The sequence below is a fragment of the Roseivirga echinicomitans genome, assembly GCF_001592935.1.
GTDB lineage: Bacteria > Bacteroidota > Bacteroidia > Cytophagales > Cyclobacteriaceae > Roseivirga > Roseivirga echinicomitans.
The window spans coordinates 461,372-519,042 of the sequence record NZ_LRDB01000050.1; the positions used below are offsets into that span (position 1 = coordinate 461,372).

Sequence of the window (57,671 nt, forward strand, 5' to 3'; positions counted from 1 at the left end):
GCGCTGTAGTAGGACTTGAAGGTTTTGAAATTGGTGATACGCTTACTGACTTCGACAACCCACAACCACTAAAAAGACTTAAAATTGATGAGCCAACGATGAACATGTTGTTCACCATCAATAACTCTCCTGGCTTTGGTACCGAAGGAAAGTTCGTTACTTCAAGACACTTGAGAGAAAGGCTTTACAAAGAAATAGAAAAGAACCTAGCGCTTAAGATTCAGGAAACTGATTCTGAAGATAAATTCTTGGTGTTTGGCCGTGGTATTCTTCACCTTTCTGTATTGATCGAAACGATGCGTAGAGAAGGTTACGAGCTTATGGTAGGTCAGCCACAGGTAATTTATAAGGAAATTGATGGTAAGAAATGCGAACCAATTGAAACACTGGTAGTAGATGTTCCAGATAACGTTGCAGGTAAAGTAATTGAATTGGCTACCCAAAGAAAAGGTGAGCTTAAGATTATGGAACCGAAAGGCGATCAACAACATTTAGAGTTCGAAATTCCCTCAAGAGGTTTGATCGGTTTAAGAAACAACGTGCTTACCGCAACTGCTGGTGAGGCCGTTATGAACCACCGTTTCAAAGAATACCAACCATTGAAAGGTGAGATTAAAGGGCGTTCAGTAGGATCATTGATCTCTATGGAAAATGGTCCTGGAACAGCCTATTCAATTGACAAACTTCAAGACAGAGGCATATTCTTTGTTGCTCCGGGTGAAGAGCTTTACACAGGTCAGGTAATCGGTGAACATAGCCGTGAAAACGATATCGTTGTAAACATCCAAAAAGGAAAGAAACTGACCAACATGCGTGCATCAGGTTCTGACGACAACTCTAAAATTGTTCCTCCGCGTAGATTCTCTTTAGAAGAGTCTATGGAATACATCCAAAAGGATGAATACTTAGAAATCACTCCTCTATCGATAAGAATGAGAAAAATATGGTTAGACGAGAGTACTCGTTTAAGAATGGCAAAAAAGGATTAATTCCTTTTAAACCTCCAAAATTTAAAACTCCTGAAATCAATTTCAGGAGTTTTTTTGTTTATTACATTCTATGGCGAGCCTAGCTTGTCTTATACTCAAGAATAAACTAAAGCATGAAGAAGATACTTATACTTACTGGAGGAGGCGATTGCCCAGGTTTAAATGCCGTCATCAGAGCTATAGTCAAAAGAGCCGATCATGAAGGTGATGTAGAAGTATACGGCAGTATAGAAGCTTACAATGGCGTGCTTCGCTCTCCACAAGAAATCATCAGGCTTACCAATAAAACCGTGGCCGGTATTCACGTAAAAGGCGGCACTATCATAGGCACGACCACCAAATCCGACCCCTTCCATTACATGATCACAAAAGAAAATGGTGAGAAGGAAACGATAGATCGTTCAGATGAAATGGTGACCATGATCAAAGACATGGGCTTCCACTGTGTGATCAGCATAGGTGGAGATGGTTCTCAGCGCATTAGCAAAGCTTTATTCGACAAGGGAATGCCAGTGGTAGGAGTCCCTAAAACGATTGATAATGACCTCTCCGCCACCGATTACACCTTCGGCTTTCAGACAGCTGTACAAGAAGCTACCGATGCGGTAGACAAATTGGTTTCCACTGCAGAAAGCCATCACAGGGTGATCATTTTGGAAGTAATGGGACGTTCTGCAGGTTGGATAGCACTTCATTCTGCCATAGCTGGTGGGGCTGAAATCTGTCTTATTCCAGAAATCCCTTATGATATTGAAGCAATCAAAGAAAGAATCGAATCACGATACAAAGACGGTAGAGGCTTTGTGAACATCGTTATTGCAGAAGGCGCCAAACCTAAAGACGGAACCATCACAGCCAGAGAAAGTGATGAGGCAGGCTACCAAAACTTACGTCTGGGAGGTGTAGCTTTCCAACTTACCCAACAATTGAAAGAGGTAGGCTGCAAAGCCGATATCCGCGAAATGGTGCTTGGTCACTTACAAAGAGGCGGTAGTCCAAATGCCTTCGATAGGGTTTTGGCTACTCAATATGGTGTTAAGGCCATGGAAATGGCTTTGGCTGGCGAGTTTGGAAAAATGGTCACCTTCAAAAACAATGAGATCAGTTCGGTGTCATTAGAAGCAGCCACCGAAGCCTACAATAATGTAGACCCACGCTCCTTTTTGGTGCATGCTGCCAAAGGGATTGGAATTTCCTTTGGTGACTAATAATCTTTACATCAAAGTGTCTATCACAATTTTTCAGCTACCACCTTTTAGGAAATTGGCAAGAGGTAGAACTCTTTTCAACCATTGTCCTTATCTTCTCCTCAAATTCGACCAATGAAAAAACTAGCCTTACTCCTTCTCCTTTGTATTTCAATCTATTCTTGCACCAAAAGCACCAAGCTAAAAGTCCATTCTCCTGGCAGCTTCGAGCCTGAAAGCATAGGTGTTTCCTCAGAAAAACTGGTAAAAATTGATCAACTCATTCTGAAAGCCATTAATGACAAAAAACTTCCTGGGGGAACATTTCTATTGGCCAAAAATGGTCAGGTAGTATATAATAAAAGCTTTGGTTACAGAACTTCAAAAAACGAGAAAGCATACCAAAACGATGACATTTATAGAATTGCCTCAATGACCAAGGCCATTACTTCCGTAAGTATCATGCAACTTTACGAACAAGGAAAAATAGGTTTAGATGACCCTGTTTATAAATACATCCCCTCATTTAAAGATCAAGTGGTACTCGATACTTTCGAGCCTTCGGACTCAAGCTTTACGACAGTGCCTGTAGAAAAAGCAGTGACCATCCGCAACCTGCTTACCCACACTTCGGGTATCGTCTATGGAAGTTTCAATCCTGGAAAGCTGATGGCTGTTTATGAGAAATACAATATGAATGTAGGTTTCTCTCATCCTACTTGGTCCACCGAAGAGTGGATTGACAAACTGGCCAAAGTACCTTTAGCACATCAGCCCGGAGCTCAATTCTCTTACGGATTAAGCATGGATGTTTTGGGTCGAGTGATCGAAGTAATTTCTGGACAACCTTTAGACGAATATTTCAAGCAAAACATTTTTGATAAAGCTGGAATGACTGATTCCTATTTCTACTTACCCAAAGAAAAGTTCGATCGTTTGGTGCCCGTTTACACCAAGGCAGAAGGTCAACTCATCACTTTGGATGAAATGGGAATGGCGGCTCAAGCCAGTTACCCTTTAGAAGGGCCTAGAAACATTTTCGCAGGAGGCGGAGGCCTAACATCTACCGCAATGGATTACGCCAAATTCATCAATACACTGGCCTTGGGCGGTGGAGATATTTTAGGCGCAGAAGCCTTGAAAGAAATGTCGAGTGACCAAATGCCGAATGTAATCAACGATTACAAAGACAACAATGCTGGCCAATCCTTCGGTTTAGGCTTTACAGTGTATTTGGATAACGAAAATAAAAGAAGTCCGAAATCGGCAGGCACTTACGAATGGAGTGGATATTTCAACACCAAATTCTTCATTGACCCCAAAGAAGAGATGGTGTTTGTGGGTATGACGCAGATTGTACCCTTCAATGAAAATGCTTTCTGGAATGATATGTACAAGCTAATTTATGAGGCCATAGAAGAGTGAAGCTTGGTGATAGAAACTCTGTTATGGTTCAAGCAAGTGCTATTAAAAAACAGAAAAATAAAGCGCAAGGAACTTTCTCCTTCCTCCAATTCTTTCTCACTAAATTATCAGTATGAAAAGCGTCTTAGTCTTATTCGCACACCCAAAATTCGAGCACTCAAAAACGAATAAGGCACTTGTGAGCAAAATACAGAATCGTGAGGGCGTCACCTTTCACGACCTCTATGAGCGATACCCTGACTTCAATATTGATTTACCTAAAGAGAAAGAGCTCCTGAAGGCACACGATGTGGTTATTTGGCATCATCCGTTTTACTGGTACAACTGTCCTCCTCTTATGAAGCAATGGATTGATGTTGTTTTGGAGTTCAACTGGGCTTATGGCCCTGAGGGAAACGCACTTCAAGACAAGAAATGCCTTAATGTGATTACTACTGGGGGTGCACGAGAAGTCTATTGTTCGAGTGGGAACAACCACTATTCTGTCAATGAGTTTTTAAGACCTTTTGAACAAACAGCACGCCTCTGCGGCATGGAATACTTACCGCCCTTTGCTGTAATGGGAACTCATAACCTGTCAAAAGAAAATTTGGATACTTATGTGGATCAATATGACGAGCTCATTAACGCCTTACAGGAAGGAAAAACCTTCAATATCACTAAGGAATGTGAGTTTTTGAATGACACTCTACTACTCAATAAAAAGAAGGAAGCATGAGCGGCAGCATACTTTTTAACGCAATTGTTCTTTTAGCTGGCGCTGTCATCTGCGTACCTATTGCCAAGAAATTGGGTCTGAGTTCTGTGCTCGGGTATTTATTGGCAGGCATCATCATTGGCCCCTATGTTTTGGGTTTTATCGGTAATGAAGGCGAAGACATTATGCACTTCGCAGAGTTTGGTGTGGTAATGATGCTCTTTTTGATCGGCCTAGAAATAGAGCCTAAAAAATTCTGGGAAATGCGAAAAACCATTCTCGGAATGGGTGGCGCTCAGGTCATATTGACAATGCTTCTCTCCTATTTCATCTTGATTCTATTGGGGCTGGATTGGCAGGTAGCACTTACTATATCCATGGCCATTTCCTTGTCGTCAACCGCCATCACGCTTCAAACTTTGAAGGAAAAAGGCTTAATGAACACGACTTATGGTGCTTCTTCCTTTTCTATTTTACTTTTCCAAGACATTATAGTCATCGTTATGTTGGCCGTAATCCCTTTGTTGGCTAAAACTGATAATACTTCTTCGGTAGATCAAGTGACGGAGGGAGCACACGCTTCTTTGCTCGACAGTCTCCCTATTGGTTTACAGGCGCTCGCTGTTATCTTATCTGTAGTGCTAGTCGTAATATTGGGACGTTATGTTTTCGTACCTATGCTAAGGCTGGTGGCGAAAGCCAGGGTTAGAGAATTACTCACCGCATCCTCTTTGCTCATCGTAGTCACTATTTCTTTTTTGATGGAATTAGTAGGGCTTAGCCCAGCTTTAGGTGCCTTTTTAGCAGGGGTCGTTTTGGCCACCAGTGAGTTTAAGCATGAATTAGAAAGCACCTTAGAACCTTTCAAAGGGCTATTATTAGGCCTGTTCTTTATGGCCGTTGGAGCGTCCATAAACTTTATTGTATTAAGCACATACCCACTTACTATTACAGGCTTGCTCCTGGGCACAATCCTTCTCAAGGGGATTGTTCTTTTTATCGTGGCCTCCATTTTTAAGATTAAGCTTGATCAAAAACTATTGCTTACCGTTGGTTTGGCGCAGGTTGGAGAATTCGCTTTTGTGCTACTCTCCTTTGCTTTCGACTTGAGGATTCTGAATACCGAACAGCTGGACATGATGCTGGTGGTCACCGCCTTGAGTATGACCATAGCCCCTATTTTAGGCATTATAAATGAACGTCTGATCTTACCTAACGTAGGTACTAAACAAGCGGAAAAAAGGCCAGTTGATCACATTGCTAAAGCCCACAAAGTGATTTTAGTTGGTTTTGGTCATTTTGGAAGCACTGTTGGCCGTTTTCTAAGGGCGTCTGGTGTTGAAGCCACAATTTTAGACCACGATTCCAATCGGGTGGATTTATTGAGAAAAATGGGCTTTGAAGTTTATTACGGTGACGCTACCCGCATAGATTTATTGGAGTCGGCAGGAATCGCAGAAGCTAAAATATTAATTTGCGCCATCGACAACCCAGACGTTTCCATTCCTTTTGCCAAAATTTTAATTAAGAAATACCCACATTTGAAGCTGATGTTTAGGGCGAAGAATCGTTACGATGCCTATGAACTTTTGGAACTTGGTATTGAGGATGTCTATCGTGAGTCACTGGAGACTTCCGTAAAAATGGCTGGAGACGTTCTCACGAACATGGGGCACAGGAAATATACGGTGCATCGTCAATCTCAGAAGTTCATTCAATACGATGAAGAAATGCTTAGAAAGCTAACTGAAAGACCTAAGGACACGAAGGAGTATATTTTTAAAGTGCGAGAAGAAATCAAAAAACAAGAGGAACAACTGGAAGAAGACTTAAAACGCGGTATAATTGATGACACCCGCCAATGGAACAGCGATGAAATGCGATTGGCAGCCAAGAAAAACAGTTGAACCAAACTCCTTACAGCATCACATAGAATTGTATTTTCTTATCCCAATTAAATCTCTATCAACGACTTATCAATTCTATCCAACATTTTGAAGATGAATAATCTCACAAATCACCCAGCAAGTGAGTTTATGGCCTGAAAATTGTTCAAATGCCATCGAACGTTCATTATTGAATTATTCTATTTATTCATCTAAAATTAATCAAAATGAGGAAATCATTACTTTTACTTTTATCGCTTTCTATGTCCTATTGTTTAATGGCGCAAGAGCCTGTTAAACAACAAGAAGCAGGACTGACATTCTATAACATCGATAGTTTTGGGTTAACCTACAGAACCGGAACAGAGCAGTCGCTTTGGAGGTTTAACACATTAATCATATCTGGAAACAACACTGACAATAGCACTAGCACTACCGTAAGTAAGGACAAAAACACAGGCTTTGATTTTAGAGTTGGAAAAGAATACAGAAAGGAATTGGCTGATAAATTAGAGCTTCGATATGGCGGAGATGTTTCTTTCGACTACAGACAGGTGAAAACTGAATTTGAGAATAAGTCAGCGCCTAACAATTTTAGTTCAAGTAACAGAACGATTTATGAGCCAGGAGTCAATATAGTAGTTGGCTTTAATTATATGCTGAACGAAAATCTTATACTTGGTGCTGAAGTCTTGCCTAGCTTTAGTTATTATTCAGTAACATTGACAGAGAAGGACTCAAATAACAATAACGGAACTGAAATCAAAGCCGAAACTTCAGGCTACAATTATGGCTTATCAAATGGGTCTGCTCTGCTTTCCATAGCATTTAGATTCTAAGAAACAACACAAGAACAGCCACGTTACGAACAAAAAAATCCCGACTCTTACGAATCGGGATTTATATTTTATAAAAAACTGGTATTGATTAAGCCAAGTTATCCAATACAGTCATTACTTCTTTTACGTGTCCTTCAGAAACTTTCAAAAGCGCCATTTCTTCAGCGTTCAAATCAAGCTCAATTACTTTCTCAACACCGTTTTTACCCAAAATTACTGGCACTCCTAAGTAGCAATCTTTGATTCCGTATTCACCCTCTAGTTTGATACAAACTGGGAATACTCTTCTCTGATCTCTTGCAATTGCTTCCACCATTTGAGCTGCAGCAGATCCTGGTGCATACCAAGCTGAAGTACCCATTAGTTTCACCAATTCACCACCACCAGTTTTAGTTCTCTGGATAATAGCATCAAGCTCTTCCTTACCGATCAACTCAGTTACAGGAATACCACCTACAGTAGTATAACGAGGAAGTGGCACCATAGTGTCACCATGGCCGCCCATCAATACTGCTTGGATATCTTTTGGAGATACGTTTAAAGCCTCAGCTAAAAAAGCTCTGTATCTTGCGGTATCTAAAATACCAGCCATACCCATTACTCTAGTTCTTGGGAATTTAGAAGTAATGTGCGCTTGGTAAGTCATTACGTCCAAAGGATTTGAAACGATAATGATGATTGCATCTGGAGAATGTTTTACAACATTTTCAGTTACACTTTTAACAATACCAGCGTTGGTTTGAATTAAATCATCCCTGGTCATACCCGGTTTTCTTGGTAAACCCGAAGTGATAACTACAACATCAGAGCCTGCTGTTTTAGCATAATCGTTGGTAGAACCAACTGTTCTTGTGTCATAAAGATTGATAGGAGCTTTTTGCCAAATATCTAATGCTTTTCCTTCTGCAACACCTTCTTTAATGTCCAAAAGCACCACTTCGTTGGCAATTTCTCTGTAGGCCAAAACGTCTGCGCAGGTTGCGCCCACATTTCCGGCACCGACTACTGTAACTTTCATAGGGTATACTGGATTTGATTTAAATTAATTCGATGAGCAAAGATAACAAGTGAAACCTCTAAATGAAACTTAGAGGCTACGGTTTCTTTCTGAATTGTGATGATCGGAATAGGCCTGTTTAAGTTCGAAGAAGCCAAAGGACTCTTTGTAGGCCTTAAACAAACTCTCGGTATAATGATTATAGCGTTCAATTAAACATTCCAGCACCGAAGCTTTAATTTCAGGATAGGATTCGAAGATATCCATGATGTTGCCTTGCGGCAAAACAAAGATCTCAGCATCCTCGCTAGACACAATAGCGCTATACAATCGATGATTATCCAAAACGAAAGCATTATCTCCAAAACATTCTTTTTTTCCTGCTTGGTCCAGTTCTTCAAAGGAACCATTACGTTCTAAATTTAGAGAAACTAATCCGCGATTCACGATATATACCGCCTGACTAGGGTCTTTAGCAAAGAAAACCGCCTCATTTTTTCTGTATTTCCTGGTGTATAAATAAGGCACAAAAGCAAAAAGTTGATCATCCGTTAGTTTCCTGAAAGGCCCCACCCCTTTCAAAAAATTGATTTGTTCCTTTTCGGACTGGCTGTATGTTTTCTTAAATGGGTTATACATTATCTATTTTCGGCTAATGCTTAAAACTTCTTTGGTTTGATCGTTGGTTTTAAATCGGTCGTCAATTCTATGGCCAATCACCCAAACAATATTTTCCTCAGAAGTTAATACTCTTATCTGGTCTTTTAAGTTTAGAGGAATTTTCTGGTCAATCATAAAGTCGCTCAGTTTTTTTTTGCCTTTCATGCCCAAAGGAAAAAAGTAATCCCCCTCTTCCCAAGCCCTAACCTCCAAAGGAAAGGTCAGTTTATTGAAATCCAGAAAGGCATTTGAAGGATTTCTGTCCACCTCACTATCGCCATCCAATCGCTTTATCTCAAATGTCTGTTGAGAAAGGCTAAACTGCCCCTGCCCTTCTTCAATTAAAAGAGGCTCAAATTTCTTGGCTTGATGTGCGGTAATAAAGACATACTCCCTATCTACGAGAAATTGGTGTGAACTGGTATTGAATTTTTTTCCGGAAATACCTCCCAAGGCGACCAAAAGCTCTTTGCTCTGCTCGTAATTCAAACCAAAAGGTTTTAACAACTCCGAAAGCTGAAAAGCGCCAATGCCACTGTGAATGATTTGATCTTTTGAAAATCGGTAACCATCAACAACTTCTTCGATATAAGGCTTTAATGCATTAATCTTCTCTTGGAAAACCCTTTCAACTTCAAGATTCTTTTCGAGCGTATTCTGAAAGGTAGCATAGAAGCCAGCATTCAATTCGGTGAAGGCTGGTATAATCTGATGTCTTAAGTAATTTCTTTTATAGTTATCCGAAGCATTCGAGCTATCCTCTCTCCATTCAATTCCTTCTTGCTTCGCGAAGTTTTCGATTTCGTCTCTTTCAAAGCCTAAAAGTGGACGAATAATATTTTCAGATTTCGGCAACATCCCCCTTAAACCAGAAATTGATGTACCTCGGGCCAAGTTGAGTAATACGGTTTCTAAATTATCTTGGGCATGATGTGCCACGGCCAATTGATCTAAATTCTGTTCCTTCAAAAGTTCGTTGAACCAAGCATAGCGTAAATCACGCGCAGCCATTTGAGTGGAAATCCCATGCGCTGAAGCATAAGATTTTGTGTCAAAGTGTTTTTCAAAATAGGGTATTTTCAGCCTAGAACAGGTATCTTTCACAAATTGAGCGTCTGCATCAGATTCTTCTCCCCTCAAATTAAAATTGCAATGCGCTACGGAAACATCAAAATCTGCCTGATGACAAAGGTTCAAAAGCACCATGGAATCCATGCCCCCACTCACCGCCAACAGCCACTTATTTCCCTCCGAATTGAGGGCATGCTTTTTGATAAAACTCAAAAACCTATTCAACATGAATCAAAATTAGCATAAATCGATAATTTTGCACTTTCGAAAACATGATCAGACCCTTATTTTTATTTTTATTTCTAATTGCTACTACTTGGGCCTCTGCCCAGAAGAGGGTACGAATCGATACTGCCGGATATCTATATTATGAAACCCTGAACGGAGAGCCACTTCAGAGGCTTGTTAGTGCAGTTAAATTGGTACAAGGCAGTACAGTGATTTATTGTGATTCCGCCTACCTCTATACCAAAACGAATAAAGCGGTAGCCTATGGCCATGTCCGAATTATTGATACCGTAGACTCTTTAGATCTTTCGGGAGACTACATGGAGTACACAGGAAGCAATGGAATGGCCAAAATGCGCAAGAACGTTATGCTGAAGGACGATAGCACCAACCTATATACCGATTTTCTGGATTACGACCGAAACACCCAAACAGGCTATTATTATAATGGTGGCAAATTGGTCGACAGTACCAATGTATTAAAAAGTAATCGGGGATATTATTATTCAGAAACCAAATCGGCACTGTTTCTAGATTCCGTGGAGCTCACCAATCCGGACTTTACTCTTGAAACAGATTCATTGGATTACGCAACCCTTGATAAAGTAGCCATTACAAAAGGTCGGACTTTAGCAGTTTCTGCAGATGGAGATTCACTTTCCACCAATGTTGGTTTTCTTTACAAGTCTCAAGAGAAATACAGCGAAGTATATTTCGGCTGGATCAAAACAGAAGATTACCGTATTTATGGAGATAAACTGATAGCGGATGACAGCCTGAAGTACTATCAAGGTGACATGAATGTACAAATGGAAACATTCTCCGATTCACTGACCGCTTATGGCGATCATGTACGTTACAACAAAACTGAAAGTACTGCACTGATTTATGACAATGCCTATCTAAAGAAAATAATGAAAGGTGATAGTCTGTTTATTAAAGGCGACACCATAAAATCGGTGCAGAATGAAGAAATTGGAAAGAAATACCTCAGTGCGTTCCATAATGTTCAGTTGTATAAATCGGACTTTCAGGGCGCAGCCGATTCGCTTTCTTACAATATGATGGATTCCACCATCTACATGTATAACTCTCCATTAATTTGGAATGCAGACAGCCAAATTTCTGCTGATTCTATTAAAATTCAATTGGCCAATAATCGAATTTCAAAAATGTTTTTGAACCAAAACTCATTTGTCATCTCACAAGACTCTTCCGAAAACTACAATCAGGTAAAAGGAAGAAAAATGGTAGTGGACTTTGATGAAGGCCTCATTAGCAAAACAGATGTCTTTGGAAATGGAGAAAGTATCTATTTCGCTTTTGATAAAAATGGAGCGTTAACGATGAACAAATTGAGTTGTTCCAACATGGCGCTCTATTTTAACAATAATGTGGTGACCGAATTAAGGACCTATCGTGAAGTGGACGGCAGGCTTATTCCTGGACCCCAAATCGTTCAACCCGACCGTAGACTCAAAGGTTTTAAATGGCTCTTGGATCAAAAACCTACTCTTGAAGGTATCACTGGAAACCGGAAGTTGATACCAAGAGGGAAAATTAAACAGCGTTAAAAATGGTTAATCGCTGAATAGAAGCCAAAAAACTAGTTTTATTTGCTCAAGTAAGAGAGTTCAATAAGATTGGAATTATCGGACTTTACTAATAACTTTGCAGGCTTATGAAAAAAACGGTATTTCTAACCCTTTTCGCAGTAATGATTTCTTTGTCAAGTTGCGCCAACCGATTGGCCAAGCTTGAAAAAAGCGATGATTACGAAGAACTATACAAAGGGGCCATTGCTTTTTATGAACAAGGTAAGTACAGCAAGGCACAAATACTTTTCGAAAAAATATCTCCTTACTACCGAGGTAATATTGAAGCAGAGAAAGTTCAGTTCTATTGGGCCTATAGTCTATACTATCAAAGGCTTTATCAACTGGCTTCTTTTCGATTCAAAAACTTCTATCAAACCTACGGAAGAAGTCAATATGCAGAAGAATCTGAGTACATGTCAGCATATGCACTTTATAAAGATGCCCCAGACGCAAACTTAGACCAAACAAGCTCAGAAGAGGCGGTAATATCAATGCAGAACTTCCTAAACAGATGGCCTGCCTCAAAGTATTATGATGATGCCAACAAAATCATTGACGAGCTACAAGTGAGGTTCGAAACAAAAGCCTATTTGAAGGCCAAGCTTTATCATAAACTCACAACTGGATTGTCATATAAGAACTATTTAGAAGCCGCTATTGTTACGATTGAGGCTTTCAAGCATGACTTCCCGGATTCAAAATACAATGAAGAATTACTTTACTTGGCCGTTGAAACGGAATTTAAACTGGCCGACAATAGTATTCAGTCTAGAAAAAAAGAGCGATATAATAAAACCGTAGCCTTCTATAAGGAGTTTTCAGAAAGATACCCTGAAAGCGAATACATGAGCAAAGTATCAAGCTGGTATGACCAGTCATTAAAAGAATTACAAGAACTTAATAAAACGCAATAATTATGGCCGCAAGCGCATCAATCATTACTAGAGACACAGACAAAATAGGTGAGTCAACTGGTAACCTTTACAAATCAATTGCAGTGATCTCTAAAAGAGCTAAACAGATTGCAACTGATATGAAAGAAGAGCTAAACGGAAAACTTTCAGAGTTTGCTTCTACTGTAGATAATCTCGAAGAGATTTTTGAAAACAGAGAGCAAATTGAAATTTCTAAATTCTATGAAAGAATGCCAAAGCCTACTGCTATGGCCATAGAAGAGTTCGCCAATGACGAAATCTATTGGAGAATGAATGAAGCTGAAGAAGCTACTGAAACAAAATAATACCTAATGTTATTAAAGGGTAAGAAAATTATTCTGGGAGTAACCGGAAGTATAGCAGCTTACAAGGCTGCTATTTTCGTTAGGTTGCTAGTGAAAGAGTGCGCAGAAGTTAAGGTCATTATGACCAAAGCTGCTACTGATTTCATCCCCCCCCTAACACTTTCTACCCTTTCCAAAAACCCTGTCCTGATTGATTTCCAAAAAGACAAAACAGGTGAATGGAATAATCACGTTGACTTAGGACTTTGGGCAGATGTCATCATCATGGCGCCTGCCAGTGCTAACACCATTGGAAAGATGGCCAACGGCCTTTGCGATAACCTGCTGTTGGCTACTTACCTTTCCGCGAGATGCCCAGTGTTTTTTGCCCCAGCCATGGATTTGGACATGTACCAACATCCATCGGTATTGGCCAATATTCAAAAACTGATTGGTTTCGGGAACCACCTTATTGAAGCTGAACATGGAGAACTAGCTAGCGGACTCATAGGGCAAGGTAGAATGGCTGAACCTGAAAATCTTGTCGCTTATCTTTCAGGTTTCTTCTTAAAGAAATCTACACTAAAAGGAAAAAAGGTAATGATTACGGCAGGCCCAACGTATGAGGCAATTGATCCTGTTCGTTTTATAGGTAACCACTCTACTGGAAAAATGGGCTTTGCCCTAGCAGAAGAAGCAGCCAACGAAGGCGCAGAAGTTACGTTAATTTCAGGCCCAACACACCTCACTATTGAACATGCAAACATCAAGCTGATTCGAGTAAAATCGGGCAATCAGATGTACGAAGCCTGTTCTACTGCCAATCAAACTTCCGACATCAATATCATGGCTGCTGCTGTGGCTGATTACACGCCCAAAACGGTAGCTGACCAAAAGATAAAGAAGAAGGGCAATGAAATGACGGTTGAGTTGGTGAAGACTACCGATATCGCCAAATCTCTTGGTGCTATTAAAAAGAAGAATCAACTCAATATCGGTTTTGCACTAGAAACCGAAGCGGAAATAGAGCACGCCCAACAAAAAATAAAAAGTAAGAATTTCGACCTTATTGTACTTAACTCGCTCAACGACAAGGGTGCAGGATTTGGTCACGACACGAATAAGATTACGATCATTGACAATCAAAATAATATTCAGCATTTTGAGTTAAAGTCAAAAAGGGAAGTTGCCAAAGACATCATCAATGCCATCGTTCAAAAACTGGAAGCTTAGTTTCTTCGGGCTAATCTTAGCCACACTCCCACTCCAGATGGTCGCTCAAGAGCTTGACTTTACAGTGAGTGTAAATGCATCCAATGTACAGACTACTGAAAGGGCCATTTTCTCTGAAATGGAAACAGCCATGCAGCGTTTCTTCAATGATAGAGCTTGGACGAATGATAACTTTCAAGCCAACGAAAAAATCAAAGGGAATCTAATTCTCAACATTCAAGACCAACCATCTATCGGTCAGTTTAAGGCCAATGCGCAAATTCAGATCATTAGACCTGTTTATGGGGCTTCTTATGAAACGCTACTGTTAAACTTTGCCGACCGTGATTGGGAATTTCAATTCAGCCAAGGGCAAAACATGGATTTCAGTGAAAACAGATTCCTTAACAACATCACTTCGCTTTTGGGTTTCTATGCCTACATCGCCATTGGTTTAGATTACGACTCCTTCAGTCCATTGGGTGGAACACCTTATTTCAGATCGGCCTTAAATGTGGTCAACAATGCACAGAATAATGGAGGTACTGGTTGGGGCCAATTTCAAAGTAGAAGAAATCGATATTGGTTAGTGGAGAACTTGGCCATCAATAGTCAATACGAGCCAGTGAGAAAAGGACTTTACGATTACCACATTAATGGTTTAGACAAATTCAAAGATGACCCAGTGGCTTCTAGGGAAACCATCAGCCAAGTCATTAAAGATATTCAAACCGTCAATGAGATACTTCCCAACGCTATATTGATTACCGCATTTTTAGATACCAAAAATGAAGAGATCACTAGCATCTTTTCAGAAGGTCAAACGAACATCAGAAAAGAGGTCTACAATGAGTTATTAAAGCTCGATCCCACACGCAGAAATAAATATCAAAAAATCGTTCAAAACTAGTATTGTTGCGAGTCCATGTAATTGATACATTTGTGATATGCTTCAACGCCTGAGTATAGAAAATTACGCCCTGATCCAACAGTTAGAAATCAACCCTGATGCTCAACTGAATATCATTACGGGTGAAACTGGCGCTGGAAAATCCATTATTCTGGGAGCATTAGGCTTACTTCTAGGCAATCGTGCAGATAGCAAATCACTGCTCGATCAAGAGAAAAAATGCGTAATCGAAGGTGTTTTCGATGTTTCTGCCTATCAACTCAATTCTTTTTTTGAAGAAAATGACATGGACTATGATGCTGAGTGCATCATCCGAAGAGAAATAAGCCCTAACGGAAAGTCCAGGGCTTTTATTAATGATGGCGTGACCAACCTTGATTTCCTTAAACTACTTGGGAAACGATTAATGGACATCCATTCTCAGCATGACAATTTGCTTTTAGGCGCCAATAGCTATCAACTGAGTTTGGTTGATGCTTTCGCTCAAAACAACAGCTTACTACAAAAATATAGCAAGGCCTTTTCTGACTATCGTGAAAAGCATGAGATACTGGAGCAACTTAAATCAGAATCTGCCGAATTAAGAAAAGAATCAGATTACCACCAGTTTCTATTTGATGAACTGGACAAAGCACAGCTTCAAGCGGAAGAGCAAGAAACCTTAGAGGCTGAACTCAATAAGCTTGAAAACGCTGAAGAAATCAAACTCAAATTGAATGAAGCACTCAGTGCTTTAGATCAATCGGAGATGAACGCCAACCAAATGCTGCAGGGTGCTAAAACAGCTTTAGGCCAAATCAATAAGTTTGCGAAAGAGTACGAAAGCCTTTTTGAGCGACTGAACAGCAGCTGGATTGAATTAAAAGACATTATTGCTGAACTGGAAACAGAAGAAGAACAAGTAGAGTACGAGCCAAAACGAGCAGAAGAGGTACAAGAAAGACTAAGTCTAATCTATAAGTTACAACAAAAGCATCAAGTGTCGGATGTTACTTCCCTCCTTTCTATTTATGAAGAACTAGGAGATAAAGTACTAAGAGTGGGTAACTTAGATGAGGCCATTGAGGCAGCAGAAAAGGAAGCCAATCAAGCGTTTGAGTTGGTTGAAACTTCTGGCGAAGTCCTGAGCCAATCGAGAACCAAAGTATTCGCTGGTTTCGAAAAGCAAATTGGCGTATTGCTCGATGACCTTGGAATGCCTCATGCTAAACTGGCCATTCAGCATGAAAAGCAGGTTCCTTCAGAATCAGGCGTTGACAAAATCAACTTGTTGTTTTCTGCAAACAAAGGCATTGCGCCACAGCCGTTAAAACAAGTGGCCTCTGGTGGTGAATTTTCAAGACTGATGTTTGCCGTAAAATATATTCTGGCAGACAAAACCGCTTTGCCTACGATCGTATTTGATGAGATTGACGCTGGTATTTCGGGGGAAATCTCTATTCAGATGGCCGAAATGATGAACAAGATGGCGCAAAACCATCAGGTGATTACCATTACGCATTTGCCACAAATTGCAGCGAGAGGAAAATCACATTACTATGTGTATAAAGACAATGCACAAGATGTGACGGCAAGTAACATCAGGAAGCTCAATCATGATGAACGCCTGTCTGAATTGGCGCAAATGATTGGTGGTAAGCAATTCTCCGAAAGTTCGTTAGAGAGCGCGAGGGAGCTCATGAAGTAAACTTCTTCCCCACCCCTTAAAACCAAAAAAGTCGATTTGGAAACCAAACCGACTTTCTCATAATTTCTATGCTCTACCTTATTTCTTATCGAACTCTCCCGCTTTATGGCGAGCAAAGTAAGATTTTGTTGCTTTCATTACTTTAGGGGCTAGAATCAGTGCTGAAACCATGGTTGGAATCGCCATCAAAGCAAAACTACCATCAATCAAATTCACTACAAAACCCAAAGAAGCTACGGCTCCAAGAATAATTGTACCGATGTATACATAATTGTAAAGTTCTCCTTTTTTCGCTCCGAACAAGTAGGATACACTTTTCACTCCATAATAAGAATAAGAAAGTAAACTAGACACGGCAAATACCAAGATACACAGCCCTAATAAATAGCCTCCCACTCCTGGGATAGCCGCATTAAAAGCCTTCAATGTTAATGTTACACCAAGCAAACCCGTATCAGCCGCACCAATAAACTCATGATGAACTCCAGTACCTAGAATCACCAATGCTGTAAGTGTACATACTAAAAGTGTATCAATCGCTGGACCGAGCATAGCCACAAGACCTTCACGTACCGGCTCCTCCGTTTTAGTGTCTCCATGTACCATTGGGGCAGTTCCAATTCCTGCTTCGTTTGAAAAAGCAGCTCTCTTAGCGCCAATAATAATCACAGCACCGATGCCACCACCCAAAATGGCATTACCAGAAAATGCTTCTTCAAAAATTGAAGCGAAAATATCAGGAATACCCCCTACATTCTGAAGTAGAATGTAAATCACCAAACCGAAATACAAGACTACCATAGAAGGCACCAACTTGGCAGCTACACTACTAATTCTTTTAATTCCACCAAAAATAACCATAGATACCAAAGCCATTAAGATAAGTCCAGTAACAAATGATGCTATTCCCACTGGGGCACCAAATAGGCTAAATGTTGCTTCAGTATCATATCCCACTGCTGGACCTAAAACAGCATTCATGGCCGCAGTAAGTTGATTTGCTTGAAAAATTGGCAAAGCACCAATCAGCGTAAAAACGCAAAAGAATATGGCCATTGGCTTCCATTTCTTACCTAAGCCTTCGGTAATCACATACATGGGGCCACCTCTTACTTCACCTTCACTGTCTTTTCCTCGGTACATCACCGAAAGCGTACAGGTAAAAAACTTGGTAGCCATACCGACAAATGCGGAAACCCACATCCAAAAAATAGCACCTGGACCACCCATGGTAATGGCAACCGCCACACCACTAATATTACCCATGCCTACGGTAGCTGCTAAAGCTGTAGAAAGTGCTTCGTAGTGGGTTATTTGTCCCTCTTCATGATGAGTATCATATTTCCCTCTCAATACATTTATAGCGTGACCAATGTATTTGAAGGGTAAAAACCGCGAATAAAACAAGAATACTAGTCCACCACCCATTACCAATATCAAGAGGGGAACTCCCCAAATCCAGCCACTAAAGCTGGATACAGCATCTTCTATAAAACCCAAGTCAGTAATTTTTTAGTTAAGCTACTATATTAGTTCAATCCGCGTAACCGTACAAGAAGTATAGTCATTTTGTAGACTAACGGTAGATCGAATGACTTTACGAAGGCCATAGACAATAAAGAGGGAATGGATAATCCATTCCCTCTTTATTGTTAAGTTTCTTAATTGACTCCAGTTCAACTCAAAGCAGGTGAATACGAATTAATTCGTTTTGATGACAAAGGTGATTTCCCCTTTAGAAATGTTAGCTGCCATTTTTGACGGGTTAGTCTGGATAAAGGCAAGCTTCTCCACTTGTTTTTTATAGAACTCGATAATGGTGTTATCGCTAATGGTAGTACCCGGGATTTTGGTCACGTTAATTACCGTTCCTCGATCATCTACTTCGATTCTAAACTTAATCACCCCTTCAATTTGGGAATCGTCCTTTTCTGCAGGGGGTCTCTCCCATCTCCAGCCGTCTAGACTCAAACTAACTCCTAAATCAGCACCACCAGGCTGTGTACCATTGGCAGTGGTCTTTCCTTTAGGGTCGCCCATATTGCCTCTTTTATCTACTTCTTTTCCTTGATTGTTAGAAGCAGCTTCTTTATTGTCCGATTCCGTTTTCTTTCCTCCGCCCATAATAGCACGTTGGTCCACTACAGGTACAGGTTTAGGCTTTACCTCTTCTTTCTTTTCTTCTACAGGTTTGGTTACTTCCTTTTTAACTTCTACAGGCGGCTTTTCTTCTTCTTTCTTCTCAACAACCTCTTCTACTTTCTTCTCTACCGCTTTAACTTCGCTCTCTTTTTCTTGAACCACTTCGGCTTTCACCTCTTCTTTAGGTTTAGGAGTTTCCTTGACTACCTCTTGCTTAGGCGGAACCACTTCTTTGACTTCCTCCACCACTGGAGTTTCCTCTACTGGCTCCTCTTCTGACTCTTGCTCAGCGTCAGAAGGTGTATCATTTTCAGTTTCTTCAATTTCAGCCTTATTTTCTCTTTCGATATCTCCAGAGCCAGCTTCTTCGAAACCAAAATTCAATTCTATACCGTATTCAGGGATTGGCGGATCAGGTTGACGCCACGCCACAAGAAATAAAAGCAAAGTCAGTATGGTACCATGCACGACTATCGACATGATCATACTGAACTTCTTATCCTTTTTTTCTTGATCTGACATTTTACTCAGGTTTAGTAACGATAGTTACTTTTTGCTTTAAAAGGGCTGCAATGCCTGCTACTTTCATAAAGTACTCAGCATCCACAGTTTTATCTACATGTAAAGTAACTGAACCATCGGGCCCGCTTATTACTTTACGCAATTCTTGTTCCAAGTTTGAAAGTGTTACTTCCTTATCATTCACATAGTAGTGTAAATCTTCTGTGATGGTAACGCTGTTTTTCTGCATTACAATATTAGAAGCTGCTGATGAAGGCAAGTTTACTGGTAAACCAGAAGGAGTAATAAAGGAAGCCGTCAGCATAAAGAAGATCAACAACAAGAACACAATGTCTGTCATTGAAGACATGCTGAAGTTGGCATCCACCTTAAGTTTCGATTTAATATCCATTATTGAGGCTCTTGAAGTAAATCAATAAAGTCAACCGAAGTATACTCCATATAATGGATGGCCTTCTGAACCCTAGAAACTAGGTAGTTATAACCTAAGTAGGCAATAATCCCCACCACCAAGCCGAGGGCTGTAGTGATCATGGCTTCGTAAATACCCGTGGATAAAAGCTTAGGGCTCACCGAACCTTCTTCCTGCGCTATGGCAATAAAAGCTTGGATCATCCCTGTTACCGTACCTAAGAACCCCACCATTGGGGCAGCTCCCGATATGGTCGCCAACATAGATAAGTTCTTCTCAAGCTTATACACCTCAATTTTACCTACGTTCTCGATAGAAGCCTCAATAGTCTTTAACGGACTACCAATTCTATGGATCCCTTTCTCAATCATTTTGGCAATGGGCGATTCAGTTTGAGAACAAAGGAGTTTTGCTCCATTGATATCACCTGCTAAAACCAAATTTTTGATTTTGTCCATAAACTCGAATGGAGTTTTGGAGGCTCTGTTGATATGCCTATATCGTTCAAAAAATATGTAAATCGCTGTAATCCAAAGTGCTATCAAAGGAATCAACCAGATCCCTCCTTTTAACAGTAAATCAAACCAAAATAAAGCTCCTCCATCGCCACCTGAAACGTTTAAAGTATCAGATGCTGCGAGTTCTTGAATAATTGTCATTTTAATATTTAAGTGCCCAGACTTCTTTTCCGTATTTCTCTCTGTAGGATGCCAAAGCGGCTTCCGCTTCTTTAATTGAACCTACATTTGGAATCATGATCCCAACTCTATGAAAAGCTGAGTTTCCAATAGGCTTTAGAACGTGTGCAGTAATTCCAGAGGCTACCAATTGGTTTCCTTTATCTTCCGCTAAGTCACCATCAAAGAAACTACCTACTACGGCAAAATAACGCCCTTGACGTTCAGAAATTGTAATCAATTCAGCTTTTGGCGCTTCTACTTTTACAGGCTCCGGTTCTGGCTGAGGTTCAACCTTTGGTTGCTCAATTTTAGGCTTGACTACAGGCTCAGGTTTTGGGGCTTCTTTCTTATAGAACACAAAATAAAATATGACCAAAAACACAACCAGTAGCACGACAATGACGATCCAAATGCCTCCGCTCTTTTTCTCTTCTTCTTTCTTTTCTACCATAATTACCTTCTTTTTAGGTGCTGGTGATTGATCTTTATTTTCAACTACAACAGGAGCTGCCACTTTTGAAGACGGTTCTTCTTTTACTCCCTCCTTAGGTGCCTCTTCTTGAACGGACGGCTTATCTGAAGTTTCACTTTTCGAAATTTCATCATCCACGAGCTCTAACTCTTCCGTACTGTCATCAAGAGTATTTAAATCATCAATATCATCTAAACCAAAGTCATCATCAGACACCTTGGGTTCTTCTTTTTTAGGGGCTCTTTTTTTACCCACACTTGCAGGTGTCTTACCCACCTTTTTATTGTTGTCTGAAGAACTGTTCTTCTTTTTAGCAGCCATAAGAAATAGTTATTGGTTGATATTTGTTCAAATTAACAAAATATAGCTACGATATTAAAGGTGTAGCCCATGCGAATCTACAAAATTAGAAGGATACTGTAATCCCTCCCAACACTTGAATGCCTCGACTTGGGTAATTCAGGTATCTTTCGTACTCTTTCCCAAAGACATTTTTGAATTGTAAAAACACAGAAATCTTTTCATTCAAGTCATAATCACCGCCCAAATTCATATCCACAATATCATCCATCTCTACCCTTGTACTGCTTTCTCTATTCAGACCAATCAGTCCTCCCATGTAATAGAGGTCTGCAGTTATCTTTAAATTCTTTATTGGATAAAAGATATTGTTAAAAACCGCTTGATACTGTGGTTTATGATATGGATCGGCCAAAGCGTTCAAGGTATAATCGAAAAAATCGAACCTTAGACCGCTTCGAACATTTTCCACTTTTTCAAAAACCACTTCGCCATAAACATTCGTGCGACCGACAGCATCGTTGTCATACAATACCTCAAACCTAGTGGAATCGGTAATGCTATTCGTAAAGAATGGCATACGTTGGATGGAAGCCATTGAGAGCCCAGCGTTCAACCTGAGGCCGTTGGTCAAGTCGAGGTTAATTCCTGCGAAAATATCGCTCTCCTTATCCGTGTTGAGTAAAATAAAATCCCTCTGTAGAAATGCATTCTCACTTGCAAAACCCTGAAAAGAATTGTATTCCAAATCTCCTTGATAACCTCCATAAATATTAATGCTACTGGTCGGGTTAACATCCAGTCTAGCATAAGGATATACTTTAAAGCCATCTTTTGCAGCCGTAGTAATTTGTGTTAAGTCATCATTATCACCGGCTAAGTTAGCCCCCACACTTACTTTAAAGCTATTTGTAGCATATTCCAAGCGTGGCTTCGCATTGTAAAAATTTCTACCAATTTTCTCTGTGTCTTCGCGGCTTGAGAAGGTTACTTGGCCACCCACTTTAAAGCGAAGTTCTTCTGAGAATTTATAACCTAAACCTAAATCGAAATTGAATCGGCTTTCTTTAGCTTCGAAGTTATCTCTAAAGAAATCCCAGTCTGTCTTAAAATGATAAGTTGTTACCTCATCCAGAGCCGTTTTTTCCACACCTGCCCTTGCCGTAAAGCTGTTGAACTTTCGCTCAACTAAATCAGGAGTAAGATCCAAAGCTGGGTTATAACCATAGAAATGCACTTTCCTTTCTCCATATTGAATATCTCCTGAAATAGTATTCTTACCATTGAAGAATTTTCCTCCCAACACCACATCAGTTTTGGAATCACCAGAATTCTTATCGAAAACTGGGCCTTTTGCTGAAGAGCGATGTCTTATATATAAATTATAGAGATAATTCGGGTTTCGCGTAGAACCCAAGTAAGCCTCGCCCAACAATGTTCCGTAATTGCCATAACCCAGCTTGAAGTAGTTACCCGTAATATCCTTTTCCTTTTGGTTGATTGCTAAATTAACGGCCCTGAAATTGGGCTGAATTGGCGTTAAACTCAGTACATATTCATGGAAAGTATAGGTCTGTTGCGACTGGGCTTTTTGCACTGGCAACTGCGGAATTTTCTCAAAATTTCTAGTGGCAGGCGGAAGCGTAATCTTCCTATCCTTTCTAATTACAATTTCGGATTCTTCCAATTCACCTTGCTGGCCAAAAGCAGTGAAGGCCAACATTCCAAAAACAAGAGTAATGATATATCTAAAGTCTCTCATCTTAATTCCCTCCTTTTCTTGTGGTATCTGCATTTACTTCTTCTTGCGATGGCGCCTCAGCTTCTAATTTCTCAATCTGTTTCAATTTGATTTTTGCCTCTTCTTTAATGTCATCCAACTGAGAATACTGAATGATTGAGTTTACCGTAGCCTTGGCTTGGAAAATCTCATTCAAAGCAATGTAGTTATCAGCAATCAATAAGAAGGCTTTTCCGAGCCATTCATCATAGGCTGAAAAATTCTCATTCATTTCAAAAAGCGTATTCAACGACTGTTGATACTGTTTTTGTTGATAGAAAATCTTACCCACCATGAACTGTGACTCTGCTCCATACTGGTTCTTGGCTGTATTCAATGTGGTCAAAAACTGATCAATAGCTTCATCGAAGTTCCCTTCAGCATAGGCTGCCTTACCTAAATACAATTGTGCCTTATCCGTAGCTTCCTGCGTAACAGATCCTTTGGTAATGATATTCTTAGCGTAAACTCGCATTTGAGCATACTCACTCAATCGGTAATGCGCTTCTAACAAGCCTAACCAAGCATCGTTTTCTTGCCTTTTGCTTTTGGCTACTTTTTCCAATTGACCATAGAAGCTCGTGGCTTCCTTAAAGTCACCCGCCTTTAACTGCAATTCACCAATACGCTCAAAGACACGATCCATGCCAGTGATTTTGTTATCACGATTAATTGCATAGAACATCTCAAGCGCTTTCTCTGTGTCGCTCAAACGATAATAGCTTTCCGCCTGGTAATATTTGGCTTCATGCACCAAACCACTGTTGGGATAATTCTTTCTGTAATCTTCCAAAGCACCAATGGCAGCGCTGTACTCTTGTCCAAAGAACAAGTTTTTGGCTGATTCAAATTCAATATTCTCCAAAGCCTGATTCTCTGGGTGAGCACTCTTATAACGTGCCAAGTACTGATCAAACTGAATGGTTTTATTCTGAAGCTTTAAAGTGTTCTGTAAACCAAGCAAGGCTGAATTAGAAACCGAACTGGTGATATAATTGTCCAAAATGGTTTTGTAATCACGCTCTGCCTGATCGTAGTCTTCTAAATTGAAATAGGCCAAAGCACGACTTTCATAAGCATAAGGAATAAATGGGCTTTGGTTCAGTCGATCAATAATTCTGTTAAAACCTTGAATCGAATTTCTGAACTGGCGGTCTTCTAATTGAATTTGTGCCTTCTTATAAATAGCATCATCATAATAACGCGAATCCGCAAAACGATTGATCACCACATCTAAACTAGCGATGGCGTCTGCTGGTCTTCCTTCAAAATCATACACTACTCCTTTTTGGAAGTATGCATAATCGATATTTGGGTTACTCGTTCCAATGGCACGATCGTAATAAGTAATCGCACTAGCATACTCCTTATCTACATAGTAGCAATCGGCAAGCCTGATGAGTGCATCATTGTAATTTTGTTTGTCACGGGCATTTTCTAGCGCATCTACATAGCGTTTAAAGTAAATTCTGGCGTCCGTATATGATTTACCATTATAGTAAGCATAACCCAAACCATAATTTGCCTTCACTAAGTATTCTGAATTTCTATTTCCTGAGGTGATCACCTTCTTATATGAAGCAATCGCTTGTGGGTAATTACGAGCAGTGGCAAAGGCCTCTCCTTTCCAGAAGTAGGTGGCGGTGGCCAAATCCTTATCTATCGGGTATTGCAGCGACTTATCGAACAACTGTACTGCGTTGTCATACTTTCGTGCATTATAAAACTCTGTTCCTTTGAAGAAGGTCACCTTTTGATAGGCTTCTTTCAATCGGTCAGATTTGTTTTCAATTCTTTCAATGAAAGTAATTGCCCTCGAATAATCATTCGTATTCAAAAAGGCTTCACTCAATAAATTGTTCGCTTCAGGAATGTAATCACTGGTTGGGTAGTCTCTCATAAACTTGTCCAAAGCAATAATGGACTGAGAGTATTTACTGGCTTGGAAGTTCACCTTGGCCGAGTTGAAAGCAGCTTCCTCCTGAATTTCTTTATTGAAACCTAAGCTGGCAGCCTTATCGAACGCAGCAATGGCAAAAAGGAAGTTCTCTTGCTCTACATATTGCTTTCCTAAATAATAAGAAGCGTTTTGAGCAAGTGTGTCACTATTGAGCGCTACTTTCTTGAACTGCTCTATGGACTCTTCGGCTTGTCCTGTACTATAATAGGCATAACCCATTCTGTACAAAGTCTCTTGGGTAACGTTTTGCTGCGCCAACTGGCTGTACAAATCATAATACTCTAAACTCTCCTTATACTGTCCTTGGTTATAATAAGATTCAGCGGTCATCTGGTAAATCTGATACAGATAATCAAGCTTGCGGTTTTCGGCTATCGCGGTTTTAAACTGAGAAGCATATTGTACCAACTCACCATAACGCTTCTGTTGGTAAAAAGCACTGGCCACCATAATTGGCACTCTTTCCTTATATTTCTCAGTAGTGCCAGCATTCTTTAAGTCGACCAAAGCTTTATCGTAATCTTGATACGCATAAGCCAAGTAGCCAGCATAGTAATTAGCATCAGCATAATAAGGTCCTTTGCTCCCTTTGGCTTTATCGAAATAAGGAACAGATTCCTCATATCGCCTTAAAGCATACAGTGAATAGGCAATTTTAAAATTGGTTTCTACCCTTTCTTCCCCGTTAAGGGCGGAAGGGTTCACCAGTTTAAAATACCTTTCGGCAGTGGTAAAATCACCGTTTTTAAAACTCACCACACCCAAATTATAATAGGCTTTTGCCGCCTTTGGGTGATTGGGTCTGTTTCTAACAAATTGTGATATCAATTGTGCCCCATCGCCATTGTCGAGGTTGAGGGCGCAAAACGCCATATAGTATTCGGCATCTGCCTTTTTAATTTCGTCATCGCCTTGGGCCAAGTATCGCTCAAACTGATCACGGGCTGCGCTGTACTTCTCCATCTCCAAAAGCTCCAGTCCCGAAGAAAAATAGATATTCGGATTGGACGGATGTAGTGTGTTTTGTGCGTTTAATGACCCGTGAAGACAGAACAGTGTGGCGATCAAAAGAATTTTGTGCTTCATTTATCTCTGTTTGTTCACTCTTATCTAAACTCTAATCTCTTGTGAATATTGCTGTTGAAGAATTACCGCTAAGAATAATTTCATCAACCTATTTATTTAATGCATCAACCGATACACCAATTCCTTAAAGATGTCTCCATCTGTCATACTGCCTGCTCCAACACCTTTACTCCTTAAATCTGCTTCGCGAAGAATACTCACATTCTGCATCACTTTACCCACCGGATAATTTCGGGCAGCCAGTTTATACTCCTTTATAAAATAAGGGTTCGTACCCATGGCAGCAGCCAAGCCTTTATCCGACTGATCTTTACTTCCGTGAAGAATCAGCAGTTTGGCGTAATAAGAATACAAAGCCGCTACCATCGGAATGATAGGGTTGGCTTTTGAATTGGCGGCAAAGTAATTCACCATCTTATTGGCCTTTAATATATCGCGCTGCGAAATGGCCTTCTGCAATTCAAAAACATTGTATTCTTTACTGATGCCTACGTACTTTTGAATCAGGTCTTCGTTGATGGCTTTTCCCTCACCGAGGTTCACAATCACTTTGCTAATTTCATTGGACAACCTTTCTAGGTTCGTTCCAATATATTCGGCCAGCATTTGTACCGAATTTTGATTGATGCTGTAGCCCTGAGACTTCACATACTTATCAATCCAAGCCGGCAACTCGTAATCTCTTAAAGGTGTAGTGGTTACCAACACCGACTTATCTTTCAAGGCTTTGGCCAAAGGCCGTCTGCCGTCTACTTTCTTATGCTTATGCCCAAAAACCAATACCGTACTGGGCACGGGTTGCTCCAAATATTGCAACAGCAATTTCTGGCCATCCTCTTTATTCAAATCCTGAATATCTTTGGCCTCTTTAACAATGACCACTTGCCTTTCGGCCATCATTGGAAACCTACGGGCATGGGTCAACACTTCAGCCATACTCACATCCTTACCATAAAGAATGGTTTGGTTAAAGCCTTTTTCGGCTTCCTGAAGACAATTATCCTCAATATAATCTACGATTTGATCGATGTAAAAAGGTTCTTCACCCTGCAAAAAATAGACTGGTTTGAAGTCACCGGATTTTAATGATTGTAAGACCTGATCAGGATGCAAACTCATGGAATCAATTTGTCACGAATATACAATTCGCATTCCGTTTTAGCATATACAAAAGCAAGTATCTGTTGACTGGTTTTAGAAATAAATCGCAACCCATCGCCACAAATCTAAATATTCCAATGATCTCTAAGAAAGAGTATGAAAAGCAGACTTAAAAAGGAAAAACTAGTGAACAATGGAATCAATTTGGGGAATGCTTGGGTTGACTGATTATATTTGCATCAAATGAGCGAGATGATTGAAAAGTGGATCAAAGAAGGGGTTAAACACTGCGAGAATGCAAAGTTTGAAGAAGGCGTAAAATGCTTTAACAAAGCGCTGGAAAAAGAACCGAACCATACTACAGGTTTGCACAACCGCGCCAGGGCACTTTCTAGAATTGGCCAACTGGAAGCCGCTTTAGCCGACTTTGAAAAGCTGACCCAACTCTTCCCTACCCATGCTTCTTTTATTGGCGATTATGCCGTTGCCCTCCACCTCAACGATAAAAACGAGTTGGCTTTAGTTCATTTTGAGAAAGCACTTCAACTTGAGCCTACCAACCCCTACCGCTATTCGAGCCGTGCATTCTTCAAAGATAGAACGGGTGATTTAGAAGGCGCCATATCCGATTATGAAAAGGCCGTTGAAATGGACCCAGAAGATGCCATTGCCTTAAACAACAAAGGTTTGGTGGAAGAGAAATTAGGCTATAAAGACCAAGCAAAGCAAAGTTTTGATCGCTCAAACAGCCTTGTGGGCTACGACCCAACCAAGACCAATCCGCTGCCTAAAACAGAAAACAAAGCCCCAAAATTCACCCCCACAAAACCCACTAACCGCTGGGAAGTAATGAAATCTGTTTTCACCAAAGATGGCTTCAAAGACTTCGCTAAGTTTACTAAGGGTTTGTTGAACGGGAAGAAGGATTAACCCTCAAGGAATTATTCAAGTCGGTCTCGATATCCTTTCAATTCAGTAGGTTATTATTGAAGTTTTAGGCAACTTCCTGATGTTAACAATTAAGTACAAAGACTCTAAATGAAATACCTACTACTCCTAATAGCCACATTAAGCGCCAATCTACTTTTTGGGCAAATGAAACGATGGATTGAGTCTAACTCCCTCGATACAACTTTGATCTTCAAAGACAAGACGATCCAGCTTAAACCAAGTTCATCAGGTGATTTTGATCCCTATTTCCTTTCGAACGAACTCATAAACTCTTTAACTAAGGATTTTGGAAACTTCTATAAAAAATCGTTGGCAATTGAAGAATATCAACTAGGGAAATTCGGTTCAAGAGTTAGGAGAGAAGGCAATGAACTCTTTGTCAAACTAGATGACGGAAGCTGGCTTCAACTCCGCACCAATCCTAATTACGATGAAGTAGGTCACACATTTGAATACTACTTCGACAAAATTGGGTTCTACTCTATCCGGGTTCAATGGGGAGAAGGAAACGGCTATAAACTGGTGAACTCCAAAACAGGAAAAGTTACAGATATTATTGGTCGACCATTCTTTTCTCCAGATGGAACATTCATAGTTGCGCTTGGTAACGACATTGAAGCTGGATACAGCACAAATGGATTTCAATTACTTAGTAATAACTCTGGATCGATCATAGGACTTGGAATTTTCTCCCCAACATCATGGGGGTGCGAGAGTGCAATATGGCTATCAAACAATAAATTAACTCTCAAAAACGAATCTCTAGAATATTCGAATACTAATTCGAATTACTTCAATTTCTATACTGAATTGGTGATAAAGTAACGTACCCCCGCCTCTGTCGCAGGTTCTCCGATTTATCTGCCATTAGGCAGGACCTGTGACCTCCTATTAATCAAGGACTCTGTCCGTTCTCTCCGAGGCTGCGAGATAAAGAAGAAAGAATATCACTGATTTTACAACAACTAGCGACTAGTTAATGTTGTTAGGAGATCAGAAGTTAAATCAAACCGCTGTGTTTAATTAAGTACATGAGAATATTACTGACTGGCTCATCTGGATACATCGGAAAACGACTTCTACCCATATTGGTTGATGCTGGACATCATGTTATTTGTTGTGTTCGAGATGTAAAAAGATTCGCTCCTCCGGAATCTCTAAAGTCAAAGATTGAAATCATTCAAGTTGACTTATTGGACAAAGCCTCCTTAGAAACAATCCCAAAAGACATTGATGGCGCATTTTACTTAGTGCATTCCATGTCAGCATCCTCTGATTATGAATCGCTAGAAAAGGAATCTGCTGTTAATTTTAGAGAAGCAATGAATAAAACCCAAGTAGCGCATGTAGTCTACTTAAGTGGGATCGTGAATGAATCTGCTTTATCAAAACACCTGGCTTCAAGAAAAAATGTTGAAACAGAGCTAGGTAAAGGCAAGTACAACTTAACCACGCTACGAGCCGGAATCATTGTTGGCTCAGGCAGTGCTTCGTTTGAAATCATGAGGGATTTGGTAGAAAAACTCCCCATTATGGTTACTCCCAAATGGCTAAACACTAAATGTCAGCCGATAGGAATTTCAGATGTAATAAAAATACTCTCTCAATCGCTCCTCAATCCTAAAACCTACAATAGGGATTTTGATATAGGTGGCCCAGATATTTTATCGTACAAAGAAATGCTTATTGAGTTTGGCCGAATGCGGAACCTTAAACGTTATGTTTTCACCATCCCAGTGATGACCCCAAAACTCTCCTCCTACTGGCTGTATTTCGTGACATCTACCTCCTATAAGCTTGCCACCGCGCTAGTCAACAGCATGAAAATAGAGGTGATTTGCAGAAATGATGAAATCAATAAAATACTAGATATTCAGCCCTTGAATTACCAAGAGGCTTTGAAAAGAGCGTTTAGCAAAATTGAAAGAAACGAAGTCGTATCTAGCTGGAAAGATGCCTTTATCAGTAGTGATTTCAAGTTTAAAATATCAGATTTTATCGAGGTCCCCACTTTTGGATGCTTCAGAGATATTAAAGTTAAATCCATTGTTAACCGAGAGGAATGTATTGACAAAATATGGAGCATTGGAGGAGAAAACGGCTGGTATTACGGAAACTGGCTCTGGAAATTCAGAGGTTATCTAGATAAGTTCGCTGGTGGTGTAGGCTTAAGAAGAGGGCGTACTTCTGAAGACTCTTTAAACGCTGGAGATGCATTAGATTTCTGGAGAGTTTTATATGCGGATAAAGAGGAAGGCCGATTACTGCTTTACGCTGAAATGAAACTTCCCGGTGATGCTTGGCTTGAATTTAGAATCAAAGGAGACAAACTAACCCAAACTGCTACTTTTAGGCCTTTAGGCTTGTTTGGGCGTTTATATTGGTTTTCTGTGCTTCCGTTTCATGGGTTCATCTTTCAAGGAATGATAAATCAATTGACAGCAAATCAGAGAGTTTGATTAACTTGAGTTACAAACCCTAAAGCGCAACACATGACCGACACAAGCCACCACGATGATCGTATTTTGAAAATGACATTCTCCTCGGTGTACCCGCATTATGTCACGAAAGTCGAGAAGAAAGGTAGAACGAAAGAAGAATTGCATGAAGTAATTGAGTGGCTCACCGGTTATGACGAAAAGCAACAACAAGCACTCATTGACAAAAAAGCAAATTTCGAAGAGTTCTTTCAGAATGCTTCATTAAACCCCAACGCTCCCCTGATCACTGGTGTAATCTGTGGCTATCGAATCGAAGACATCGAAAACCGATTGACGCAACAAGTAAGGTATTTAGACAAGCTGGTGGATGAGTTAGCCAAAGGTCGTAAGATGGAGAAGATACTGAGGGTAGCGTAAGCGGTTCATTCGGAGTGTCCGTTCATAACTGCTTTAAACAGACACTCCGAAGCTTCGGAGCTTTCATTTTAATCACTGTCGCAGGTTCTCCGAACCTGTGACGATTTATAATCAAGGACTCTGTCCTTTCTCCTTAGAATAAATCCATCCCCTAACTTCCTCCAAAAACCAAAAAAGGTGGTCTTTTGCAAAACCACCTTTCAATATTTATTAAGGGTATTACCTCTTACCTCATGCTAAATCGAAGCGATCTAGGTTCATTACTTTGTTCCAAGCAGCGACAAAGTCCTTCACAAACTTTCCTTCTGAATCTGAAGAACCATACACTTCGGCCAAAGCCCTTAGTTCTGAATTAGAACCAAAAATAAGGTCGGCACGGGTGCCTGTCCATTTCACTTGACCCGTTTTACGGTTTCGACCTTCAAATACATTTTGTGCATCCGAAGTAGCACTCCAAGTGGTACTCAAATCCAGCAAGTTCACAAAGAAATCATTTGTCAATGTTTCAGGGCGGTCAGTGAATACTCCATGATTAGACTGATCGTAATTGGTATTCAATACACGCATACCACCTACCAAAGCCGTCATTTCAGGACCTGAGAGCGTTAACAATTGCGCTTTATCCACCAACATTTCTTCAGCCGTCACCTTATGTCTTGGTTTGAAGTAATTGCGGAAACCATCTGCTGCTGGCTCAAGTGCACCGAATGATTCTACATCGGTTTGTTCGAGTGAAGCATCTGCCCTACCTGGTGTGAATGGCACTGTAATATGATGACCAGCATCCTTCGCTGCCTTTTCAATACCAGCGCATCCTCCAAGTACAATTAAATCGGCCATAGAAACTGGTTTGGCAAAAGCCTTTTGAATTCCTTCAAGCGTTTTCAATACTTTGGCCAATTGACTTGGGTTATTCACTTCCCAATTCTTTTGTGGAGCAAGACGAATTCGTCCACCATTCGCCCCTCCACGCATATCTGAACCACGGAAAGTGGAAGCAGAGGCCCAAGCCGTAGACACCAATTCCGAAACAGAAAGTCCAGAATTCAGAATTTCGTTCTTTAAGTTCGAAACATCTTTATCATTGATCAATTCATGCGTAACAGCAGGAATCGGATCTTGCCAAATCAGCTCTTCTTTAGGTACTTCAGCACCCAAATAGCGAGATATTGGTCCCATATCACGGTGCGTTAGTTTATACCATGCACGAGCAAAAACATCTGCAAATTCTGCTTGATTCTCATGAAAGTGCTTTGAAATTGGCGCATAAATAGGATCCATCTTCAATGCCATATCGGCTGTGGTCATCATTAATGCTTGCGTGTTGGAAGCATTTCCAGCTGCAGGTGCTTTACGTGCATGAGATGCTGCTGTTGGTGTCCATTGGTGTGCTCCTGCTGGACTTTTCGTTAACTCCCAATCGTAATTGAGCAACACATCAAAGTATTCATTATCCCAACGGGTTGGGTTTGGTGTCCAAGCCCCTTCTATTCCACTGGTGATGGTATCATCGCCATGGCCAGTACCGTAAGTATTCTTCCAGCCCAAACTCATTTCTTCAATACCCGCAGCAGCTGGTTCTCTGCCTACATATTTACTTGGGTCAGCGGCACCATGCGCTTTACCAAACGTATGTCCGCCAGCAATTAAGGCTACAGTTTCTTCATCGTTCATTGCCATTCGACCAAAAGTTTCGCGAATATCAATGGCTGATTTCAACGGATCAGGATTACCATTCGGGCCCTCTGGGTTCACATAAATAAGCCCCATTTGCACTGCACCAAGCGGGTTCTCCAATTCACGATCTCCCTCATATCTTTTGTCGCCTAGCCATTCTGTTTCAGCTCCCCAATAAATATCTTGTTCTGGTTCCCAAACGTCCTCACGGCCACCGGCAAAACCAAAGGTTTCTAAGCCCATTGATTCAAGTGAGCAATTACCCGCAAGCACCATTAAGTCGGCCCAAGAGATTTTATTACCATATTTTTGTTTGATGGGCCAAAGCAGCAAACGGGCTTTGTCCAAATTACCATTGTCTGGCCAGCTGTTTAAGGGAGCGAAACGCTGAGAGCCTGAACCTGCTCCACCACGACCGTCTTGAATTCTGTAAGTACCAGCACTATGCCAAGCCATTCTAATAAAAAAAGGACCATAATGACCATAATCGGCAGGCCACCAATCTTGAGAGTCGGTCATTAGATCGTAGAGATCCTTTTTGATCGCAGCTAAATCGAGTTTCTTAAATTCTTCCGCATAATTAAAATCTTCACCCAAAGGGTTAGATAGGGAAGAATGTTGACGAAGGATATTAAGGTTTAGTTGATTAGGCCACCAATCGCGGTTTGAGGTTCCACCACCAGCGCTTTGTTTGATAGCGCCTCCGTGAAAAGGGCATTTACCACCACTGTTCATGTCTTGTACCTTTGCGTGTTCGTTGTTTTCCATATTCGATAGGTTTTGATGTTAACGAATACAATTTAAGAAAACCCTTTCGATAATTTTTATTTATAGTTTTTATGAAGATATAGACAGAGACTATATCGATCTAAGATTGTGCTTTAGTTCCTTCGCTGCCACTCAGGATGAAAAGCGGTGTGCATACAATTAAACTACAGTGTAATAACATAGGTTAACCTATATAACAAAAAACCTCCAGACGAATCTGGAGGTCAATAAAGTCTTTTGTTATAAAGCTGAATTAGTTGAGGACATTCTGATCAACCCAATGCTTGCCCCACTCATTCTGTTCTTCTTCTGTCCATAATTCAGGAAAGAACATCACTTTCTGGAATCTTGGTGGTAAATATTTCTGCCAATTGGTACCGCCAGTCGCCTTAATGTCTTCTGGGCTGCGCTGTAAATAACGTACGGCTGATTTATAATGCACCAACGGCCAATCTACATTGGCGAGCAAGTCATAACGTTTTAGTTCAGTAATCAGCTCTTCCGTACCTTCTAATTCTTTATAGAAACGAATATAAAGTTGGTTCAAATTAGTAGACTTCACCTCATTGGCCAAGTGAATAAATTCCTTAGAATATTTGGCATCGAATTGATCTAGGGTCAAAGTCTTTTTGCCCGTTTTCAGTTCGGTCGCTCCTGTCATCCAATAAATAGCATCGTAAAGTTCTTCGATTGAAGCGTAAGGATCGAAATCATCACGCTTTTCATGGTTCACCAGGTTAATCATGTCGGTAGAACCGATTTCGATCATACGGTACTGAGCCGATTGAAAGCCAGAAGCTGGCAAAAGCGACATTCTGAACTGTAAGAACTGCTCTTTTTCCATACCTTGGATCATGATGGAAAACGAATGACAAAGGTGTTCGAAGTAGTTATTGATACGCTTTACGCGGGCTGTAAAAAACTCAAGATTTGGATGTTCAGCCGATTGCATTTGTTTCATTTCCCACAGAATAAGTTTAAAATACAGTTCTGTAGACTGATGATATACAATGAAAATCATTTCGTCAGGGAAATGTGTTTTGGGATGCTGAAGCGCTAAAAGTGACTCTAGGTTGATGTACTCCCAATATTTAAGGTAATCAGCGTGCAACAATCCATCAAGGTAAGAAGCCATGTCTTGCCCCATTGCTTCGTATTTAGCCTCGAGCTTCTTAATTCTATCTAATATCCCTTGGTCGATTTCCTTGTTGTTCATACGTTTGTATTGTACTGAAATACGTGCAAATTTGAAAGATAATATTTAGAAACCAAAGAACATATGAATACCGATAACCACGCTAATATTCAGAAATCATCAAAACAAGATACTTTTGAACACCCTGATTTCTACGGAATGGATTCCATGCTTACCGAAGAGCACATCATGGTGCGTGGCGCGGTGCGTGATTTCGTAAAGCAAGAAATCTCTCCTTATATAGAAAGCTGGGCGCAAAACGCGCACTTCCCGCTAGAAATGGTGAAGAAATTTGGTGACATCGGAGCTTTTGGGCCTCAGTTACCTACTGAATATGGTTGCGGTGGTATGGACTACATTTCCTACGGTTTGATTATGCAAGAAATTGAGCGTGGTGACTCGGGCATGCGTTCTACGGCTTCGGTACAAGGTTCTTTGGTGATGTACCCTATTTACAAATTTGGAAACGAAGAACAACGCCACAAATACTTACCTAAACTGGCTTCTGGCGAATGGTTGGGTTGCTTCGGTTTAACAGAACCAGATCACGGTTCTAACCCTTCGGGCATGACCACCAATTTTAAAGACATGGGCGACCATTACCTTTTGAATGGTGCTAAAATGTGGATCTCAAATGCTCCTCATGCGGACGTGGCTGTGGTTTGGGCAAAAAGCGAAGAAGGAAGAATTCACGGACTGATTGTAGAGCGTGGTATGGAAGGTTTCTCTACCCCTACTACACATGGCAAATGGTCTTTGCGCGCCAGTGCTACTGGTGAATTGGTGTTTGACAATGTGAAAGTGCCGAAGGAAAATTTATTACCGAACAAAAGTGGTTTGGGTGCGCCAATGATGTGTCTGGATTCAGCCCGTTATGGCATTGCTTGGGGCGCTATTGGTGCCGCAATGGATTGTTACGAGTCGGCTAGAAAGTATTGCGCAGAGCGTATCCAGTTTGATAAGCCCATTGGTGCCTTCCAATTGCAGCAAAAGAAATTGGCAGAAATGCTGACAGAGATTACCAAAGCGCAGTTATTGAACTTCCGTTTAGGCCAGCTTTTTAACGAAGGAAAAGCCACTACGCCTCAAATTTCTATGGCCAAGCGTAATGCCGTAGAGGTTGCTTTAAACATTGCCCGCGAAGCAAGACAAATGCATGGTGGAATGGGCATTACAGGCGAATACTCAATGATGCGCCATATGGCCAACCTGGAATCAGTACTTACCTACGAAGGAACACATGATATTCACTTGTTAATTCTTGGTGCTGAGATTACAGGGATTCCTGCTTTTAAGTAAGGATTCAAGAGTGACGTATAGCACTTAATATATCATCGCTATACGTCACATTTGTGACTCATAAATAACGTTGGTAATAATTTAATGGAAAACAGAATTAAATATCTAAGAGTAAAAGAAAACTATACACAAAGTGAATTAGCCGCCAAAACAGGATTATCGTTACGCACCATACAGAGAGTCGAATCTAACCAAGTTGAAGTAACCGGTCACACTTTAACTGCTCTTTCAACGTTTTTTAATATTGAACCTTCACAAATTAATTCTAAAGTTAATCAGACAATCATCAATATAAGATTGATAAATCTGTCTACCTTACTTTTTATATTTCTACCCATTGTACACTTAATTTTACCTATACTCCTTTGGAGAAAATACAGAAAGTTAAATCCAGTTATTGACGAAGCAGGTAAACAAATAATCAATTTTCAGATTCTTTGGTCTATAGCGTCTCTATTGTTAATAATTTTTGCTCCGTTTATCGAACATATATTTATTGATTATGTTTCGATAATTTTCCTTGTTATAGCATTATCTATCCTATCAAATTTATTTTGGATTGCACGTTCTGCATTATTTATTAATAAAGAAAAATATCAAAAATTTTCTATAGCACTTCGATTAATATAAGCCGTAAAATAGAATTGGCGCAAAATTGACGTATGGCTGTCACATTGTATTTGATCATAAACTGTTTGTTTTGCTATTATGAAAAAACACACAACAAAAACCCTGTCAATTTTAATTAGTTTTCTTTTTACACTAATTACAGTAAAAGCCCAAACTATAGATTTATTAAAGGAAAATTCATTTGTTGTTAATGATTTAGCTTCCACTGAACTCACTGATTTTTTAAATAAAAAAATAGAAAACAGTCAATTTATCATGTTAGGGGAACAACACGGAATAAAGGAGGTTGGTGATATCTCCAATGTTATTTTTAATATTAGTAAACCATTTGGATACAACACCCTTTGTATTGAGACAGATTTTATTGCTGCTAAAACCATAGAGAATATTTTCTCTAAATCTACAAGCCCTAGTGAGGAGCTTAAACAATTATATCAAAAATACCCGTTTTCAATACCATTTTATAACAATAAAGACGACATTAAACTATTTAGTAACATAATTGATAATGGTGGTAAAATTTGGGGTGTTGATCAAACCTTTATGGTTCAATTTAGATTAAATTTTGAATATATTATAAAAAATAGTGAGAGTGAGGCGTTAAAAAAAGCAATTAAACTACTGCTTGAGGAAGCTAAAATAGGGTTTCAAAAAGCTATTGATGAAAAAAACTTAATGGCACCATTTATTTTTAAGTATTCAGATGATTTACATAATCAATTAGTCTCATTAACGAATTCTGAAAGTGATAAAAATCTACTGAATGATTTAAAAATGACACGAGAAATTTATAATTTAAATTTTCAAAAAGAATATTATTTAAACAATAATAAACGTGCAGAATTGATGAAACGTAATTTTTTGAATTACTATAATAACTCAAAAGAATCTAAAACTCACCCTAAAGTATTATTTAAATTAGGTGCTAACCATGTAAAAAAAGGGTTAAACAATAACAATGTATTTGATATATCAAATATGATCTCTGAATTAGCAATAGTAAATGGAAAAACATCCCTACATATTTACGCTACAGGAATTAACGGGACACAAAATATTGGGAACCCATTTACACCTGTTTCCATAGTGCCTTTTGACAATAGTAAAGATATTCCTGAAGAAGTTAGAGAGTTAATGAAAAATCAGTTAGGCAAATATTTCATAATTGACACTGAACCTTTAAGGGTAAAAGGAAATAGCCTAACAGAAAAAATGAACGACCTGGCATTAAAATATGATATCCTTATATATATTAAAGATTGTGAAGCTGTTGAAAAACTATGAACAAAATTTTTCTATTGGTGAATATTAAAAACTATTGCCAGTGTATGATTAATTGCTTGGTCACTGTCAACTTATGAACATTCCTGCGGAATATTCTATCTGTGACTTATTTACTAAATTAGGTACTTATCCACGCAGCTAACCAAATACAAACCCGTTGGCAACAATTTGGCAAACCTCTAACCACCAACACTATGGACAAATACCTCAACGAAGCAATTAATCAAGCCAAAATAGGGCTTGAAGAAGGCGGCATACCGATAGGCTCAGTATTAGTTCACAATGGTCAAATTATTGGAAAAGGCCATAACAAGCGAGTTCAACAAAAAAGTGTTGTACTACATGGAGAAATGGATGCCCTAGAAAACGCAGGTAGACAACCCGCATCTGTTTATAGAGCATCTGTTTTATATACTACACTGTCGCCCTGCCCAATGTGTACAGGAGCTATATTACTTTATGGGATCCCAAAAGTTGTCATTGGAGAAAATCAAACCTTCATGGGTTCGGAAAAATTATTAGAGGAAAACGGAGTTGAAGTGGTCATAGAAAACAATGCGCAATGCATTAAAATGATGCAAGACTTTATTGAAACGAATCCCACTTTATGGAATGAAGATATCGGAGAACCTTAGGCCGTTATCATAGTTTTCCGCCCTTGTTGGTGTTCTTCACCAACAAGCCACCTAAGCTACATCCCGTCCTAGATTAGGTTGAATCGCAAATCAAACGCTTACTGAGCAAAAGCCGGTTGAGCAGTATTTATTATCACAATCACAGCATAATTCCAAAAGTCTTTTTATCTTCTCCACGTCCTAAGTAATGGATCGCGTCAATCACCTTCGGTCGTTACTTAGCATTGATAGAATCAATATGGAAGCATTAAAGAAGTTTTTAGAATTCGAGTTGTTTCACATAGGAGAATTCCATTTAAGAGTGCTCTCCCTCGTGATCATTTTTGTAATTTTTTTAGTCACCAAGTTGATATTGCTCTTAATCAAGAAAACAATTTTCAGTCGTGAGAATAGTAAACTTGATATAGGCGCCAGCTATGCATTGTTCAAAATCATTAAATACCTAATCTGGGTGATTGCCATTGGTTTGATTTTAGAAGCGCTTGGCGTCAAATTAACCGTATTAATTGCAGGCTCTGCGGCCTTACTTGTGGGGGTAGGTTTAGGCTTACAGCAGACGTTCAACGATATTTTATCTGGGATCATATTGCTTTCAGAAAAGTCCATTAAAATTGAAGACGTCTTAGAAATAGATGGCGACATCGTAAAAATTCAGAGCATTGGGCTCCGAACTTCCAAGGCCTCAAATACCGATGATGTTTCTATTATCATTCCAAACTCATTGATTACCACCAATAAAGTGATCAACTGGAGTCATCAAACCACCAAGGCCCGCTTTAGAATTAATGTAGGCGTTGCTTATGGGAGTGACATAGACATGGTGATAAAAATACTGGAAGAAAGCGCACATGAACATCCAGATGTCTCTACAATTGATTCTACTGAAGCACGATTGGTGGATTTCGGTAATTCATCATTAGACTTTCAACTCTTGTTTTACAGTCAAAATATTTTCCGAATCAGTAAAGTGAAAAGTGATATCCGCAGAAGCATCAGTCGAAAATTCGTTTCCAGCAATATCACGATCCCATTCCCTCAAATGGACTTGCATGTGAAATCAAATTCTACGGAGAAAACAAAAGATGATGAGGAGTAGAACGGCATAACAATGGCCATAAGTTATTACTGAGCTTTTTCTCCTAAGAATTTCTGTGCTTCGTTGCCAGAAGTTGACTCACACATGAATAACTCCCTATTTTGAATTTGGCACCAGATTCCTCTGCCGTGTCGGTGCCCTTCTCAACCAGGCTCTGATGGTCTAAGCAAAAAATTATTTTTCTTTTTGTAACATTTTTTTGATTCCAATACTTACCCAGCAAAATTCTAAAAATCAAAAAAATGAAATATCTAAAAACGATTACCGCTGCATTAATATTTACGCTAGTTTTTAACCTCTCTCAAGCTCAGGGAAAAGTAAAATTAGAGAACTCTGTATTGTGGAAAGTAGAACATTCATCGCTTAATGAACCATCTTATATCTTGGGCACTTTACATTTAATGTGTGAGAATGATTTTAGCATCTCTGAAAAAGTAACCCAAACGCTGCAGGGTGTTGATGCATTAGTCTTGGAGGTTAACTTATCTGACCCTAAGGAAATGCAAATATTACAAACCTCTATGGCTAATCCACAGAAGATTTCTGAAGAACTATCTGAAAAACAATTCAACGAATTAGATGAACTTGTACAAAAAGTGATGGATGTGCCATTGATCAATTTTGATACCTATGGACTATCTACCCTAAATGCTATAATGATAAGTAAAATGTTACCCTGCACAGAAATAAAATCCCTCGAAACAGAACTCACTCAAATGGCCATAGAAAAACAAATACCATTGTATAGTTTAGAAAAAGTTTCAGAACAAATGGAGTCTTTTAAAAAGGCATACCCTACCGATTATAACTTCAAGCAAATAATGTTATTTGAATCGTATAAAAGAGATTTCAACGCTGCCATATCAAGCTACATTAGCGAGGACATAACTACTACTGTAGATTTAATTTCGAAAGAGATTTATATGAATGAAAATGCAACCGCATATATGCAAATAAAACGAAACAAAAACTGGGTTGAAAAAATGCCCCAAATGATGAACGAGAGAAGCAACTTATTTGCAGTTGGTGTCGCTCACTTAACAAGCGAATATGGCATAATCCATCTTTTACGACAAAAGGGATATACGATTACGCCTGTATTTAATTAGACCAATATTGATGCAGTTATCTGAACAGGACTTTCTAACAGCCATAAATAAACATAAAGGTATTCTTTATAAAGTGTCTAGAATGTACTTTGATACACTCGAAGACCAACAAGACCTGTTTCAAGAGATCATTTTCCAATTATGGAAATCTATAGGCTCATTTAAAGGTGAAAGTGAGTTTTCTTCTTGGATGTATAAAGTGGCATTGAACACAGCTATAGTGTTCTTTAAGAAGGAAAAAAGAAAGCCTGACAGTTATGTCGATCTAAAAAAAGAACCTGTTGCTTATCAAGACTATTGCGATGAAAAAGACCAGCAGTTAGATCATTTTTACAAGGCTGTTAAGAAATTAAATAAAATTGAAAAAGCATTAATACTTCAGTTCATAGAGGGATTTTCTGGAAAAGAAATAGCTGAAAATCTGGGCCTCTCAGAAGTTAATGTTAGAGTAAAAATGAACAGGACAAAGAATAAATTACAAGAAATAATAAAAAATCAAGGATATGGATTTTGAAAATATAAAACGGAAAATGAACGCTGAAAATATGGATGGCGGTCAAATTCCAACAAAGATAAAGCAAATAGAAGCGAGTAAAATGCCTATCCAAAAAGTAAGGCAAAGCATGAGGAATGAAATTTTCACCCAACTAGTGTTCATCTTAATCTTTTTTGCCGCTCCTAGCTTTATAGAAATGCATCAATCACCGAAAGCCATTTACTATATCTCAATGTTCATAACTAGTCTGATTACTTTAGGCTATTTAGCGAAAATGAGTTGGTTTTTAAACAGATCTAATGGAATAAGCAACAATGGAAAAGAAACTGTAGTCGCTTTCATTTATGACCTTAAATTAACTTTAGAAGTATATAAAACAGCAATAGTTTCAGGAAGTCTTTTGCTTCCACTGTCACTAATAGCTTTATATTTTGGGAGGGTGAAAATGGATGAGGAATTATTCTCAAATTTAATTCTGTTGAACCTGCCTACAACAACACTGCTTCTGTATGTGCTTGGCTATTTAATTGTTGCCTTACTTTTATATTTCATTACTCTTTCGTGGTCAAATCAACTGTATGGCGTACACATCAAAAACCTTGAGAAAACCTTGAAAGAATTTGAGGCATAATAAAGCACTCTTTCCTTGTTGGTGTTCTTCATCAACAAGGAACTAACCATTATTTAATGTCCACTCTGCTTCTGAAAATGGTCTCAGAAACTTTCAGGTAAGGTGACAATTCTAAACGATTGTGGATATAACCGCTTGGTTCTTTATTTAATAATTATAAACTCTACCCTGCGGTTTGATTCTCGACCAGCAACGCTAAAGTTTTGGCCTACGGGCTTTTCGCCACCAAAACCCACGGTTTCTATGCGCTTTCCAGAGATTCCTTTTTCTACTAAGTAATCCTTTACTGCATTTACGCGATCCAAAGAAAGCTCTTTGAGCAACTTAGGATTACCTCGATTATCGGTGTGGCCTTCTAATCGGATTTCTAAATCCGGGTTATTTAGCATCAAAACAATCAGTTCCTCCAACTGGATAGCTGCTGCCTTTGCGTTGGCAAAAGATGAAGTTCCTTCATTGAAAAGCACATTTTCAATCTTGATTTTCGTACCCACTTCTCTCGAAGTCAGCTTAAAGCCTTCCACCCCTTTCGGCTCATTACCACCACTCCGTGGGGTGGCCGAGGCCACAAAGGTTTCTTTATACTTTAGAAAACCTTCAGCGTCAATCTCAACATTCACTTCAAGGCCTTCTTCAATAGTTACTAAAAATTTTTTTTCAGGAGAGTCTAGTTCTGCGGTATTGATCTCAATTTCCTTTTCTCCAAAATTCAGTTTCACAACACCATTGATTGGCTGATCATTACTGATATCCAGCACCTGCATAGTCATTACCACTACTGGCTTTTCTTGTGCCTTTGGTTCAGTTACTTTCGTTATTGGAGTTTCAGTATTCGATACTATTTCTTGTAATACCTTTTCTGTTTTGTTCAAAGGGAAACCAAAGATATCACCAAAACCCTCGCTATTTTGCGTAGAAGAAAAATAAGCCAATTCTCCCAATTTTGGAATCGCATAGCCTAACTCAACTCCGGCTGTATTCATTTCAGCACCTAGGTTAACAGGTTTCGTCCAATCTGTCCAAGAGCTGCCCTTACGATTACTCACAAAAATATCGCGGCCACCTTGCCCTTCAAACCCATTTGACGAGAAGTACAAGGTCTTTAAATCTGGGGCCAAATAAGGCGACCATTCTTCACCCTCTGTATTGATATCTGCCCCCAAGTTCTCGGGCTGACTCCAACTGCCATTGCTTTCTTTAAAAGTGACATAAAGGTCTTCATTCCCAAAAGTATCGTAGCTTTTATACGACAGAATCATCACTTTTTCGTCAGGCGAAATTGAACCACTGATGTACTCAGAATTATTTGCAAAATAACGAATATCTAAAGGCTGAGGAACAGACCAATGATCCATCACCCATTCGGCCATAGCAATTCCTTTATGTAAATTCCCCTCAGAGTCTTTGTAATTCAAAAGGTAAATTCGTTCGCCATCGGCTGAAAAACCCACAACACCATTCAATCCAGTATGGTTAATAGTACTACCAGCATGTTTGGCCAGAGACCAACCCTTTTCTGTTTTGTCAGAATACCAAATATCACCACGATCGATTACTCCCCCTTGGTTTCGAGCGTGCCCTGAACGTACAAAGTACATCCGTTTACCATCAGGCGTAAGTACAGGGTTCTGCTCATCAAAACTAGAACTGATGCTATCCATTTTCACATGGCTTTGGGTCTGCCCCATCAGCATTGCTTGATGACAAAAAAGAACTAGAAGAGTGGTATATAGAGTCGTTTTCAAAGCTAACATTGAGTTTACTTCTCTTTCAACGTATGAAATAGAAAATATTTTGACCCTAAGATAAGGGTTAAGCTTTAAACTACCCTGTTATGGGTGCTGAATAACATATTTTAACAAGGGCTTAGATGTTAGCATTTAGTACATAGTATTTAGAAGCTGGTTCTTTTTTGTTATTCGGTAAGTTTTGAGCACTTTCAGATCGGAAATCACATATCAGTAATGTTCTCTTAAATATGAAACCAGAGTTCACCTATATAGAGCAATTCATCAATCGAATTGATGTGGAATGCCCCAGTTGCAAAGCCAAAGCAGTTGTGACTTCAAGCCCAGAAAATCGAGCTGAGACCAGGTTTACTTGTGTTCGTTGCGGTTCGACAAAGCATTGGATTGGTAAAGAAAATGTTTTTCAAACGGGAAGCAGCATATTCAATTCGGGAGGAATTCTTTTGGGAAGCCCTATTGATTGTTACTTCAAATATCCGCTGTGGTATCAAACCGAAATTAAAGGAGAAGTACTTTTTGGCTATAACCTAGAACACCTCACCTATTTACTCAATTTCATTTCTAGCAAAGTAAGAGAACGTCAGTCGAATGAGCATGGCTGGAGTAACCGAAGTTTGGAAAGCAGATTGCCTAAATGGATGCTTTCTGCCAAAAACCGAGAGGTGATTGAGAAAAAACTGAAAGAACTAATGGCAAAGGAAGGTTAGGGTTTAGTGTTTAGTGTTTAGTGTTTAGAACGAAGAATTGAAAGAAGAGGGTTCTTTTGCTAAAGGAAATTTAATCTTCCAAAAACTTACACAATAGGCTGTGGAAATGATGGACTCCTTTTTCCATTTTAGGTGAATATCTTCCAGATTTATAAAATCTAGAATTGATTCCCATCTGAACACCTTCTACCACAAACTCATCTTCGCGTTCTACTTTATCCAATAAAGCACCTGCACCGCTGTCTATTTTACTTTCATCATACACATAGGTAATAAAGCTCACGCGAGTTCGGTTGACGGAAATTGGCTTGACCACATTGATGGAAAGCCCCCAAGGATAGAAATTGAACATCATATTAGGGAAGACCCAGAAATAATAAGCCGCCACATTCTTGCCGTGATCTATATGTCCTTCCGGTAGATCAAAAGTATCTTCGGCTGAACTCGCAAAGCCAACTTGAAGGTTCATGTGCTCATAAAGCACTGATTCATAAGAACCGTAGTCCAACACCGCATTCAAGTCACTATGTACGAATGGAATATGAAAACCTTCCAAGTAATTATCGCAATACAAAGACCAATGCGCATTCACCAAGTAATCTTGTGAACGCTGCGAATCATGCCTAAACTCATGCAAGGGCATAAAGCCAATACGTTCTAGCATTCCCTCCAAAACAGGTTCAAAGTTGAAACTGGGATCGAGCCCCATAAACAGCAAAGGCCCCAATTGCTTCAAAGGAAATTGATGCAGACTGTCAGAGGCGCAAGGAAAGTTTTCGGCTTCTTTAAATTCGGGCATGTGTTCAAAAGCGCCATCTAAGCCAAACCTTCGCCCATGGTATTTACAGACTAACTTTCGTTCCGAACCAGGGTGATGACATACGATATTCCCTCGGTGCGTACACACGTTAGTAAGGCAATGAATCTCTTCATCCTCGGTTCTGGTCAATAACACTGGCTCTGTTAGGTAGCCCTCTAATAGAGTGAATGGATAAACCTGCTTCGGTAACTTCACCAAAGACTCGTCTCCAATCCATTGCCAAGATTTTAAAAAAACCTTCTCCTTCAACGTTTCAAACACTTGAATATCACGATAAAAACTTGAGGGAAGTGTGTGCGCTTTTTCAATTTCTGGATGAATGGAGTAGTTAGGCATGTTCAGCTTTTATCAATATATTTCAAATGGAATACTTGCTAAAATAGGTATTCTAATTCGATTTTTTCAGCTATGAGCAACAGCAAAAACTCCAGTAAAAAATTAGGCGTTTGGACGACCACCGCACTCGTTGTGGGTGGAATGATTGGTTCGGGCATATTTTCTTTACCCGTTGCATTGGCACAATTTGGAGGCATCAGCCTTTTCGGATGGCTCTTCGCGGCCTTGGGTGCTTTTATTTTGGCTAAAATTTTGGGTCAGTTAAGTAAGGTAATTCCAGATACTGGCGGTCCTTATGCCTATAGCCGAGCGGGTTTTGGAGACTTCATTGGTTTCTTTGTAGGCTGGGGCTATTGGCTATCACTTTGGGCGACAAACGCTGCCATTGCCATCTCCTTCGTAAGCTATTTGAGTGTATTTATTCCAATCTTAAAAGACAATTCACTTCTCTCTTTAATTACCGCCCTAATCACTATTTGGCTACTGACAGCACTAAACAGTTATAGTGTTAAGGGAGGCGGAAAAACCCAATTGATAACAACGCTACTGAAAATTGTTCCCTTATTAGCGATTACTGTCGGAGGCTTTTTCTTTATTGACTGGAGCAACTTCAGCCCATTTAATGTGAGCGAAGTTTCATCTATTCAGGCCATCACCATTAGTACGGCCATATGCCTCTTCGCATTTCTGGGCATTGAAGCGGCCACCATTCCAGCAGGCAATATTAAGTCACCTGAAAAAACAATTCCGAAAGCCACCATGTATGGAACCATAGCAGTTTCCATTCTTTATATGGCCAGTTCTTTTGCTTTGTTTAGCGTGTTACCTCCAGCTGAAATGGCCAATACCGTTTCTCCTTTTTCAGATGCCGCCTCTAAAATGTGGGGAGCGAATGCGGAGTATATTGTAGCTGCAGGTGCTTGTATTTCAACTTTTGGAGCCTTGAATGGCTGGATTCTAATTTCTGGTCAAATGCCTATGGCAATGGCCAATGATGGTATTCTACCCAAACCCTTCGCCAAAATCAATAAAAATGAGTCGCCTTACTTTAGCATCATTGTATCAAGCGGAATTGTCACCATTTTATTATTACTCAATCAGACCAAGGGCTTGGCAGATGTTTATACTTATATGATATTGTTAAGCACAGTCGCCACGCTGGTATCTTATATCTTTAGCGTATCGGCATTCGGCTTATTTTCCATTGAAAGGAAATACGATTTCAAGCCAAAACTCACCAATTTCATTCTTACACTTGTAGGCTTTGGCTTTTCCATATGGATGATGTTTGGCTCGGGCCACGAAGCGGTTTCTGTTGGTTTTATTGGTCTTTTATTGGGAATTCCAGTCTATATTTGGAGTAAACGAAAAATCTAAAATGCATACCTCTCATTCGGAATACGGAACAATTAAATCCCTTTGGATTAAGCCTGTAACACATGGTTTTGTAGATCAGCAAATGATTGACAGCCAGTGGATAGAATTGAACTTTCTAGAATGCCCGATCTACCCAAAAGCACTTCAGGAATACGATAGTTTCAAAGCAAATTTCTATTTTCTTGGGCCGAACTTAAAGACTTTCAGTTCGAATGATTACGTGAAAATAGATTCCATATACTGTAGAGATGCTTCGATCGCCACTGACTACGGAATGATTCTCTGCAATATGGGTAAAGCCGGCAGAGTCAATGAGCCCATGTCGCATAGAGAAGCTTATGAGGCGGTTGGCATAAAGATTTTTGGGCAAATTGAAGGGCCTGGCACTTTGGAAGGCGGTGATGTGGCTTGGTTAGATGAAAAAACTTTGGCGGTTGGAAATACTTACCGCACCAACCCAGAAGGAATCAGACAACTCAAAGCACTTTTAGAACCCAAGGGGATTGAGGTGCTCACCGTAGATTTACCACATTACAAAGGCCCCTCCGATGTATTCCATCTTATGTCTATCCTTAGCCCTGTGGATAAAGATTTGGCGGTGATTTACTCTCCTTTAATGCCTATTTCCTTTAGAAATGAATTAATCAGAAGAGGTTTTGAGTTTATAGAAGTACCCGAAGACGAGTTTGACTCTATGGGATGTAATGTATTGGCCATTTCGCCCAGAAACTGCTTAATGGTGGATGGCAACTCTTCTACAGAAGAGCAATTGAAGGAAGCGGGTTGCAGGGTAACGACCTATCAAGGCGATGAAATAAGCTATAAAGGCGGTGGTGGCCCGACTTGCCTTACCAGGCCAATGATGAGGGAAATCTAAGCACTTTCATTTCGCCCAATCCAAAATCATTTTGAATAGAAGCCCTGAAAACTTTTTAGGCTCTAAATTCTATGCGATCTTCGTAAGCGGAACGGCTCAAGGCTCGTTCTTCCAACCTCAAAAACCGAATAACTATGCCTCATCAAGCGAATCGACTGATCAATTCTTCTTCCCCTTACCTTTTGCAGCATGCCTATAATCCTGTAGACTGGTTCCCTTGGGGGGAAGAAGCCTTGGAGAGAGCAAAGAAAGAAGACAAGCCGATTATCGTGAGTATTGGCTATTCGGCTTGCCATTGGTGCCATGTGATGGAAAGAGAAAGCTTTGAAAACGAGAAGATTGCGGAAATCATGAACGCGCATTTCGTTTGTATTAAAGTGGACAGAGAAGAGCGCCCCGATGTAGATCAAGTATATATGGATGCCGTGCATGCCATGGGTTTGCAAGGTGGTTGGCCACTGAACGCCATCCTCCTACCCGACCAACGCCCATTTTATGGAGGGACATATTTCCCCGCCCAAGGTTGGGCAAATTTGCTGCTTCAAATCGCAAAAGTATTTAAAAAGCAACGTACCGAATTAGAAAAATCAGCTGAAGGTTTTATGAATTCGCTCAGCGTGAGTGACATTCAAAAGTATGGTTTGAACTCTATCGGTGCTGATTTCAGTAAAGCGGATTTGAGCCAGATGTTCAATATCCTCAATCAGAATTTTGACAAGGAAAAGGGCGGCATGAACAAAGCTCCTAAATTCCCAATGCCCGTTATTTATTCCTTTTTGCTTCGTGAATTTGAAGCGAATAAAAACGAAGCCGCTTTAGCTCATGTTAAGCTTACGCTCAATAAAATGGCTTTTGGTGGCCTCTACGATCAAATTGGTGGCGGTTTTACCCGCTACTCTACCGATGCGGATTGGTTTGCACCCCATTTTGAAAAAATGCTTTACGACAATGGACAGCTTGTAAGCCTCTATTCAGAAGGCTTTCAGGCTACAAAAGATCCGCTTTATAAAGAAATCGTTTTTCAAACCATTGAATGGCTACAAAGGGAAATGACTACCGAAGAAGGTGGTTTTTACTCGGCTTTAGATGCCGACAGTGAAGGTGAAGAAGGGAAATTCTATTGTTGGACAGCTTCTGAATTTCGCGAGGTACTTGGCCCCGATGCCGAACTGATGTTTGCCTACTATAACCTCACTGAAAAGGGAAATTGGGAGCCTCAAAAGAACATTCCACACAGAAGCCTAACCGACTCGGAGTTCGCAAAGACTCATTACCTTTCATTAGAAGAGCTACAAGATTTGGTGAAAGCAGCTAACCTCAAATTGCTCAAGCAAAGAGAAAACAAGGTTCGCCCAGGTTTAGATGACAAAATACTTTCTGGCTGGAATGGGCTAATGCTCAAAGGTTTGGTAGATGCCTATGCAAGCTTTCAAGTACCAGAGTTTCTTCAAATGGCCATTAAAAATGCAGAGTTCATTTGCTCCAAAATGAAAAATGGGAAAGGCCTATTTCGAAATTACAAAGCAGGAAAAGCCAGTATTGATGCCTATTTGGAAGATTACGCAGCAGTAACTCAGGCTTTCAATGCACTCTATCAGGTCACCTTTGATGAGAAATGGCTCAACCAAGCTGTCCAATTGACAGAATATACGATTGAGCATTTCTATGATGAAGAAGAGCGCTTTTTCTTCTTCACTAATGATGAATCTGAAAAACTGATTGCCCGAAAGAAGGAGATTTTCGACAACGTCATTCCAGGGTCAAATTCATTGATGGCCCAAAATCTATATACTTTGGGTACGATTACCAGTAATCAAACCTATACCGACATGGCAATCGAAATGCTCGGTAGGGTGAAGAAAATGGTGATGGTAGAACCTCAATATTTAACCAACTGGGCCTGTTTGGCTACTCAAATGGTAACGCCCACGGCTGAAATCGTTATAGTGGGTGATGATATTCAAACACAGGCCTTTAGTTTCTTTGATCAATTTATGCCGAATAAGGTATTGGTTGGTGCAGAAAACGAAGGCAAGAGTAAACTAGAACTATTGACCAACCGAGGCAGACTAAATGATCAAACCACCTTTTACGTTTGCTTCAATAAAGCCTGCCAATTGCCGGTAAATTCAGCAAGTGAAGCAATAAATCTAATTCAGGATATAAAATAGTTTTGGCAGACGAGGATTATTTCTAACCTTGCCAAAGGTTCAAAACCAAGGTATTTCCTAAACGATTTGACGATAGAACAACTCAATATTGACGATGCAGATGAGCAGGTACTTTATGCCGATGTGGCTTTACCAGTCCCTGTGCCCATGCTTTACACTTATAGTATTCCAGCCGAATATCGTGGAAATATAAAGGAACGCACGAGGGTCATCGTTCAGTTCGGGAAAAAGCGAATCGTTACAGGAATTGTAGAAAAGGTACATGGAAATCGTCCAGAAATCTATGCTGCCAAACCCATATTAGAAGTATTGGATACCGAGCCCGTCATTACCCGCATGCAAATGGAGGTGATGAAATGGATGGCAAACTACTACATGTGCACCTTTGGTGAAGTCATTAATGCCGCTTTGCCTTCTGGCCTTAAATTGAGCAGTGAGTCCCGAATTCAATTGCATCCACACAACGATTGGAACGATAGTGAATATCCATTCGATGATCGAGAGCTGTTGATTCTAAAAGCACTTGAAAACAACGATTCGCTTACCTACAAAGAAGCTGCAGAGGCCATCGATCAAAAAAGCGCACTGAAGTTTATTAAATCCCTCATTCAGAAAGATGTCATCATTATTTATGAGGAAGTAAGGGAGAAGTATAAACCTAAAATAGTCAAGAAAATACGTCTGGCAGCAAGTTATGCAGCAGATGAAAAAACACTTCAATCACTTTTTGCAGAACTGGAGAAAAGACCAAAGCAAAGTGATATTCTGCTCAAGTACCTTCAAATGGTGCCTGTATATCAGAAGCCTGAACGAAATGAAGCCGGTATTCCTAAAAGCACTATTAACGAAACGGGACTCTCCGTTTCCTCACTAAACACCCTCATTAAGAACAAAATATTTGAGGAGTTCGAAGAAATTATTTCTCGTTTTGAAGAGAATACCGAGGTTTTTGAAGCTTCTCCCCTTTCCGAGATTCAAGAAAAAGCCAAGCAGGAAATTCTCGATATTTTTGAAGAGAAATCAACTGCCTTGCTCCATGGAATTACGGGCAGTGGAAAAACGGAAATCTACATTTCACTCATACAGGAGGCCTTGGACAATGGCTTGCAGGTGCTTTATCTGCTTCCAGAAATCGCCCTTACCGCACAAATTGTTAACCGGCTAAAAGTGGTTTTTGGTGATCGAATGGGCGTGTATCATTCTAAATTCTCTGACAATGAGCGTGTGGAAGTTTGGATGGGTTTATTGGATGGCCGTTTCGATTTCATCGTTGGTGTAAGAAGTGCTATTTTCTTACCCTTTGCTGATTTAGGTTTGATCATTGTGGACGAAGAGCATGAAAACTCTTACAAGCAATATGATCCAGCCCCTCGCTATCATGCCCGTGATGTCGCACTTTTCCTCGCCCATAAGCACGGAGGTAAAACCATTCTAGGTTCGGCCACTCCTTCCGTTGAATCCTTCTACAATGCCAAAATAGGCAAATATGGATTGGTGACCATCAATAGTCGATATGGTGACGCGCAATTACCTCAGATGGTTTTCGCTGACATTAGAACCGAAAAGAAACGTAAAACTGCCACTGGGAATTTCTCTTCCGTACTAATTGAAGCTTTGGGCGGAATACTGGAGAAGAAAGAGCAAGCCATTGTCTTTCAGAACCGCAGAGGCTATTCAAATTTCATTACTTGCGATGACTGCGGCTATACCCCAGAGTGTCCACGATGTGCAGTAAGTCTCACCTATCACCAGTACAAAAACCAGCTCAACTGTCATTACTGCGGACATAAAGAGCCTGTTCCTGTCACCTGCCCTGCTTGTGGTAGCCAACGCATTAGAACGGTAGGTTTTGGAACCGAAAAGATTGAGGAAGACCTTAAACTGATTTTTCCAGATGCCAAAATCCAGCGTATGGATTTAGAAACCACAAGGGCTAAATATGCCTATCAAAACATCATTAAAGATTTTGAGGATGGCAAAATAGACATTCTGGTAGGTACGCAAATGGTGAGCAAGGGCCTCGATTTTGATCGCGTAAGTTTAGTGAGTGTTTTCGACATCGATCGAATGATCCATTTCCCCGATTTCAGGTCCATGGAACGCACTTACCAATTGACTACCCAGGTAAGTGGACGTGCAGGAAGAAAGGATATTGCTGGTAAAGTGATTATTCAAACAGGCGACCCGGAACAGCCCATTCTAAAGCTGATTTCGCAACAGAATTACAACACTTTTTTCGACCTAGAAATGCAGGAAAGAGAAAAGTTTAACTACCCGCCTTTTTCTAGAATGATCAAGATTTTGGTAAGAAGTAAGGATAAAAAACTCTCTAAATATGCTGCTGAATTTTTAGGAAATATTCTGAAGGAAGACCTAGGTACATACCGCGTTTTAGGACCACACGAGCCCATTGTCAATAAAATAAGGGATAAGTACCTGATGGAGATTTATCTCAAAATTGAACGCAAATACAATATCAATTCGGTTAAGGAAAAGATTAAGGTAGCCTACTTAGAAGCCCTTCGAAAAAAGGACCTCACACAAGTAGAGTTTATCACCGATGTAGATCCCTATTAGGAACCCATATCACTTATTTATTCTCCTTCAAACTCTTCACTATTGTCTAATGAAGGATCTTTTGTTTCGGGCTTAATTTCATCTTTAGGCTCAACCTTTGGCTCTACTTTCTTTGGGACTATGGATGCATTAGCTTGAGTTCTGATAGGCTCGGCAGTTCTCAAATCCGGCTCCATACGCTCGATAAAATATGAGATCTTACGTGCTCCTTTAATGCCTTCCGGCAAAGTATCTGTGTTTTTACTGAAGCTAATCAAGCCCCAAGTCATAATGATACTCGTTGATAAAATGGTAATCAAAATGATATCTCCATTAAACAATTCCGATTGAAGTTCGACAGGAATTGAGAAGAACAATAACACCGTAATTAAACCTCTTGGGGTAATCATCAATTCCGGAAGAATAGACTTCTTCCAGAAAAAGGCCTTTAAAACAATGAAGCGAATCAAGAAGAATGAAGCGACAATCATTAAGCTAATACCCAACACTTCTAGATTGACCAATGCAGATAGGTTAATCGTAGTTCCAAATACCACAAAGAAGAATGTTCGCACTACAAATGCCGTTTCTCTAGTGACCAGGTGGAGCTCATCCAGAATCTTATCTATTACATCATGTTTGATCCACTTTTGCAGCTTCCCAACAAAAAATAGCTTGCTGTTATTAATTACCAAACCAAAGGTCAGGATAATTACCAAAGAAGAAAGGTGCATTTGCTTGCCTATGGCATAAATCAAAATCAACATGGCAATCAGTAAAAAGAGCTTTACTTCACCTTCGATCCTCTGAAACAACAATACCAAACCATAACTAAAAACGAATGAGATGACGATCGTGATAATGATGTTACCTATAATTCCGTAGACTACTTCCCCTGCTTGCTCAGTTTCTGCATTTCCTGTTAGAAAATAGAAAAACATAATGCCAAGAATATCAGAAAACGTACTCTCATAAATCATGAACTCCTTTTTGTCTTTCATTAAGCTGGTTACGCTCGGAATTACAATGGCACTACTTACAATAGACAATGGTATGGCGTACACCAATGAGATCAAAGGGTCCTCATGGTAAAATTGATTGATGATTAGCGCAATTAGAAAAGCACAGCCGCCCAATGAAATTAAGGCCACAGTAAAGGATTTCCATATGATGGGCCATTTCTCCTTACTCAACTCCAGGTCTAAAGCTGCTTCCAAAACAATCATTATAAGCCCTACAATCCCTAGCAGTTCTAGGGTACTAAAAATCAGCTTGTCTTGATTGATCCCATAGGCGTCAAGTCCAAACTTTATCCCAATACCCAAGATGATCAAAAGGATGACACTTGGGATATTTGTACGCTTAGAAAGTATATTGAACAAGTGTGAAAAAATGATCACACAAGACAGCGCTATAATCAGGTTGTATACATTCATGGTCTAATAATAGGGAAAAGAAAAATTCAGAGCTTAAAAATGCGGTTAATAATTGACTTCAACCTCATTTCTACGTTTATGGTTACAAATATATAAACAGATGAAAAGTTCCTGAATCGGATCTGTGTATTTGTCTCAATGCTTGGTTCAAAAAAATATTCATCTCCAAGAATTGAAAATAGCGAGTGATACTCTAATATTGCATCAATGAAGCACCTGTTCAAGTCCATCTTAATATCACTCACCTTATTGGTGTATGGGATTAGTGTAGATAGTTTGTTGCACAGGACTTTGGTTAAACACCAAGTTGAGTACACTCAAGCAGACAACGTTGAGGATGCCTTCACTCCTTCTTATTCTAGTTTATTTCATTTACCAGCCTTTAATGAGTTGGTTACTGAAACATCAACTAGTTTTCAGGAGTCAGAGACAAACTACCTCCCTCATTGGGCAGTCGTTAAAAACTCAGATTCTGATAACACAAAGCAAGCCCTTTGGCGGAAGGAACTGGTAAGAACCAGTCAAATCAATCTGAGCCTTACGGTGAAAGACATCATTTTCCCTTTCCATACCTTCTCGTAAGCATTCCATTTATCTCTTAGGCGAACGATCCGTTGGCCATGTATTTTTTGGTTTCAGAATTCATTATGGGGTTCTGTGGCCTCCAATATTATTTAATCTAAAAGAAAATGGAATTATCATCAACACTATTTGGTATAGCTGCCATGGCAGTATTTGTACTCCCTATTGTTTATTTACAAGGAATGCAGAAGAAAAAGGAAAAGAAATTATTCGCTGAATTTCTCCAGTTAACGCAAGAGAAAGGCTTAAAACTCACCCACAGTGAGGTATGGAATTATGTGTATTGTTTGGGTTTAGATGCTCAAACCAAGCAGCTCATTCATTTCAAAAAGAAAGGTGAAACACCTGAAATACTGCTGATCGACTTGAAGCCATTCAAAAAATGCGCGGTCAATAAAGTGGGTAGAACGGTGAAAACAAATGATGGCCCTGTTACGATAATTGAGCGTTTACACCTGACTTTAACACCTTCAAACGCACAGAGTAAAGCTCAAAACATAGAGTTTTACAATGCGGATGAAAGCAGTTCGGTGACTACTGAGTTGCCTTTACTTGCCAAATGGGAAAAACAAATTACTGAGGCCCTTCAAGCATAAATCATCATAAAACATAGAAGGTCTTGCAAACTGTGGTTTGCAAGACCTTCATTTTTAAAATGAATTCAATAGTATTTGTTGAAAACAGCCTCCAAAAGTTATCTTTGCATCTTTTAGGCTTGTCCATTCTAAACTAACCTACTTGAGTTTAACCATAGAAAACATCATGTTGATTGGTTCGCTATTGCTGTTCATCAGTATTATAGCGGGTAAAACCTCATACCGTTTTGGAGTGCCAACCTTGGTATTGTTCTTGGCCATTGGAATGTTGGCTGGCTCTGATGGTATTGGAGGCATCTATTTCGACAACCCTTCGGTAGCACAGTTCATCGGAGTAGTTTCGCTTAACTTCATTCTTTTTTCCGGAGGGCTCGACACCAACTGGTCATCTATCAAGCCTGTATTATGGGAAGGAATTTCCCTCTCAACTCTTGGCGTTTTGCTCACAGCGGTAACCATGGGCACCTTTGTTTGGGCCATTACTGACTTCACCATCTATGAAGGCCTGCTACTTGGCGCCATTGTATCTTCCACAGATGCAGCAGCCGTTTTCTCTATTTTAAGAGGTAAAAACTTAGCCCTTAGGAATAATCTAAGACCTACCCTAGAGCTCGAAAGTGGAAGTAATGATCCTATGGCTTATGTATTGACCATTGCTTTTCTCGCCATGGTCATCAACCCAGATCAAAGTCTAGTCTCCATTATCCCATTGTTTTTAAAGCAGATGATTATTGGTGGAATCGCTGGATTGCTTTTCGGAATGGCCAGTAAGTATGTCATCAACAAAATCAAACTCGGATTTGAAGGACTCTATCCTGTTTTGGTGATTTCGTTGATGTTTATCACTTTCTCTGGCACTGATGCACTTGGTGGAAATGGCTTTTTGGCCGTTTATTTATGTGCTGTTTACCTCGGTAATCAAGACTTGATCCATAAGAAAACCATCTTAAAAATGTTTGATGGTTTGGCTTGGCTTATGCAAATTGTACTCTTCCTTACCCTAGGGCTTTTGGTTTATCCAACAGAAATCCTTCCCATTTTAGGCATAGGTTTATTGATTTCACTTTTCCAGATTTTTGTCGCCCGACCACTCAGCGTATTTCTAAGCCTAACGCCCTTCAAAATGAAAATGAGAAGGCGGTTCTATATCTCATGGGTAGGCTTAAGAGGTGCCGTGCCCATTGTTTTTGCTACTTATCCTTTAATTGCAGGAATCGAAAAGGCCAGTATGATTTTCAATATTGTGTTCTTTATTTCGCTTTCTTCGGTGCTTATTCAAGGCACTACGTTATCCGTAATAGCCAAATGGCTGAATGTATCTTTGCCAGAAGACTCTAAACCTAAATCGCCATTGGATGACCTCCTTTCAGAAACGGCCAAGGCCATTATGGTAGAAATCAAAATGCCAGCAAATGGTGTAGCGGTAAACAAAAAGATAGTTGACCTCAACTTCCCAAAAACAGCGCTGATCGCAATGATTAATCGCGATAACAAATTCATTACTCCTAGTGGGGCCACTGAAGTTTTAGCAGAAGACACTTTAGTCGTGCTTTCTGACACACAAGATGGCATCAACGAAGTCTATGAGTGCTTACAGGTTGAAAAGCCCTAGTATATCACCATCAAAATAACTCTGAAGCAATCTGCTTTACTATCTGAGACTTGCTCATCGTATAATAATGTAAACATGGCACTTTGGCTGCCATCAATTCTTTTGATTGCTGAATGCACCACTCAATCCCTACTTCTCTTGCTGCCTTATTGTCCTTGCACTTATCCAGCTCATCCACCAAATCATCTGGTAAATCGACATCGAAAATACTCGGTAATATAGTGCTATGATTCAATGTAGTAATCGGCTTTAGCCCTGGAATAATAGGCACATTGATATCTGCTTTCCGACATTTTTCCACAAAATCGAAATACTTCTGATTATCGAAGAACATTTGGGTTACGATGTACTCAGCCCCCATTTCTACCTTTTGCTTCAGGTACTTCATGTCACTTTTTAAGCTTGGGGCTTCAAAATGTTTTTCAGGATAGCCAGCCACCCCCATGGAAAAATTGGTTTTGGCCATTTCCGCTTCTTCATTCAGGTATTTCCCCTGATTTAAATCCAATACTTGTTGCATCAATTCCGTTGCGAATGAGTGACCATCAGGATCAGCAACGAATCTTCCCTCAGATTTAATGGCATCGCCACGCAACACCAACACATTGTCTATTCCCAAGAAATCAAGGTCGATTAATGCGTTCTCTGTTTCTTCCCTACTGAAACCACCACAAATGATATGAGGCACGGCATCTATGCCATACTTGTTCATTATGGCAGCACAAATCCCAACTGTTCCTGGACGCTTCCGGGTAGTTACTTTTTCAAGTAAACCATTAGCGTGTTGCTTATAAATGTACTCTTCACGGTGATAAGTAACATCAATAAACGGTGGGTTGAACTCCATTAATGGGTCAATCGCATCAAAAATACCATTTACGTTTTCCCCTTTTCTTGGAGGAAGAATTTCGAAGCTAAAAAGTGTTTTACCTTTTGCTCTTTTTATATGTTGGGATACTTTCATGTCTAATGTACTTATGTATTGTTGTTTTGAAGTGTTGAAGTGTTGAAGTGTTGAAGTATTGAAGTGTTGAAGTGTTGATGTAATTCACAACACCTTCTATTGGCCTACTTTATTTCTTAAGTATTTTATGAATGCTAAAATTGAGGCCTTCGCTTCTTCAGTTTGATTTTGTAAGCTCTCGATATCTTCAGCTGGAAAAT

The 57,671-nt window shown here is 39.9% G+C and carries 50 protein-coding genes (2 of these 50 running past the window's edge); 32 read left to right on the forward strand and 18 right to left on the reverse strand.

The features are described from left to right. The 6 genes from typA to AWN68_RS16180 form a co-directional block, all read left to right on the forward strand. Window positions 1-989: the 3' portion of a translational GTPase TypA gene (typA, locus tag AWN68_RS16155; RefSeq protein ID WP_068417966.1), read on the forward strand. It extends 814 nt beyond the left edge of the window; the window shows 989 of its 1,803 coding nt (coding positions 815-1,803); the start codon falls outside the window, past its left edge; it ends in the stop codon at window positions 987-989. A 113-nt stretch (window positions 990-1,102) separates the two neighbouring features. Continuing rightward, on the forward strand, window positions 1,103-2,197 hold the full coding sequence (locus AWN68_RS16160) for a 6-phosphofructokinase (RefSeq protein ID WP_068417969.1): 1,095 nt from the start codon (window positions 1,103-1,105) through the stop codon (window positions 2,195-2,197). 114 nt (window positions 2,198-2,311) lie between these two features. Further along, complete coding sequence (locus AWN68_RS16165) at window positions 2,312-3,601, forward strand: serine hydrolase domain-containing protein (RefSeq protein WP_068417970.1); 1,290 nt, start codon at window positions 2,312-2,314, stop codon at window positions 3,599-3,601. Between the two features lie 112 nt (window positions 3,602-3,713). After that, window positions 3,714-4,319, forward strand: a complete 606-nt coding sequence (gene kefF / locus AWN68_RS16170; protein ID WP_068417973.1) for a glutathione-regulated potassium-efflux system oxidoreductase KefF — start codon at window positions 3,714-3,716, stop codon at window positions 4,317-4,319. After that, on the forward strand, window positions 4,316-6,205 hold the full coding sequence (locus tag AWN68_RS16175) for a monovalent cation:proton antiporter-2 (CPA2) family protein (protein ID WP_068417976.1): 1,890 nt from the start codon (window positions 4,316-4,318) through the stop codon (window positions 6,203-6,205). Before kefF ends, AWN68_RS16175 begins: the two co-directional genes overlap by 4 nt. 206 nt (window positions 6,206-6,411) lie before the next feature. Beyond that, window positions 6,412-7,023, forward strand: a complete 612-nt coding sequence (locus tag AWN68_RS16180; protein ID WP_157716287.1) for a hypothetical protein — start codon at window positions 6,412-6,414, stop codon at window positions 7,021-7,023. Between the two features lie 88 nt (window positions 7,024-7,111). On the opposite strand, the gene mdh is transcribed toward AWN68_RS16180, so the two are convergent. From mdh to tilS, 3 genes are all read right to left on the reverse strand, one after another. Beyond that, window positions 7,112-8,041: a malate dehydrogenase gene (gene mdh, locus AWN68_RS16185; protein WP_068417981.1), complete on the reverse strand. Its 930-nt coding sequence runs from the start codon at window positions 8,039-8,041 to the stop codon at window positions 7,112-7,114. A gap of 69 nt (window positions 8,042-8,110) precedes the next feature. After that, on the reverse strand, window positions 8,111-8,659 hold the full coding sequence (locus AWN68_RS16190; protein WP_068417984.1) for a Crp/Fnr family transcriptional regulator: 549 nt from the start codon (window positions 8,657-8,659) through the stop codon (window positions 8,111-8,113). Window positions 8,660-8,662: 3 nt separating this feature from the next. Further along, a complete protein-coding gene (gene tilS, locus AWN68_RS16195) occupies window positions 8,663-9,979 on the reverse strand; it encodes a tRNA lysidine(34) synthetase TilS (protein WP_068417985.1) in 1,317 nt (438 codons plus the stop codon). Window positions 9,980-10,023: 44 nt separating this feature from the next. Here tilS and AWN68_RS16200 point away from each other — a divergent pair, with 44 nt between their 5' ends. From AWN68_RS16200 to recN, 6 genes are all read left to right on the forward strand, one after another. Further along, on the forward strand, window positions 10,024-11,553 hold the full coding sequence (locus AWN68_RS16200; protein ID WP_068417988.1) for an OstA-like protein: 1,530 nt from the start codon (window positions 10,024-10,026) through the stop codon (window positions 11,551-11,553). Window positions 11,554-11,660: 107 nt separating this feature from the next. Beyond that, window positions 11,661-12,491, forward strand: a complete 831-nt coding sequence (locus tag AWN68_RS16205) for an outer membrane protein assembly factor BamD (RefSeq protein WP_068417990.1) — start codon at window positions 11,661-11,663, stop codon at window positions 12,489-12,491. Window positions 12,492-12,493: 2 nt separating this feature from the next. Then, window positions 12,494-12,817 (forward strand): DNA-directed RNA polymerase subunit omega, encoded by a 324-nt coding sequence (locus AWN68_RS16210; RefSeq protein ID WP_068417991.1) that lies wholly within the window; start codon window positions 12,494-12,496, stop codon window positions 12,815-12,817. 6 nt (window positions 12,818-12,823) lie between these two features. Next, a complete protein-coding gene (gene coaBC / locus AWN68_RS16215; protein WP_068417993.1) occupies window positions 12,824-14,029 on the forward strand; it encodes a bifunctional phosphopantothenoylcysteine decarboxylase/phosphopantothenate--cysteine ligase CoaBC in 1,206 nt (401 codons plus the stop codon). Then, window positions 14,001-14,918, forward strand: coding sequence for a type IX secretion system protein PorD (porD, locus tag AWN68_RS16220; protein WP_084362895.1), 918 nt, complete (start codon window positions 14,001-14,003; stop codon window positions 14,916-14,918). Before coaBC ends, porD begins: the two co-directional genes overlap by 29 nt. Window positions 14,919-14,955: 37 nt before the next feature. Next, window positions 14,956-16,605: a DNA repair protein RecN gene (gene recN, locus AWN68_RS16225; RefSeq protein ID WP_068417996.1), complete on the forward strand. Its 1,650-nt coding sequence runs from the start codon at window positions 14,956-14,958 to the stop codon at window positions 16,603-16,605. Window positions 16,606-16,683: 78 nt separating this feature from the next. On the opposite strand, the gene AWN68_RS16230 is transcribed toward recN, so the two are convergent. The 8 genes from AWN68_RS16230 to holA form a co-directional block, all read right to left on the reverse strand. Next, complete coding sequence (locus AWN68_RS16230) at window positions 16,684-18,096, reverse strand: alanine/glycine:cation symporter family protein (RefSeq protein WP_221405743.1); 1,413 nt, start codon at window positions 18,094-18,096, stop codon at window positions 16,684-16,686. Between the two features lie 210 nt (window positions 18,097-18,306). Beyond that, entirely contained in the window at window positions 18,307-19,269 is a 963-nt protein-coding gene (locus tag AWN68_RS16235; protein ID WP_068418002.1) for a hypothetical protein, read from the reverse strand. 1 nt (window position 19,270) lies between these two features. Then, entirely contained in the window at window positions 19,271-19,660 is a 390-nt protein-coding gene (locus AWN68_RS16240) for an ExbD/TolR family protein (RefSeq protein WP_068418004.1), read from the reverse strand. Further along, entirely contained in the window at window positions 19,660-20,340 is a 681-nt protein-coding gene (locus AWN68_RS16245; protein WP_068418007.1) for a MotA/TolQ/ExbB proton channel family protein, read from the reverse strand. The genes AWN68_RS16240 and AWN68_RS16245 overlap by 1 nt, the downstream gene beginning before the upstream one ends. A gap of 1 nt (window position 20,341) precedes the next feature. After that, window positions 20,342-21,154, reverse strand: coding sequence for an SPOR domain-containing protein (locus tag AWN68_RS16250; protein ID WP_068418010.1), 813 nt, complete (start codon window positions 21,152-21,154; stop codon window positions 20,342-20,344). A gap of 85 nt (window positions 21,155-21,239) precedes the next feature. After that, window positions 21,240-22,928: a TonB-dependent receptor gene (locus tag AWN68_RS16255; RefSeq protein ID WP_068418013.1), complete on the reverse strand. Its 1,689-nt coding sequence runs from the start codon at window positions 22,926-22,928 to the stop codon at window positions 21,240-21,242. After that, the gene (locus tag AWN68_RS16260) at window positions 22,897-25,959 is read right to left on the reverse strand and encodes a tetratricopeptide repeat protein (protein ID WP_084362896.1); all 3,063 of its coding nucleotides are present in this window, start codon (window positions 25,957-25,959) and stop codon (window positions 22,897-22,899) included. The genes AWN68_RS16255 and AWN68_RS16260 overlap by 32 nt, the downstream gene beginning before the upstream one ends. Before the next feature lie 96 nt (window positions 25,960-26,055). Further along, window positions 26,056-27,078 carry a DNA polymerase III subunit delta gene (holA, locus tag AWN68_RS16265; protein WP_068418015.1) on the reverse strand — a complete coding sequence of 341 codons (1,023 nt, stop codon included), beginning with the start codon at window positions 27,076-27,078 and terminating at the stop codon, window positions 26,056-26,058. 225 nt (window positions 27,079-27,303) lie between these two features. Between holA and AWN68_RS16270 the strand changes: the two genes are divergently transcribed. The 4 genes from AWN68_RS16270 (at window position 27,304) to AWN68_RS16285 (ending at window position 30,869) form a co-directional block, all read left to right on the forward strand. After that, window positions 27,304-27,990, forward strand: a complete 687-nt coding sequence (locus AWN68_RS16270; protein ID WP_068418018.1) for a tetratricopeptide repeat protein — start codon at window positions 27,304-27,306, stop codon at window positions 27,988-27,990. A gap of 108 nt (window positions 27,991-28,098) precedes the next feature. Then, window positions 28,099-28,836 (forward strand): hypothetical protein, encoded by a 738-nt coding sequence (locus AWN68_RS16275; protein WP_157716289.1) that lies wholly within the window; start codon window positions 28,099-28,101, stop codon window positions 28,834-28,836. A 206-nt stretch (window positions 28,837-29,042) separates the two neighbouring features. Further along, window positions 29,043-30,470: an SDR family oxidoreductase gene (locus AWN68_RS16280; RefSeq protein ID WP_068418024.1), complete on the forward strand. Its 1,428-nt coding sequence runs from the start codon at window positions 29,043-29,045 to the stop codon at window positions 30,468-30,470. Window positions 30,471-30,503: 33 nt separating this feature from the next. After that, complete coding sequence (locus tag AWN68_RS16285) at window positions 30,504-30,869, forward strand: DUF2200 domain-containing protein (RefSeq protein ID WP_068418027.1); 366 nt, start codon at window positions 30,504-30,506, stop codon at window positions 30,867-30,869. Window positions 30,870-31,100: 231 nt separating this feature from the next. Here AWN68_RS16285 and katG read toward each other — a convergent pair whose 3' ends face one another. Further along, window positions 31,101-33,314, reverse strand: coding sequence for a catalase/peroxidase HPI (gene katG, locus AWN68_RS16290; protein ID WP_068418028.1), 2,214 nt, complete (start codon window positions 33,312-33,314; stop codon window positions 31,101-31,103). A gap of 253 nt (window positions 33,315-33,567) precedes the next feature. Next, on the reverse strand, window positions 33,568-34,530 hold the full coding sequence (locus AWN68_RS16295) for a tryptophan 2,3-dioxygenase family protein (protein WP_068418030.1): 963 nt from the start codon (window positions 34,528-34,530) through the stop codon (window positions 33,568-33,570). 63 nt (window positions 34,531-34,593) lie between these two features. Here AWN68_RS16295 and AWN68_RS16300 point away from each other — a divergent pair, with 63 nt between their 5' ends. The 8 genes from AWN68_RS16300 (at window position 34,594) to AWN68_RS16340 (ending at window position 41,689) form a co-directional block, all read left to right on the forward strand. Continuing rightward, entirely contained in the window at window positions 34,594-35,808 is a 1,215-nt protein-coding gene (locus AWN68_RS16300) for an acyl-CoA dehydrogenase family protein (RefSeq protein WP_068418031.1), read from the forward strand. An 84-nt stretch (window positions 35,809-35,892) separates the two neighbouring features. Further along, window positions 35,893-36,438 (forward strand): helix-turn-helix domain-containing protein, encoded by a 546-nt coding sequence (locus AWN68_RS16305; protein ID WP_068418033.1) that lies wholly within the window; start codon window positions 35,893-35,895, stop codon window positions 36,436-36,438. A gap of 78 nt (window positions 36,439-36,516) precedes the next feature. Further along, a complete protein-coding gene (locus AWN68_RS16310) occupies window positions 36,517-37,722 on the forward strand; it encodes a hypothetical protein (protein ID WP_068418036.1) in 1,206 nt (401 codons plus the stop codon). 194 nt (window positions 37,723-37,916) lie between these two features. Next, window positions 37,917-38,357 (forward strand): nucleoside deaminase, encoded by a 441-nt coding sequence (locus AWN68_RS16315; protein WP_068418038.1) that lies wholly within the window; start codon window positions 37,917-37,919, stop codon window positions 38,355-38,357. A gap of 187 nt (window positions 38,358-38,544) precedes the next feature. Next, window positions 38,545-39,453, forward strand: a complete 909-nt coding sequence (locus AWN68_RS16320; protein ID WP_221405736.1) for a mechanosensitive ion channel family protein — start codon at window positions 38,545-38,547, stop codon at window positions 39,451-39,453. Window positions 39,454-39,695: 242 nt separating this feature from the next. Beyond that, entirely contained in the window at window positions 39,696-40,562 is an 867-nt protein-coding gene (locus AWN68_RS16330; RefSeq protein ID WP_068418047.1) for a TraB/GumN family protein, read from the forward strand. Between the two features lie 10 nt (window positions 40,563-40,572). Further along, on the forward strand, window positions 40,573-41,076 hold the full coding sequence (locus tag AWN68_RS16335) for an RNA polymerase sigma factor (protein ID WP_068418048.1): 504 nt from the start codon (window positions 40,573-40,575) through the stop codon (window positions 41,074-41,076). Further along, the gene (locus tag AWN68_RS16340) at window positions 41,066-41,689 is read left to right on the forward strand and encodes a hypothetical protein (RefSeq protein WP_157716291.1); all 624 of its coding nucleotides are present in this window, start codon (window positions 41,066-41,068) and stop codon (window positions 41,687-41,689) included. The genes AWN68_RS16335 and AWN68_RS16340 overlap by 11 nt, the downstream gene beginning before the upstream one ends. A 143-nt stretch (window positions 41,690-41,832) precedes the next feature. Here the strand turns inward: AWN68_RS16340 and AWN68_RS16345 are convergent, their stop codons facing one another. Continuing rightward, the gene (locus AWN68_RS16345; protein WP_068418054.1) at window positions 41,833-43,377 is read right to left on the reverse strand and encodes an OmpA family protein; all 1,545 of its coding nucleotides are present in this window, start codon (window positions 43,375-43,377) and stop codon (window positions 41,833-41,835) included. A 290-nt stretch (window positions 43,378-43,667) separates the two neighbouring features. Here AWN68_RS16345 and AWN68_RS16350 point away from each other — a divergent pair, with 290 nt between their 5' ends. After that, window positions 43,668-44,144 (forward strand): hypothetical protein, encoded by a 477-nt coding sequence (locus tag AWN68_RS16350; RefSeq protein ID WP_068418057.1) that lies wholly within the window; start codon window positions 43,668-43,670, stop codon window positions 44,142-44,144. A gap of 70 nt (window positions 44,145-44,214) precedes the next feature. On the opposite strand, the gene AWN68_RS16355 is transcribed toward AWN68_RS16350, so the two are convergent. Continuing rightward, window positions 44,215-45,300 carry an aromatic ring-hydroxylating oxygenase subunit alpha gene (locus AWN68_RS16355; protein WP_068418059.1) on the reverse strand — a complete coding sequence of 362 codons (1,086 nt, stop codon included), beginning with the start codon at window positions 45,298-45,300 and terminating at the stop codon, window positions 44,215-44,217. A gap of 72 nt (window positions 45,301-45,372) precedes the next feature. On the opposite strand from AWN68_RS16355, the gene AWN68_RS16360 reads away from it, so the two are divergent. From AWN68_RS16360 to priA, 4 genes are all read left to right on the forward strand, one after another. Next, the gene (locus AWN68_RS16360) at window positions 45,373-46,677 is read left to right on the forward strand and encodes an APC family permease (RefSeq protein ID WP_068418062.1); all 1,305 of its coding nucleotides are present in this window, start codon (window positions 45,373-45,375) and stop codon (window positions 46,675-46,677) included. Window position 46,678: 1 nt separating this feature from the next. After that, entirely contained in the window at window positions 46,679-47,554 is an 876-nt protein-coding gene (locus AWN68_RS16365) for a dimethylarginine dimethylaminohydrolase family protein (RefSeq protein ID WP_068418066.1), read from the forward strand. Window positions 47,555-47,688: 134 nt separating this feature from the next. Beyond that, on the forward strand, window positions 47,689-49,725 hold the full coding sequence (locus tag AWN68_RS16370) for a thioredoxin domain-containing protein (RefSeq protein ID WP_068418069.1): 2,037 nt from the start codon (window positions 47,689-47,691) through the stop codon (window positions 49,723-49,725). A gap of 66 nt (window positions 49,726-49,791) precedes the next feature. After that, the gene (gene priA / locus AWN68_RS16375; protein WP_068418072.1) at window positions 49,792-52,302 is read left to right on the forward strand and encodes a replication restart helicase PriA; all 2,511 of its coding nucleotides are present in this window, start codon (window positions 49,792-49,794) and stop codon (window positions 52,300-52,302) included. 17 nt (window positions 52,303-52,319) lie between these two features. On the opposite strand, the gene AWN68_RS16380 is transcribed toward priA, so the two are convergent. Next, the gene (locus AWN68_RS16380; protein WP_084362898.1) at window positions 52,320-53,717 is read right to left on the reverse strand and encodes a cation:proton antiporter domain-containing protein; all 1,398 of its coding nucleotides are present in this window, start codon (window positions 53,715-53,717) and stop codon (window positions 52,320-52,322) included. A gap of 207 nt (window positions 53,718-53,924) precedes the next feature. Between AWN68_RS16380 and AWN68_RS16385 the strand changes: the two genes are divergently transcribed. The 3 genes from AWN68_RS16385 (at window position 53,925) to AWN68_RS16395 (ending at window position 56,507) form a co-directional block, all read left to right on the forward strand. Then, a complete protein-coding gene (locus AWN68_RS16385) occupies window positions 53,925-54,299 on the forward strand; it encodes a hypothetical protein (RefSeq protein WP_068418077.1) in 375 nt (124 codons plus the stop codon). Window positions 54,300-54,406: 107 nt separating this feature from the next. Beyond that, window positions 54,407-54,895 carry a hypothetical protein gene (locus AWN68_RS16390; protein ID WP_068418080.1) on the forward strand — a complete coding sequence of 163 codons (489 nt, stop codon included), beginning with the start codon at window positions 54,407-54,409 and terminating at the stop codon, window positions 54,893-54,895. A 142-nt stretch (window positions 54,896-55,037) separates the two neighbouring features. Then, on the forward strand, window positions 55,038-56,507 hold the full coding sequence (locus AWN68_RS16395) for a potassium/proton antiporter (protein ID WP_068418082.1): 1,470 nt from the start codon (window positions 55,038-55,040) through the stop codon (window positions 56,505-56,507). A gap of 10 nt (window positions 56,508-56,517) precedes the next feature. Here the strand turns inward: AWN68_RS16395 and metF are convergent, their stop codons facing one another. Both metF and AWN68_RS16405 read right to left on the reverse strand, forming a co-directional pair. Continuing rightward, window positions 56,518-57,471 carry a methylenetetrahydrofolate reductase [NAD(P)H] gene (metF, locus tag AWN68_RS16400; protein WP_068418084.1) on the reverse strand — a complete coding sequence of 318 codons (954 nt, stop codon included), beginning with the start codon at window positions 57,469-57,471 and terminating at the stop codon, window positions 56,518-56,520. 96 nt (window positions 57,472-57,567) lie between these two features. After that, on the reverse strand, window positions 57,568-57,671 hold the 3' end of the coding sequence (locus tag AWN68_RS16405) for a four helix bundle protein (protein ID WP_068418087.1). It continues 271 nt past the right edge of the window; only the last 104 of its 375 coding nucleotides appear in the window; its start codon lies beyond the right edge, outside the window; its stop codon occupies window positions 57,568-57,570.

Bases quoted from the DNA above. Each gene is read 5' to 3' on its own strand.
- AWN68_RS16380 (WP_084362898.1), bottom strand. From the start codon at position 53,717: ATGAATGTATACAACCTGATTATAGCGCTGTCTTGTGTGATCATTTTT.
- tilS (WP_068417985.1), bottom strand. From the start codon at position 9,979: ATGTTGAATAGGTTTTTGAGTTTTATCAAAAAGCATGCCCTCAATTCG.
- porD (WP_084362895.1), top strand. From the start codon at position 14,001: ATGCCATCGTTCAAAAACTGGAAGCTTAGTTTCTTCGGGCTAATCTTA.
- AWN68_RS16295 (WP_068418030.1), bottom strand. From the start codon at position 34,530: ATGAACAACAAGGAAATCGACCAAGGGATATTAGATAGAATTAAGAAG.
- AWN68_RS16355 (WP_068418059.1), bottom strand. From the start codon at position 45,300: ATGCCTAACTACTCCATTCATCCAGAAATTGAAAAAGCGCACACACTT.
- AWN68_RS16300 (WP_068418031.1), top strand. From the start codon at position 34,594: ATGAATACCGATAACCACGCTAATATTCAGAAATCATCAAAACAAGAT.
- AWN68_RS16310 (WP_068418036.1), top strand. From the start codon at position 36,517: ATGAAAAAACACACAACAAAAACCCTGTCAATTTTAATTAGTTTTCTT.
- AWN68_RS16315 (WP_068418038.1), top strand. From the start codon at position 37,917: ATGGACAAATACCTCAACGAAGCAATTAATCAAGCCAAAATAGGGCTT.
- AWN68_RS16200 (WP_068417988.1), top strand. From the start codon at position 10,024: ATGATCAGACCCTTATTTTTATTTTTATTTCTAATTGCTACTACTTGG.
- AWN68_RS16205 (WP_068417990.1), top strand. From the start codon at position 11,661: ATGAAAAAAACGGTATTTCTAACCCTTTTCGCAGTAATGATTTCTTTG.
- metF (WP_068418084.1), bottom strand. From the start codon at position 57,471: ATGAAAGTATCCCAACATATAAAAAGAGCAAAAGGTAAAACACTTTTT.
- AWN68_RS16330 (WP_068418047.1), top strand. From the start codon at position 39,696: ATGAAATATCTAAAAACGATTACCGCTGCATTAATATTTACGCTAGTT.
- AWN68_RS16335 (WP_068418048.1), top strand. From the start codon at position 40,573: ATGCAGTTATCTGAACAGGACTTTCTAACAGCCATAAATAAACATAAA.
- AWN68_RS16365 (WP_068418066.1), top strand. From the start codon at position 46,679: ATGCATACCTCTCATTCGGAATACGGAACAATTAAATCCCTTTGGATT.
- AWN68_RS16320 (WP_221405736.1), top strand. From the start codon at position 38,545: ATGGATCGCGTCAATCACCTTCGGTCGTTACTTAGCATTGATAGAATC.
- AWN68_RS16190 (WP_068417984.1), bottom strand. From the start codon at position 8,659: ATGTATAACCCATTTAAGAAAACATACAGCCAGTCCGAAAAGGAACAA.
- mdh (WP_068417981.1), bottom strand. From the start codon at position 8,041: ATGAAAGTTACAGTAGTCGGTGCCGGAAATGTGGGCGCAACCTGCGCA.
- AWN68_RS16180 (WP_157716287.1), top strand. From the start codon at position 6,412: ATGAGGAAATCATTACTTTTACTTTTATCGCTTTCTATGTCCTATTGT.
- AWN68_RS16235 (WP_068418002.1), bottom strand. From the start codon at position 19,269: ATGTCAGATCAAGAAAAAAAGGATAAGAAGTTCAGTATGATCATGTCG.
- coaBC (WP_068417993.1), top strand. From the start codon at position 12,824: ATGTTATTAAAGGGTAAGAAAATTATTCTGGGAGTAACCGGAAGTATA.
- AWN68_RS16250 (WP_068418010.1), bottom strand. From the start codon at position 21,154: ATGGCTGCTAAAAAGAAGAACAGTTCTTCAGACAACAATAAAAAGGTG.
- AWN68_RS16390 (WP_068418080.1), top strand. From the start codon at position 54,407: ATGGAATTATCATCAACACTATTTGGTATAGCTGCCATGGCAGTATTT.
- AWN68_RS16385 (WP_068418077.1), top strand. From the start codon at position 53,925: ATGAAGCACCTGTTCAAGTCCATCTTAATATCACTCACCTTATTGGTG.
- AWN68_RS16275 (WP_157716289.1), top strand. From the start codon at position 28,099: ATGAAATACCTACTACTCCTAATAGCCACATTAAGCGCCAATCTACTT.
- kefF (WP_068417973.1), top strand. From the start codon at position 3,714: ATGAAAAGCGTCTTAGTCTTATTCGCACACCCAAAATTCGAGCACTCA.
- AWN68_RS16260 (WP_084362896.1), bottom strand. From the start codon at position 25,959: ATGAAGCACAAAATTCTTTTGATCGCCACACTGTTCTGTCTTCACGGG.
- AWN68_RS16370 (WP_068418069.1), top strand. From the start codon at position 47,689: ATGCCTCATCAAGCGAATCGACTGATCAATTCTTCTTCCCCTTACCTT.
- AWN68_RS16210 (WP_068417991.1), top strand. From the start codon at position 12,494: ATGGCCGCAAGCGCATCAATCATTACTAGAGACACAGACAAAATAGGT.
- AWN68_RS16280 (WP_068418024.1), top strand. From the start codon at position 29,043: ATGAGAATATTACTGACTGGCTCATCTGGATACATCGGAAAACGACTT.
- AWN68_RS16240 (WP_068418004.1), bottom strand. From the start codon at position 19,660: ATGGATATTAAATCGAAACTTAAGGTGGATGCCAACTTCAGCATGTCT.
- AWN68_RS16255 (WP_068418013.1), bottom strand. From the start codon at position 22,928: ATGCAGATACCACAAGAAAAGGAGGGAATTAAGATGAGAGACTTTAGA.
- AWN68_RS16285 (WP_068418027.1), top strand. From the start codon at position 30,504: ATGACCGACACAAGCCACCACGATGATCGTATTTTGAAAATGACATTC.
- AWN68_RS16270 (WP_068418018.1), top strand. From the start codon at position 27,304: ATGAGCGAGATGATTGAAAAGTGGATCAAAGAAGGGGTTAAACACTGC.
- katG (WP_068418028.1), bottom strand. From the start codon at position 33,314: ATGGAAAACAACGAACACGCAAAGGTACAAGACATGAACAGTGGTGGT.
- AWN68_RS16340 (WP_157716291.1), top strand. From the start codon at position 41,066: ATGGATTTTGAAAATATAAAACGGAAAATGAACGCTGAAAATATGGAT.
- holA (WP_068418015.1), bottom strand. From the start codon at position 27,078: ATGAGTTTGCATCCTGATCAGGTCTTACAATCATTAAAATCCGGTGAC.
- AWN68_RS16160 (WP_068417969.1), top strand. From the start codon at position 1,103: ATGAAGAAGATACTTATACTTACTGGAGGAGGCGATTGCCCAGGTTTA.
- recN (WP_068417996.1), top strand. From the start codon at position 14,956: ATGCTTCAACGCCTGAGTATAGAAAATTACGCCCTGATCCAACAGTTA.
- AWN68_RS16350 (WP_068418057.1), top strand. From the start codon at position 43,668: ATGAAACCAGAGTTCACCTATATAGAGCAATTCATCAATCGAATTGAT.
- AWN68_RS16245 (WP_068418007.1), bottom strand. From the start codon at position 20,340: ATGACAATTATTCAAGAACTCGCAGCATCTGATACTTTAAACGTTTCA.
- AWN68_RS16345 (WP_068418054.1), bottom strand. From the start codon at position 43,377: ATGGGGCAGACCCAAAGCCATGTGAAAATGGATAGCATCAGTTCTAGT.
- AWN68_RS16305 (WP_068418033.1), top strand. From the start codon at position 35,893: ATGGAAAACAGAATTAAATATCTAAGAGTAAAAGAAAACTATACACAA.
- AWN68_RS16175 (WP_068417976.1), top strand. From the start codon at position 4,316: ATGAGCGGCAGCATACTTTTTAACGCAATTGTTCTTTTAGCTGGCGCT.
- AWN68_RS16360 (WP_068418062.1), top strand. From the start codon at position 45,373: ATGAGCAACAGCAAAAACTCCAGTAAAAAATTAGGCGTTTGGACGACC.
- AWN68_RS16165 (WP_068417970.1), top strand. From the start codon at position 2,312: ATGAAAAAACTAGCCTTACTCCTTCTCCTTTGTATTTCAATCTATTCT.